The organism is Pseudomonas sp. SbOxS1, assembly GCF_013416725.1.
GTDB lineage: Bacteria > Pseudomonadota > Gammaproteobacteria > Pseudomonadales > Pseudomonadaceae > Aquipseudomonas.
Map to the genome: position 1 here is coordinate 1 of NZ_JAAVXC010000048.1, position 43587 is coordinate 43587.

General features: G+C 63.2%; 36 protein-coding genes and 1 pseudogene. 23 read left to right on the plus strand and 14 right to left on the minus strand.

Going from position 1 to position 43587, the window contains the following annotated elements:
- Positions 1-361 (minus strand): annotated as a pseudogene (locus tag HFK74_RS29920) (hypothetical protein); the annotation flags it as partial.
- 525 nt (positions 362-886) lie between these two features.
- On the opposite strand from HFK74_RS29920, the gene HFK74_RS29925 reads away from it, so the two are divergent.
- Positions 887-1198, plus strand: coding sequence for a DUF6124 family protein (locus HFK74_RS29925; RefSeq protein WP_180206682.1), 312 nt, complete (start codon positions 887-889; stop codon positions 1196-1198).
- A 125-nt stretch (positions 1199-1323) separates the two neighbouring features.
- Here HFK74_RS29925 and HFK74_RS29930 read toward each other — a convergent pair whose 3' ends face one another.
- On the minus strand, positions 1324-2109 hold the full coding sequence (locus HFK74_RS29930) for an enoyl-CoA hydratase (protein ID WP_180206683.1): 786 nt from the start codon (positions 2107-2109) through the stop codon (positions 1324-1326).
- Positions 2110-2250: 141 nt separating this feature from the next.
- Here HFK74_RS29930 and HFK74_RS29935 point away from each other — a divergent pair, with 141 nt between their 5' ends.
- From HFK74_RS29935 to HFK74_RS29980, 10 genes are all read left to right on the plus strand, one after another.
- A complete protein-coding gene (locus HFK74_RS29935; protein WP_180206684.1) occupies positions 2251-3036 on the plus strand; it encodes an SDR family oxidoreductase in 786 nt (261 codons plus the stop codon).
- A 56-nt stretch (positions 3037-3092) separates the two neighbouring features.
- Positions 3093-4061, plus strand: a complete 969-nt coding sequence (locus HFK74_RS29940) for an OB-fold domain-containing protein (protein ID WP_180206685.1) — start codon at positions 3093-3095, stop codon at positions 4059-4061.
- An 8-nt stretch (positions 4062-4069) separates the two neighbouring features.
- Positions 4070-5203: an acyl-CoA dehydrogenase family protein gene (locus tag HFK74_RS29945; RefSeq protein WP_180206686.1), complete on the plus strand. Its 1134-nt coding sequence runs from the start codon at positions 4070-4072 to the stop codon at positions 5201-5203.
- Positions 5175-5594 (plus strand): MaoC family dehydratase, encoded by a 420-nt coding sequence (locus tag HFK74_RS29950; protein WP_033043866.1) that lies wholly within the window; start codon positions 5175-5177, stop codon positions 5592-5594. The genes HFK74_RS29945 and HFK74_RS29950 overlap by 29 nt, the downstream gene beginning before the upstream one ends.
- 17 nt (positions 5595-5611) lie before the next feature.
- On the plus strand, positions 5612-6790 hold the full coding sequence (locus HFK74_RS29955; protein ID WP_020801276.1) for a lipid-transfer protein: 1179 nt from the start codon (positions 5612-5614) through the stop codon (positions 6788-6790).
- A 10-nt stretch (positions 6791-6800) separates the two neighbouring features.
- A complete protein-coding gene (locus HFK74_RS29960; RefSeq protein ID WP_180206687.1) occupies positions 6801-7970 on the plus strand; it encodes an acyl-CoA dehydrogenase family protein in 1170 nt (389 codons plus the stop codon).
- A 65-nt stretch (positions 7971-8035) separates the two neighbouring features.
- On the plus strand, positions 8036-9241 hold the full coding sequence (locus HFK74_RS29965; RefSeq protein ID WP_180206688.1) for an acyl-CoA dehydrogenase family protein: 1206 nt from the start codon (positions 8036-8038) through the stop codon (positions 9239-9241).
- Positions 9238-10380, plus strand: a complete 1143-nt coding sequence (locus HFK74_RS29970; protein ID WP_180206689.1) for an acyl-CoA dehydrogenase family protein — start codon at positions 9238-9240, stop codon at positions 10378-10380. The genes HFK74_RS29965 and HFK74_RS29970 overlap by 4 nt, the downstream gene beginning before the upstream one ends.
- A gap of 549 nt (positions 10381-10929) precedes the next feature.
- On the plus strand, positions 10930-12612 hold the full coding sequence (locus HFK74_RS29975) for a class I adenylate-forming enzyme family protein (RefSeq protein WP_180206690.1): 1683 nt from the start codon (positions 10930-10932) through the stop codon (positions 12610-12612).
- 92 nt (positions 12613-12704) lie between these two features.
- The gene (locus HFK74_RS29980) at positions 12705-14087 is read left to right on the plus strand and encodes a DUF1329 domain-containing protein (protein ID WP_180206691.1); all 1383 of its coding nucleotides are present in this window, start codon (positions 12705-12707) and stop codon (positions 14085-14087) included.
- Between the two features lie 221 nt (positions 14088-14308).
- On the opposite strand, the gene HFK74_RS29985 is transcribed toward HFK74_RS29980, so the two are convergent.
- The 9 genes from HFK74_RS29985 to cysD form a co-directional block, all read right to left on the minus strand.
- On the minus strand, positions 14309-14764 hold the full coding sequence (locus HFK74_RS29985) for a nuclear transport factor 2 family protein (RefSeq protein WP_180206692.1): 456 nt from the start codon (positions 14762-14764) through the stop codon (positions 14309-14311).
- A gap of 86 nt (positions 14765-14850) precedes the next feature.
- A complete protein-coding gene (locus HFK74_RS29990) occupies positions 14851-15642 on the minus strand; it encodes an SDR family oxidoreductase (RefSeq protein WP_180206693.1) in 792 nt (263 codons plus the stop codon).
- Positions 15643-15682: 40 nt separating this feature from the next.
- Positions 15683-16150, minus strand: coding sequence for an SRPBCC domain-containing protein (locus HFK74_RS29995; protein ID WP_180206694.1), 468 nt, complete (start codon positions 16148-16150; stop codon positions 15683-15685).
- Positions 16151-16170: 20 nt separating this feature from the next.
- The gene (locus HFK74_RS30000; protein ID WP_180206695.1) at positions 16171-16626 is read right to left on the minus strand and encodes a nuclear transport factor 2 family protein; all 456 of its coding nucleotides are present in this window, start codon (positions 16624-16626) and stop codon (positions 16171-16173) included.
- Between the two features lie 22 nt (positions 16627-16648).
- Positions 16649-17365 carry an EthD domain-containing protein gene (locus HFK74_RS30005; protein WP_180206696.1) on the minus strand — a complete coding sequence of 239 codons (717 nt, stop codon included), beginning with the start codon at positions 17363-17365 and terminating at the stop codon, positions 16649-16651.
- A gap of 18 nt (positions 17366-17383) precedes the next feature.
- On the minus strand, positions 17384-18571 hold the full coding sequence (locus HFK74_RS30010) for a sulfotransferase (protein WP_180206697.1): 1188 nt from the start codon (positions 18569-18571) through the stop codon (positions 17384-17386).
- The gene (locus HFK74_RS30015) at positions 18568-19680 is read right to left on the minus strand and encodes a DUF1214 domain-containing protein (RefSeq protein WP_180206698.1); all 1113 of its coding nucleotides are present in this window, start codon (positions 19678-19680) and stop codon (positions 18568-18570) included. Before HFK74_RS30015 ends, HFK74_RS30010 begins: the two co-directional genes overlap by 4 nt.
- A 74-nt stretch (positions 19681-19754) precedes the next feature.
- Positions 19755-21668 carry a sulfate adenylyltransferase subunit CysN gene (gene cysN / locus HFK74_RS30020; RefSeq protein ID WP_180206699.1) on the minus strand — a complete coding sequence of 638 codons (1914 nt, stop codon included), beginning with the start codon at positions 21666-21668 and terminating at the stop codon, positions 19755-19757.
- On the minus strand, positions 21668-23260 hold the full coding sequence (gene cysD / locus HFK74_RS33465; protein WP_306669929.1) for a sulfate adenylyltransferase subunit CysD: 1593 nt from the start codon (positions 23258-23260) through the stop codon (positions 21668-21670). Before cysD ends, cysN begins: the two co-directional genes overlap by 1 nt.
- Positions 23261-23697: 437 nt before the next feature.
- Here cysD and cysQ point away from each other — a divergent pair, with 437 nt between their 5' ends.
- The gene (cysQ, locus tag HFK74_RS30030; protein ID WP_180206701.1) at positions 23698-24462 is read left to right on the plus strand and encodes a 3'(2'),5'-bisphosphate nucleotidase CysQ; all 765 of its coding nucleotides are present in this window, start codon (positions 23698-23700) and stop codon (positions 24460-24462) included.
- Positions 24463-25508: 1046 nt separating this feature from the next.
- Here cysQ and HFK74_RS30035 read toward each other — a convergent pair.
- The 3 genes from HFK74_RS30035 to HFK74_RS30045 form a co-directional block, all read right to left on the minus strand.
- Positions 25509-25964: a nuclear transport factor 2 family protein gene (locus HFK74_RS30035; RefSeq protein WP_180206702.1), complete on the minus strand. Its 456-nt coding sequence runs from the start codon at positions 25962-25964 to the stop codon at positions 25509-25511.
- An 89-nt stretch (positions 25965-26053) separates the two neighbouring features.
- Positions 26054-26482 carry a nuclear transport factor 2 family protein gene (locus tag HFK74_RS30040; RefSeq protein WP_257230469.1) on the minus strand — a complete coding sequence of 143 codons (429 nt, stop codon included), beginning with the start codon at positions 26480-26482 and terminating at the stop codon, positions 26054-26056.
- 68 nt (positions 26483-26550) lie between these two features.
- Entirely contained in the window at positions 26551-27879 is a 1329-nt protein-coding gene (locus HFK74_RS30045; protein WP_180206703.1) for an MFS transporter, read from the minus strand.
- Between the two features lie 463 nt (positions 27880-28342).
- Here HFK74_RS30045 and HFK74_RS30050 point away from each other — a divergent pair, with 463 nt between their 5' ends.
- The 11 genes from HFK74_RS30050 (at position 28343) to HFK74_RS30100 (ending at position 43434) form a co-directional block, all read left to right on the plus strand.
- The gene (locus HFK74_RS30050; RefSeq protein ID WP_180206704.1) at positions 28343-29428 is read left to right on the plus strand and encodes an alkene reductase; all 1086 of its coding nucleotides are present in this window, start codon (positions 28343-28345) and stop codon (positions 29426-29428) included.
- Positions 29425-31278 carry a long-chain-acyl-CoA synthetase gene (locus tag HFK74_RS30055; protein WP_180206705.1) on the plus strand — a complete coding sequence of 618 codons (1854 nt, stop codon included), beginning with the start codon at positions 29425-29427 and terminating at the stop codon, positions 31276-31278. Before HFK74_RS30050 ends, HFK74_RS30055 begins: the two co-directional genes overlap by 4 nt.
- Positions 31271-32356 (plus strand): MBL fold metallo-hydrolase, encoded by a 1086-nt coding sequence (locus HFK74_RS30060; RefSeq protein ID WP_180206706.1) that lies wholly within the window; start codon positions 31271-31273, stop codon positions 32354-32356. Before HFK74_RS30055 ends, HFK74_RS30060 begins: the two co-directional genes overlap by 8 nt.
- Before the next feature lie 67 nt (positions 32357-32423).
- On the plus strand, positions 32424-34091 hold the full coding sequence (locus tag HFK74_RS30065) for a DUF1302 family protein (RefSeq protein WP_180206707.1): 1668 nt from the start codon (positions 32424-32426) through the stop codon (positions 34089-34091).
- Between the two features lie 93 nt (positions 34092-34184).
- Positions 34185-35396, plus strand: a complete 1212-nt coding sequence (locus tag HFK74_RS30070; RefSeq protein WP_180206708.1) for a thiolase family protein — start codon at positions 34185-34187, stop codon at positions 35394-35396.
- 4 nt (positions 35397-35400) lie between these two features.
- Positions 35401-36351, plus strand: coding sequence for an OB-fold domain-containing protein (locus HFK74_RS30075; RefSeq protein ID WP_180206709.1), 951 nt, complete (start codon positions 35401-35403; stop codon positions 36349-36351).
- A 431-nt stretch (positions 36352-36782) separates the two neighbouring features.
- Complete coding sequence (locus HFK74_RS30080; protein ID WP_180206710.1) at positions 36783-37769, plus strand: YCF48-related protein; 987 nt, start codon at positions 36783-36785, stop codon at positions 37767-37769.
- A 14-nt stretch (positions 37770-37783) separates the two neighbouring features.
- Positions 37784-40207 carry an RND family transporter gene (locus tag HFK74_RS30085; protein WP_180206711.1) on the plus strand — a complete coding sequence of 808 codons (2424 nt, stop codon included), beginning with the start codon at positions 37784-37786 and terminating at the stop codon, positions 40205-40207.
- A 171-nt stretch (positions 40208-40378) separates the two neighbouring features.
- A complete protein-coding gene (locus HFK74_RS30090; RefSeq protein WP_180206712.1) occupies positions 40379-41614 on the plus strand; it encodes a helix-turn-helix transcriptional regulator in 1236 nt (411 codons plus the stop codon).
- 207 nt (positions 41615-41821) lie between these two features.
- Positions 41822-42589 (plus strand): SDR family oxidoreductase, encoded by a 768-nt coding sequence (locus tag HFK74_RS30095; protein WP_180206713.1) that lies wholly within the window; start codon positions 41822-41824, stop codon positions 42587-42589.
- An 11-nt stretch (positions 42590-42600) separates the two neighbouring features.
- Positions 42601-43434: an SDR family NAD(P)-dependent oxidoreductase gene (locus tag HFK74_RS30100; RefSeq protein WP_180206714.1), complete on the plus strand. Its 834-nt coding sequence runs from the start codon at positions 42601-42603 to the stop codon at positions 43432-43434.
- The last annotated feature ends 153 nt before the right edge of the window (positions 43435-43587 follow it).

Below are 43587 nucleotides of genomic sequence, written 5' to 3' on the forward strand. Positions count from 1 at the left end.
TCGGCGAATACGTATCGATGCGGTAAGCCACCACTTCGCCGTCGGCCAGGCAGTGCACGCTGGATTGATCCAGGGAACTGGCGGTGCCGCTGTCGAAATGCACGCCGCCGTGCCACAGGCCATTACGGCCCAAAGGGTAGTAACCGGCGGTGGCATTGGCCAGGTGGGTTAGCTGTTGTAACGGGTCGCGCGCGTCTTTGAACGGGTGGCACCAGTTTTTCAGCGGTGGCAAGCGTTCGGCTGCCGGGGTCGCCGTTGGCTGGGAGGGCTGGGTGGTAGTGGTTGGCCAGACCTGGGGCATGACCCTGGGGGTGCTTGAGTCGTAGTGGCGTCCAAAAATCCAGTCGAGCAGCTTGGCCATGGTGGGTACGCTCCTTGTAACGAAAGGGATCAGGCAGCGAAACTGTCAGCTTCAGAGTCGCTGGCGCACGCACGGGCAAAAGGATTTTTATGAGCAGCCGCGTGCGAGCCTCGCAAGCCTTCACGAAGTCGGGTCGAGGTGGAAATAGGACGTTTCTGATGGGGGCGTAGGACGCTTCTGATCGTCCTAGTCTTCGCAGGAAGGCCATTCCCGAAAGCCACAACACCTTGCGTCGTTGCCTACCGTTACTCCAGAATCCGCCGGCTTGTGCACCCTGGGGTCGCTCGGTAACTTGATCGCCGTCACTGATTTCAGTGATCGGGTTTAGTAGCCCGGCCAAGGTTAAAGCGGTCGCATGAGCATCTATCAGTCAGGTATTCGCCTGCACTTGATGGTAGCTGTGCGCATGGCGTCCTCGGGCGCGCCGGTTTTTGCTTACCCTTGCCGGTCTACTAACTTGCGCACAGCTGCCACCCTTTCGTGTAGTAGCGAGATGGTGCGGCCCAACTAAAAAGGGAAGCACTCATGATCAAGCCAACACCGAACCCGCCGAACGGCGATCCGGCAACTCATTCCGACCCCATCCCCTCAGCCGCCGACATCAACGCCACCCCGCGTAAACCCTGCAGCATGTTCATCGTCAACCCTGAACTCAATATCGAAACCCTCCTGGCCCATGCCTGTGAGTCACTGGCTTCGGCCAATGTCATGGCCCTGGATCTGGCGGATCGTACGCAGGGGACAAGTCGCAATACCCTGCTGGGGATTGCGCAAGTCATCATGCTGGGGGAGTTGGCGGTGAACCGGGCGCTGGATCGGATTGATCCGCGGGAATAGAAGATCAAAGATGGCGGAACGCAAAACCTGTAGGAGCCCGGCTTGCCGGCGAAGGCGTGTTAGAAATCGCCTTCGCCGGCAAGCCTGGCTCCTACGAGGGGATCAACGTTTTCGTTCGGGAGATTTCAATAACCTTCAAACTGCGCCGGCCGCTTGTCGATAAACGCCTGCATCCCTTCCTTCTGATCCCGTGACGCAAACAGCAGCGCATTGGCCTTGCGCTCCAAAGCCAAACCAGCCTCCAGTGGCGCTTCCATGCCAGCCAGGATCACCTCCTTGATCTGCTCGGCAGCCAACGCCGGCATCGCCGCGATCACTCGCGCCAGCTCCAGGGCGTGGGCCTGTACCTGGTCATCGTCCACCAGGTCGCTGACCAGCCCGGCCACCCAGGCTTCTTCGGCGCTGATGGGTTGGCCGGTGAGTGCCATGCGCATCGCCTTGACCTTGCCCACGGCCCGGACCAGCCGTTGCGTGCCGCCGATGCCGGGCATGATGCCGATGCGGATTTCCGGTTGGCAGAAGCGTGCGCTGCGCCCGGCGACGATAAGGTCGGCGTGCATCGCCAGTTCGCAACCACCGCCGTAGGCGTAGCCGCAGACGGCCGCAATCACCGGTTTGGGGCAGTGCTGGATCGGCCCCCAGACCCGTTCGGTGTGGCGCTTGTAGATATCGATGGCGCCGACCCCGGCCATGCTGTTGATGTCGCCGCCGGCAGCGAACACTTTGTCACCGCCGGTCAGGACGATGCAGCGTACCTGGGGATCAATCGCCAACTCACTGAAATGACGCGACAGCAGTGCCTGCAATTCCAGGCTCAAGGCGTTGGTCGCCTGGGGGCGGTTGAGCCGCAGCAGGGCGACGCCAGGCAGGGGGTGTTCGAGCAGAACCGGTGCAGCAGATGAGTCGGACATGGGCATCCTCGAAGACCAGGCAAGGTGTGAATGGCCGCCAGTGTCCTGTCCGCGCGGTTTGATTTTCATCGTCCGTTCAGACGTAGTTTGGCTCGCGCATCGTCCCTAGAGTGATCCTTGTCAGTAGAAAAGGAGCACATGATGGAGCTGCATTCGGGTCTTGATTACAGCGGCAAGGTGGTGCTGGTCACCGGTGGCACCAAGGGCATCGGCGCCGGTATCGCGCTGGGATTTCTGGCTGCGAACGCGCGGGTGATCGTCTGTGCCCGGCGCGAGCCTGAGCAGGTGCCGACATCGGCTGGCAAGCGCGCGACCTTCATCGCCGCCGATGTGCGCGACCACGATTCCCTGCAACGCCTGTTCGCCACCATCGAGCGCGACTTCGGCCGCCTCGACGTGGTGGTCAACAACGCCGGCGGCAGCCCTGCCACCGACGCGGCCACGGCATCGCCGAGGTTTCATGAAAGCATCATCGGCCTGAACCTGATCGCGCCGCTCAACGTCGCCCAGCACGCCAACCGGCTGATGCAGGCCCAGGCGCAGGGCGGTTGCATCGTCTTTATCGGCAGCATCAGTGCACTGCGCTCCTCGCCAGGCACCGCCGCTTACGGCGCGGCCAAGGCCGGGGTGTTGGCGCTGGTGCAATCGCTGGCGGTGGAGTGGGGGCCCAAGGTGCGGGTGGTCACGGTCAGCCCGGGCCTGGTGCTGACCGAGCAGGCGCACCTGCACTACGGCTCCGAGGCCGGCATCGCCGCCGTCGCTGCCGGTATTCCGGCCGCACGCATGGCGGTGGCCGAAGACATCGCCAACGCCTGCCTCTACATCGCATCGCCGCTGGCCAGTTACGCCAGCGGTTGCAACCTGTTGCTGCATGGCGGTGGTGAACGCCCGGCATTTCTCGGTGCCGCGCAGGTGCTGCCCACCTGATCGACCTATTGCGGCGACCGGGTTCGGTGGCCGCCTTCAATGTGAAGGAGACGACTTTGGCTGATCCACAATTGCTATCCAATGTGCGCGCCCTGGTGGGGCGCCAGTACGGCCGCGTGTACGCCTGGGACGAGGTCAACGCCCCGATGATTCGCCAGTGGTGCGAAGTCATGGGCGTGGACAACCCGCTGTACACCGACGCGGGTTTCGCCTTGGGCACTGTACATGAAGGCCTGATCGCCCCGCCTGCGATGCTGCAGGTGTGGACCATGGAGGGCCTGCACGCCAACAACTATCCGCCTGGCTCCACCGACGAGAACCCTTACGAGGTGCTCAAGGAAATGGAAGCCTACGGCTACGCCTCCACCGTGGCGGTGAACTCCGAGCTGAGCTTCACCCGGCCGGTACGCCTGGGGGAAAAGCTCTACTACACCACGCGCCTGGATTCGGTCGGCGATGAGAAAACCACGGCCCTGGGCACCGGTTTCTTCGTCACCCTGGTCATGAGCCATTTCGTCGAAAAGGCCGGCGGCGACGAGCCGGTGGGCGAGTTGCTGTTCCGCGTGTTCAAGTTCCGCCCGGCCAATGCCCAGGCGCCGGCCAAAGTTGAATCGGCACCGGCCAAACCCAAGCGTCCGTTGCCGGGCATCAGCGATGACACCCGGTTCTTCTGGGAAGGCTGCGACAAGGGCCAGTTGCTGATCCAGCGCTGCACGGCGTGCAAGACCCTGCGTCATCCACCGGCCCCGGTGTGTATCGAGTGCCACAGCTTCGAGTGGGACACCTTGGAAGCCAGCGGTCGCGCCACATTGTATTCGTTCGTGGTGATGCACTACCCCGAAGTGCCGCCATTCGATTACCCCAACCCCATCGGCCTGATCGAGCTTGCGGAGGGCGTGCGCCTGATCGCCGGCCTGGTCGGTGTCGAGCGCGATCAACTGCAGATCGGCCAGCATTTGCAGGTCGAGTTCCAGACCTTCGATGACCAGTTGACCCTGCCGATGTTTCGGCCGGTAGAGGCATAGGAGCCCCCATGGATTTCGAATTGAGCGAAGACCAGCGCGCCATTGCGCAGATGGCCGACGGCCTGTTTGTCGACCATTGCCATGACGACTACATGCGCCAGTGGGATACCAGCGGCGAGCCGATGATGGCGCCGTTGTGGGCGTTGTGCATCGAGACCGGGCTGCATGCCCTGGCCATTCCCGAAGAGCACGGTGGCAGCGGCCTGGGCATGACCGAACTGATGCTGGTGCTGCAAGCCCAGGGCAAGGCCCTGGCCCAGGTGCCGTTGTGGCGCCATCAACTGGCGGCCGCGGCCCTGGCCCGTTTCGATGCCGGCAACAGTGCACAGTGGCTCGCGAAGGCGGCCAGCGGCGAAGTGCTGTTGAGTCTGTCCGTCGATGCCTTGAGCAGTGCCTTGGGGATCGAGCTGCAAGCACGTTCCTGTGCCGAGGGCTGGTCGATCGACGGCCGGGTCGCGGCCCTGGCGTTGGGCGAGCAGGCCCAGGCCGCGTTGGTGTTGGTAGAAGCCGAGGGCCAGGCGCGCCTGTTGCTGTTGGACCTGTCGGCACCCGAAGTACAACGGGTATCGGCGGTGTTGACCCACGGCGAAGCGGTGGCCGACCTGCACATCCAGGGTTTGACCGTGAACGCCGCGGCGCTGTTGCCGGCCGAGGCGGTCGCCTGGCTGGAGCTGCGCAGCGTGGCGGCACTGGCGGCGCTGCAACTGGGGGTCAGCGAAGAGCAGGTCCGTCGCACCGTGGCCTATGTCAGCGAGCGCCGGCAGTTCGAGCGCGTCATCGGCAGCTTCCAGGCGGTGCAGATGAGCATGGCCGATAACCATATCGCCGTCGAAGCCTTGCGCACCGCGCTGTGGCAATTGATCTACCGCATCGATGCCGGCTTGCCGGCGCCTTCCGAAGCCCTGGCCACCGCCTGGCTGGCCTGTGAAGCGGGGCACCGCATCGGCCATGTCGCACAGCACGTGCATGGCGGCATCGGCGTCGACCTGACGTACCCGATCCACCGTTTTCTCTACTGGAGTCGCGGCCTGTCCCTTGCCTTGGGTGGCTCGGCGGCAAACCTGGAACGCCTGGGCGACTGGCTCAACGATAACGACAAGCTGGGATGGAAATATGACCTCGAAGAACACCAAGCGCTTTGAAGACGTGCGCCCCGGCGAAGTACTGCCGGAGCTCGCCGTGCCGATCACCGTGACCCTGATCAACGGCGGGGCGATTGCCACCCGTGATTACTTCCCCGGTCACCACGACGCCGAGGCGGCCCGCGCCCTGGGTTCGCCCCACGTGTTCATGAATATCCTCACCACCAACGGGCTGGTGCAGCGTTTCATCGAACAGTGGGCCGGTCCGCTGGCGCAATTCACCGCGCTGAAAATCAAGCTTGGCGCGCCGAATTATCCCGGCGACTGCATGACCTTCAGCGGCAGCGTCAGCGCACTCGATGCCGACACCCGCGCGGTGGAAATCACCTTGAGCGGCAAAAATTCCATGGGCAACCACGTGACCGGCACGGTCGCGCTGGTCCTGCCCTGACAGCCGGAGAGACACAGATGACTGATTCATCGATTTCCGGGCGCGCCGCGATCGTTGGCCTCGGCGCGACCGAATTTTCCAAGAACTCCGGACGCACCGAATTGCGCCTGGCCCTGGAGGCCACCTTGAGCGCGCTCAAGGATGCCGGCATCGACCCAAGCGAAGTAGAGGGCTTCAGCTCCTACTCGGTGGACAAGGTCCCGGAGTACGAAATCGCCCGCCTGCTGGGGTGCAAGGACGTCAAGTTCTTCTCCCAGGTGCCCCATGGCGGCGGCGCGGCCTGTGGGCCGGTGATGCACGCGGCGATGGCGGTGGCCACCGGCGTGGCGAAAGTGGTGGTGGTGTACCGGGCCATGAACGAGCGTTCCTGGTATCGCTTCGGTACCGGTGCCTACGGTTTCGCTTCGACGCCAACCTTCGACAACGTCAACTACGGCTGGTACATGCCCCACGGCTTCCATACGCCGGCCGCCTGGGTCGGGATGTTCGCCCAGCGCTACATGCACACCTATGGCGCCACCTCCGAAGATTTCGGCCGTGTCGCGGTGGCGGCGCGGGATTTCGCCGCCACCAACCCCCAGGCGTTTTTCCACGGCAAGCCGATCACCCTGGAAGAACACCAGGCCTCGCGCTGGATCTGCGAACCGCTGCACCTGCTCGACTGCTGCCAGGAATCCGATGGCGCCGTGGCGATGATCATCACCTCGGCCGAGCGCGCCCGTGACCTGCGACAGAAGCCGGTGACCATCAAGGCCGGCTCCCAGGGCATCAGCCACGGCCAGCAGAGCATGACCTCGTTCTACCGCGACGACATCACCGGGCTACCGGAAATGGGCGTGGTCGCCCGCGAACTGTATCGCCAGTCGGGCCTGGGCCCGGACGCGTTCCAGACCGCGGTGATCTACGACCACTTCACCCCGTTCGTGTTGCCGCAGCTGGAAGAATTCGGCTTCGTCAAACGCGGCGAAGCCAAGGAATTCATCCGCGCCGGGCACCACGCCCGTGGCGGCAAACTGCCGATCAACACCCACGGCGGACAACTGGGCGAAGCCTATATCCACGGCATGAACGGCATCGCCGAAGCGGTGCGCCAGGTGCGTGGCACGGCAGTCAACCAGGTGGCGGATGTGCAGAACGTGCTGGTCACCGCCGGCACCGGCGTACCCACCAGCGGCCTGATACTCGGCACAGCCTAAGGAGCAGCAGATGTTCGTCGACCTCACTCCCGAACAACATGCCCTGCGCCACAAGGTGCGGGACTATTTCCAGGCCCTGATGACCCCGGACATGCGCGCGCAGTTGCGCGGCAAGGAAGGCGGCGAGCTGTTTCGCCAGACCATCCGCCAGATGGGCCGCGACGGCTGGCTCGCGGTTGGCTGGCCCAAGGCCCATGGCGGCCAGGGCTATGCCGCCACCGAACAGTTGATCTTCTTCGAAGAAGCCAACATCGCCGGGGCGCCATTGCCGTTCGTGACCATCAGCACCGTCGGCCCGGCCTTGATGGCCCATGGCAGCGAGCTGCAGAAAGAGCGCTTTCTGCCAGGGATCGCCGCGGGCGAAATCATGTTCGCCATCGGTTATTCCGAACCCGACGCCGGCAGCGACCTGGCCGTGCTGAAAACCAGTGCGCGCCAGGACGACCAGGGCTTCGTGGTCAATGGCAACAAGCTGTGGACCTCGGGTGCCGAATCGGCCGACTTCGTCTGGCTGGCGGCCCGTACCGATGCGACCCAGGCGCGGCACAAAGGCATTTCGCTGCTGATCGTCGATACCACGACGCCGGGCTTCTCCCACACCCTGATTCGCACCGTCGGCACCCCGACGGCGGCCACTTACTACGACAACGTGCGGGTGCCCAACGAGATGCTGGTGGGTGAGTTGCACGGTGGCTGGAAACTCATCACCTCGCAGTTGAACCACGAGCGTCTCGGCCTGGGCACCTGGTCGGACAAGGTGGTGGCGCTGTTCCGCCGGGTTTACCTGTGGGCGCGGGCCCGCGATGAACAGGGCCGTCGGGCGATGGATAAAGCCTGGGTGCGCAGCTCGCTGGCCGAGTGTTATGCGCGCCTGGAAGCGATGCGCCTGATCAATATGCGCATTGCCGCCGATCTCGAACTCGAACGCATGAGCGTCGCGCTGAGTTCGACCACCAAGGTGTTCGGCTCGGAGTCGGCCATCGAGATCCTGCGCAAGCTGGCGGCGATCGTCGGCGCCAATGGTTCGATGCGCAGCGGTTCGGCGGCGACGCTGCTGGAGGGTGACCTGGAGTATGAATTGCGCTCCGCAACGACCCTGACCTTCGGCGGCGGCACCAATGAAATCCAGCGCGAGCTGATCGCCCAGTTTGGCCTCGGCATGCCGCGCACCCAGCGCTGACGCTCGTCCATCAACAACAAAAACCGTACTCGCCCCGGACCCGGGGCGGGTCGAAGGGGACTTTCATGAGCACGATCGAACAATTTCGGCAGGACACCCGTGCCTGGCTGGAGGCCAACTGCCCGCTGTCGATGCGCACGGGCATGGCCGAAGGCGATGTGGTGTGGGGCAGCCAGAACCCGCAGTTTCCCTGTGAAGACGCGCGCCTGTGGTTCGAGCGCATGCGTGACAAGCGCTGGTTCTGCCCCGAGTGGCCCGAAGAATATGGCGGCGCAGGCCTGAGTGACGAGCAACTGGCGGTGCTGGAAAGCGAGATGCGCCGCATCAAGTGCCGGCCGCCGCAGATCAACCTCGGTATCTGGATGCTCGGGCCGGTGCTGCTGGCCTACGGCAGCGAGCAACAGAAACGCGACCTGCTGCCGCCGATTGCCCGCGGCGAAGTGCGCTGGTGCCAGGGCTTCTCCGAGCCGAACGCCGGCTCTGACCTGGCCAGCCTGAAAATGGCCGCCCGCGATGCCGGCGATCACTTCGTGGTGGACGGCAGCAAGATCTGGACCTCCTACGGCGACAAATCCGACTGGATGTATGCCCTGGTGCGCACCGACTTCAACGCGCCGAAACACGAAGGCATCAGCCTGATCGTGCTGGACATGCGCAGCCCCGGGGTCAATCCGCAACCGATCGACTTGATCAGCGGCAAATCGGCGTTCTGCCAGGTGTTCTTCGATGGCGTCAAGGTGCCCAAGAGCCAGTTGATCGGGCCGCTCAATGGCGGCTGGAACCTGGCCAAGTACCTGTTGCAGCACGAGCGCAAGGCGATGTCGAAATTCGGCGAGTTCAGCCTGCCGTCGCACTTCGACCTGCTGGCGCTGATGCGCGAATACGTGCCGGCGCCACAGACCCAAGGCGAACATGCCTTGCAGGCGCGGGCCACGGCCTGCGCGATGAACGAGCATGCCTACAACCTGACCGTGCAACGCATGGGTGAAGAGGCGCGGGCCGGCGATGACATCGGCGGCCTGATGTCGATCATGAAGCTTACGCACACCGAACAGGAGCGCGACAAGTTCGAAGTGCTGCTCGATGCCATGGCCGGGCATGCCTTTGGTTGGGACAGCACGGCATTCAGCGAGCAGCAACTGGCGGTCACCCGTTCCTGGTTGAACAGTTATGCACTGACCATTTCCGGCGGGTCCTCGGAGGTCCAACTCAACGTCATCGCCAAGCGCGTGCTGGGCTTGCCCGACGCTAAAAAAGGAGTCACCCCATGAGCCTGCGTTACAACGATGACCAGCGTTTGCTGGCCGACAGCGCCCGGGATTTTCTCAGCGCCCGCAGTCCGGTAAGTGCCCAGCGTCGCCTGCGTGACGAGGCGGTGGCCCTGGGTTTCGAGCCGCAACTGTGGCAGGACGCGGTGGCGTTGGGCTGGAGCGCGATTGCTTTTCCCGAAGAGTTCGGTGGCCTGGATTTCGGTTGCAAGGGCCTTGGGCCGATTTTCGAATCCATGGGCCGCAACCTGTCTGCCACGCCGCTGTTGTCCAGCGTGGTGCTGGGCGGTTCGCTGGTGCAACTGGCGGGCAATTCGGCGCAGAAGGCGCAGTGGTTGCCAGCGCTGATCGGTGGCGAGCAGCGCCTGGCCCTGGCCGTGGACGAACGCTCGCGCCACGACCCCAGTCGCGTTGCCCTCGAGGCCAAGGCCGAGGGGCAGGGCTATCGCTTGCACGGCGACAAGTTCTGGGTGGTCGACGGCCTGGGCGCCGATGCCTATGTGGTCGCGGCGCGCACCTGCGGGCAGCCGGGCGACACCCAAGGCATCAGCCTGTTCCTGGTGCCGGCCGATACCCTGGGGTTGACCGTCAGTGCCTTGCCGCAGATCGACTCGCGCAACAGCGCACGTTTGCAACTGGATCAAGTGCTGTTGGGCAGTGAAGCGTTGCTGGGCAACCTGGGCGAGGGCTGGGCCGTGCTGGAAACCGCGCTGGACCGTGGCCGCGCCTGCCTGGCGGCGGAGTTGCTGGGGATGGCCGAGCAACTGTTCGAAACCACTCTGGAGTACCTCAAGACCCGCGTGCAGTTCGACACGCAGATTGGCACCTTCCAGGTCCTGCAACATCGCGCCGCGCAGATGTACATCGACCTGGCGCTGAGCCGCAGCACCCTGATGGCCGCGCTGGCGACCCTGGATGACGCCAGCCTGGATGCCAGCGCACGCACTCGACTGGTCAGCCTGGCGAAATGGAAAGCCGGCGAAACCGCGATCAAGGTCGCCAACGAAGCGGTGCAGATGCACGGCGGCATCGGCGTCACCGACGAGCTGGATGTCGGGTTGTATCTCAAGCGTGTGCGCGTAGCGCAGAGCTGCCTGGGTGACCGGGATTTCCATTGCGAACGCTATTCGGCCAACGCGTAACCCCACTGTAGGAGCGGGCTTGCCCGCGAAGGCGGAGTGTCAGGCCATGAAAATGTCGAATGTGCCGGCCTCTTCGCGGGCAAGCCCGCTCCTACAAGGATCGCTGGTGTACCCAACACTGAGTACGACTTACCACCCTGTAGGAGCGGGTGTACCCGAGACCTGCATACACAACACCCACTGTAGGAGCGGGCTTGCCCGCGAAGGCGGAGTGTCAGGCCATGAAGATGTCGAATGTGCCGGCCTCTTCGCGGGCAAGCCCGCTCCTACAAGGATCGCTGGTGTACCCAACACTGAGTACGACTTACCACCCTGTAGGAGCGGGCCTGCCCGCGAAGGCGGAGTGTCAGGCCATGAAGATGTCGAATGTGCCGGCCTCTTCGCGGGCAAGCCCGCTCCTACAAGGGATTGCCGGTGTACCCGAAACCTGCATACGACATACCCCCTGTGGGAGCGGGCTTGCCCGCGATAGCGGAGTGTCAGGTCATGAAGATGCTGAATGTGCTGACCGCTCCCAAAGGAATTTCGCCCGTTCTGGAGAAAACAAAAATGAGCATTGAACGCTGGCAAACCGCGTGGCGCCAACTGATCGCCCCCGGCTCGCCCTTTGAAGTGGTGACGCCGGATGACGGCGCGCCACGCTACTTCCGTCACGCCCCCGACAACCTGTTGCAGGTCATCGACGCCGGTCGTGTCCACGGCGATCGTGAGTTCCTGGTCTGGCAATCGCAACGCCTGACCTTCAACCAGTTTTTCGATCAGGTCGACCACCTGGCCGGGCAGATGATTGCCCGTTTTGGCGTGCAACCGGGCGAGCGGGTGGCGATTGCCATGCGCAACCAGCCGGCGTGGCTGGTGGCCTTCGCCGCTATTCAACGGTGTGGCGCGGTGTGCGTGCCGCTTAACAGTTGGGGCCTGCGCGATGAGTTGCAGTACGCGTTGCAGGACAGCGGTTCGCGCCTGCTGCTGTGCGACGAAGCGCGCCTCAATACCCTGCGCGAAGATCTGGGCCGTGAGCAGTCGGCCACGATCGTCGTCGGCGCCCAGGAAGGGGCGTTGCCCGAGTACTGCCTGCGTTTCGAAGACTTGATCAGCGCCCCGGCATTGCCGTTGCCGGCGCTAAACATCGATCCAGAGTCTGCAGCGCTGATCCTCTACACCTCCGGCACCACCAGTCGCGCCAAGGGCGCGGTGTCCAGTCACCGGGCGATCTGCCAGGCACTGACTGCGCTGGATTTCCAGGGCGCGTTTTGCGCCATGAGTTCGCCAGAGCGTATCGGCGTGGTGATCAACAGCGGCTTTGCGCCAACCACGCTGGCGGCTGTTCCGCTGTTCCATGTCAGCGGCTTGCATGCGCAATTCTTGTCGGCATTGCGCGGCGGCCGCCGCTTGATGCTGATGTACAAGTGGGATGTCGAAGGTGCCATCGACCTGATTCGTGACGAGCGCTGCACCCAGTTCAACGGCGCCCCGATGATGATGCAGCAATTGCTCGCCTCGCCGCGCTTTGGCACTGAGCAAACCGCCAGCCTGTTCGGTCTGGGCCTGGGCGGCGGTGCCTCGTCCGCCAACGTGCTCGACGACATGCTCAGGATCAAGCCCGACGTCATCGGCGGTGCCGGCTATGGCCTGACCGAAAGCAACGGCATCGGCGCAGCGATTGGTGGCGATCAGTTTGTCTACAAGCCGGCGACTGCGGGTTGGGCGTTGCCAATCGTCGATATCCGCATCGGTGACAGCCCCGACCAGCCGCAGTCGGCAGGCACTCGCGGGGTGATCTGGCTGCGTTCGCCGACCTTGATGAGCGCCTACTGGAACCTGCCCGAGGCCACTGCGCAGAGCCTGCGCGACGGTTGGCTCGACACCGGCGATATCGGCTGCCTCGACGAGGAAGGCTTCCTCAGCATTACCGGCCGGGTCAAGGAATTGATCAACCGCGGTGGCGAAAAGATCTCCGCCGCTGAAGTTGAAACCTGCGTCCTCGATATGCCCGGTGTCCTGGAAGCGGCGGCATTCGCCATCGCCGACCCGCTGCTGGGTGAGACGGTAGGGCTGGCTGTGCACGGCCAGGCATCGACGCTGCCCCAGGCGACGCAGATCTGCGCCTTCATCGCCGAGCGCCTGGCCGCCTACAAAGTGCCGACACAGGTCTATCGGGTCCTCGAACCCTTGCCCCGCAATGCCACCGGCAAGGTGCTCAAGGCACAACTGCAGGAAAAGTTGGACGCATAACGCGTCCTTAGTCTTTCCGGACGATGTTGGGGCCGGCAGAACACGAACAATGGGTACACACCACAAAGCCTTATCAGCGAAGGAGGCAACACATGAAAATAACAAGAACAGGTCTCATGCTCGCGGTCGCAGTCACAGCCAATAGCGGGCTGATGGGTTACGCGCACGCTGAGGTGTCACCTCAGGAAGCAGCCAAACTGGGCAAGGAGCTGACCTGTGTCGGCGCCGAGCAAGCGGGCAACGCCGAGGGCACCATTCCACCCTACACCGGCAAGTACCTGGGTGAAGTGCCAGGCTGGAACCATGTGAAGTACTCCGGCGACCAGCCGGTAGATCCCTATGCCGCGGAGAAGCCGATCCTGGTGATCACCGCGCAGAACATGAGCCAGTACGAGTCGCACCTGACCGAAGGGCAGAAGACCCTGCTCAAGAAGTACCCGACCACCTACAAGATGAACATCTACCCCGGCCACCGGGATTTCCGCTACCCCGATTACGTGTGCCGCCGCGCGATGGACAACGCATTGCACGCCAAGCTGGTCAACAACGGCGACGGTTTCACCGGGATTGGCCAGGTACCGTTCCCGATTCCTAAAAGCGGCGTGGAAGTGTTGTGGAACCACCAACTGCCAGCCCGTGCCTACACGGAGGAAAAAACCTCCGACCTGGCCTCGGTCCTGCCCAACGGCAACATTGGCTGGGGGCGTGCCTACGCGCGCAACCTGTCGTTGGCCAACTCACCCACCGTCGACTCCCGCACGGAAGACAAGCTCTCGGCCCTGAGTAACAACATGACCCTGAAGCCGGCCCGGGACAACGGTAACCTCAGTATTGCCCATGAACCCTACAACTATGGCACCGATGCGCGTCAGGCCTGGTCCTACAGCCCATCGACCCGACGCGTACGGCAATTGCCGGGTTACGGTTACGATCAGCCGATGATCGGCACCAACGGCACCATGACCGTCGACGAAGACCGCTTGTTCAACGGCTCACCCGAGCGCTTCTCCTGGAAGCTGATCGGCAAGCGCGAGATCTACACCCCCGCCAACGCGTTCAAGCCTAATACCGCAGCGGTCAAGTACGCCGACATCCTCACACCCAACCATCCCAACCCGGACTTCATGCGTTATGAGCTGCGTCGCGTGTGGGTGGTGGAAGCCGACTTGAAGGAAGGCTTTCGCCATGTCTATGGCAAGCGAGTGCTGTTCATCGACGAAGACACCTGGAACGCGGTCATGGCCGACAACTACGATGCCCGTGGGCAGTTGTGGAAACACGCCATGATCAACTATTACTACCACCCTGACATGAGCGGCTGGCAGGCCGGTTCGCAGTTCTTCATGGACCTGAACTCCGGCCAGTACACCGGCTACGGCATGACCAACGAATCGAAGAAGGGCCCGATCCTCAACGAAGGCAAGTTCACCCCGGACCAGTACACCGCGGATGCGGCGCGGGCGATCGGGCGCTAAGCCCAGGGTCGTTGCAATGACAAAAGCCCTGTCGCATTGCGATAGGGCTTTTTTTTTACACGCTGCTTGATCGTTCCCATGCTCTGCGTGGGAATGCATCCTGTGACGCTCCGCGTCACCATTGCGCAGGGCTCAAGTCAGGCGTCGACGGCGGAACGCGGAGCGTCCCTGGCGGCGTTCCCACGCAGAGCGTGGGAACGATCATCAGGGGGAGAGGAATATCAGTTGATCGGTTGAGAGGTGATCTCCCATTGGGGATCCAGCGGGCCGATCATCTCCAGCAGTCGCTTGTAACCGGTACGCAGGATGCGCCACTCGCCTTGCACCTTGACGTAACTATCCTCGTAGATCGCGCTGCCGTTAAGCAAGGTCTGCTCATCGAGGTTGATGAACACGTCGTTGAGGTACCACAGGCCAGTGGCCTCATCACCGTTGACCGCAATCTCCGGGGTGTGGCCGTTGTGCATGCCGAAACGGCGGTTGGTAAAGCTGGTGCGGTAGAACTCGATGGCCTCTTCTATCCCGTTGAGTTCGAACTGGTAAGTCGGGCTGTCGAATCGGACCTTCACGTCGGGCGAGAGGATGCTGCGCAGCAGTTCGAGGTTGCAGGTATCGACACCACGAAAGTAGCGGGCCTTGAGCTGTTTGATCTGCTCGATGGCAACGAGATCCAGCATGCGAATAATCTCCAGGGGGAGGGCGATGGCCACACGGCAATCGTGTGGCCGCCGGAAAGAGGCGACGTACTCGCCGCCTTGACGTGTCAGCAGGGCAGGAAGTGGCCGCCGTTGACGTCCAGTTGCGCGCCGGTAATGACCTTGGCGTAGTCGCTCGCCAGGTACAGGGCGGCCATGGCACAGTCACTGTCTTCGGGAATCTTGCGCAGCGGGATCTGTTGGGCGATCTGCTCGACCAGCGACTCCATCGGCACGCCCAGGCGCTTGGCTTCGCTCTCGAAATAGCCGATCACCGGTGCGCCCCACATCCAGCCCATGAAGGTGGAGTTGACGCGGATGCCGAACGGGCCGAGATCCTGGGCCAGGTACTGCACGGCGGTTTTCAACGCGCCCTTGGACACGGCATAGCCGGATTCCAGCTGGTTGGGGGTGCGGGTGGCCATGGTGTTGATCATGACGATGCTGCCCGATTTCTGCTTCTTCATCTGCGGCAGCACGGCCTGGGTCATGTGCATGGTGCCGAACAGGTTGACGTCCATCGCGCTGCGCCAGTCTTCCATGGCCGACCCTGAGGAAGTGCCCCAGGCGCCATGGGCGTAGGCGGAGTTGATCAACACGTCGATCCGGCCGAAGTGCTCGGTCGTCAGGTCGGCGAGCGTCTGGCACTGTTCGGGTTGGGTAATGTCGGTGGGGACTTTCAGGATCGGCGTGCTGTAGCCAGCGTCGCGCACCGCTTGTTCGGCCTGGTCGAGCTTGGCCGGCGTACGCGCGGCCAACACCACGGCCTTGGCCTGGTACTCCGCGGCACGCACGGCCAGCTTGATGCCCAGGCCAGGGCCGATACCGGAAATGATGACAACTTTATCTTTGAGCAACATGGCAATTACCTTCTTATTGTTTTGGTCGGGGAGGGGGCGTTCAGGTGCGATTGGCGTGCAGTGCTTCGGCGCGGCGTTTAAGGTCCAGGGCCATCTGGTCGAAGCCGATTTTTACCCAGGCACCGTGCTCGCGCATGATGGTGTCCTGGTTCAGGCCCAGGAAAATGTCAGTGGTGAAATAGCTGCAGCGGTTGGCATCGATGGCCTTGATGTACTGGTCGCGGCGGGCGGCATCCATGTTCTCCGGGACGGGGCGCTGCTCCCACGACAACAGCTGCTCGGGGTCGCAGGCCACGAGGTATTCGAACACCGGGACGGTCTCGCCGGTATCGGGGGTCAGTACCTGCATGTGCACCTCGTCGCCGATCTGCAGGCCGCACCGAATGCTCGGACAGAAGCTGTTCCACTGGTGGTAGTTGTCCAGGTCAATGAGCACCTCCCAGACCACTCGGGCGGGGGCGTTAATCTCCACCGTGTGGGAGGTCACTATGTTTTCGGCTCTGGCCATGACGGTCTCCTGTCGTGCGTTCAGTTGATGGGGCGGGAGGTGATCTGCAGTTGTTCGCTCAAGGGCTGGATCGTCTCCAGCAGGGTCTCGTAGCCCGTCTGGGCGATCATCCAGCGCCCGTCGCGCTTGATGTAGCGATCCTGGTAGATCGCACTGCCATGCATGTGGGTGTTGTCCTCGAGGTTGATGAACACGTAGCTCAGGTACCAGAGGGCCGTGGCCTGGTCGCCATCGACTTCGATTTCCGGGGTGTGACCGTTGTGGGTGGCCAGGCGGGTCTTGGTGAACGAGGTGCGGTAGAAGTCCAGCGCATCGCCCAGGCCGTTGACGTGGAACTCGTAGGCGGGGCTCTTGAACGACAGGGCGACGTCTTCGGTGAGCATGCCCTGCAGCATCTCGATATTGCAGGTGTCGATGGCGCGGAAGTAGCGCGCCTTGAGCTGTTTGATCAGCTCGATTGCTTCTAGATCCAACATGGAAAGCCTCCTTGTGGGCTACTCACTCACTGAGCTGGTATTCACTGGTTTGGATGCAGTCAATTTTCTCGAAGTCGATGAACTGGCTGGTCGATTCGTACATGGCCTGCTGGCGCTTTGCGCAGGTGTCCGGGTCGCCCAGGGCTGCGAAGAACCCCTGCTGATTGCCAATGGCTTCGGGCGGGAAGTTTTCTTCGACGATGGCGTGCAGCACCGGCGCGCCGAAGGTCAGCGAGCGCACCACGGTGTTCTGTCGGTAGCCGAAGATCGATTGCAGGGGATAGGCCTTGGGCCCGTGTCCGTTGCGCCAGGTGTCGTGCCATTGCTCGTAGCTCAACCGGTGCGGCTTGTGTAGCAGAGCCACCTGATTCATGCCGGGTGTGCGCTCGCCAGGCGGCACCCGATACTGCGCTGCGCGAGCCTGGCGTTCTTCGGGGTAGGGCTCGGATTCCACCACCAGATAAGCCTCCTGGCGGCAGGTCTTGGGCGCCACGATCGCCTTGATGGCGGGCCATTGCGAGGCACTGTCCAGCCACAGCGAAAGCAGCCCGTCCAACGGCACGGCGCTGTTGGTGATGCGCTGTGCGTGGGCGGCGGCCACCGCCTCATCGACCACCATGACACGGATATTTTTGGCACCGGCACGGGCCAGTTCGTCGTGAAGGCCGAGCAAATCCTCACGCCATTGCCCGGCGCTCGGTTGTGTCGACTTCCACAAGGTCAACATGATTTTTTCCATGATTGCTCCACCCCGCGCTTAGTGATTGACGCTCAAGTGACGGGCGCGATATTCGCGGTAGTCCTCGGTCATCTGCGTTTCATCCAGGCCGAAGCGCTCCAGGCTGTAGTCGTGGCTGGCGCGTTTTTCCCGGCTGTTTTGCGACAGCCAGGCTTGCGCGTCGGCGCGAGCCTTGTCGGTAAACGGCAGGTCGGCAAAGGCGTAGACCTTCTCCAGCACGTGCAGCGGCTGGGTCACGGTGTCGGCGAAGTGGATGTCGAGAAAGCGCGCGGCAGCGTGTTGGTCGCGCACCTGCATGGTGTGCCGGATGCCACGCGCCATGCGGTTGTTCCACTGCTCGCCGGCGGCTTTCGGGTCCGGGTTGTCGCTATACATCTGCCACAGGGTGTGGGCCATGCTGGCCATCGAGGGGATGGTCTGGGCCGGTTCGCGGTGGGTCAGAATCACCTGCGCCTTGGGGAAGACATCCAGCAGCAAATGCAGGGTGTGCAGGTGTTGCGGCGCTTTGAGCAGCCAACGCTGCCCCGCCGGCTCACCCCGTTGTGTTTTCTGCCACTGCAGGAACTGCAGCATTTTCTTCAGCTGGGTGTAGACCGGCCGCTGGTCCTGCTGATCGAGCCAGCGGGTGTAGCTGGGCACATTGACGTAGGCGTCCATGGCGCACATGAACGAGTGTTCCATGAGCATGAACTCTTCGTCGCAGAGCATGGCGTCCAGCGGGTGGATCGCGAGGATCTGCGGAATGACCTCGGCCATCAGGTCGACCTCAGCCTTGGCCTGGGCGATACGCTTGGCCGGCACGGCCAGGGTTTCGTCGGCCAGCGGGGCCGGAAAACGCGTCTCCCACCAGGCGGCCGAGTAGAAGCGCAGGTCGACCGCCAGGGTGCGCTGGAGCATGGTGGTGCCGGTGCGCGGCAGACCGACGATGACCAGCGGATCGTCGATCACTATCTCGGTTATCTCCGGATAACGACGCAGGTAGTCCTCCATCACCAGTCGGTTGACCAGTTGCCCCACCAGTCTTTCTTCCAGCAAATACTGCCCGGACGGTGACAGCCGGGCTTCGGCGGCCAGGGCATCCAGCAGCGCCTGCAACGACTCTCGATAGTTGTCATCGCCAAAATCGCTCAGGCCATTGCTGCGCGCGATGGCGCTGGCCAACAGTTTTTCGACGGTCAGGTCTTCAATGCGGGTGTGCGCGTTCATACGGCCTCCGCGACGGCAGATACGTTTACGACGCGGGTGGTGGGGTGGCATTGCTCCTGGGCGCCGACCCAGCGCAGGCACAGGGTGCCTTGGCGTACGCCGGCGGTCTGCAGCCAGTTGCTCACCCCGGGGTCGAGCTCGCTGAGTACCAGGGTCACGCCGCCGTTGTCGTCGTATTGGGCCTGGTGCTTGTTGAAGCAGATCTGGTGGTAGCGGTAGTCCAGCGATTCCATCCAGTAGTTGTTGATCTGCAGGTTCCAGAAGTCGCAGTCCGGCACCTTGTCGATGTGAATCACCAGCGCCTCGTCCGCGGCCAGCGCCCAGTGCGAGTGGTAGTAGAAAATGTTCGGATCACCGCCCACGGACTGGCAGAGCGCCTGGTTTGCCGGTGGCAGTTGATTGCTGTGCGGCAGGTAGCTTTGGCTCCAGTCAGCGAACAGCCTGGCGGTGTTCTCCACGAAGCTCGACACCCGCGCCAGACCCTGCTGGAACGTCGCCGGATCAAGGGCCTGCGGCTTGCTGTCGGTGCCGATGCGCTCGATGCTCAACTTGGCCGGCACTTCGCTGCGACGGTCAAGAAACGTCTGGCGCACGATCAGGGCATTGGTGGCGGGTTCCATTTTCAGCCAGTTGCCCGGTTGTGGCTCGCTGCTGAGGATGATTTCGAAGTTGCCCTGGGCATCGACCTGCAGCTGGCTGGCGTCGATGAAGCCGGTCTGGATCAGGGTGCCGTCGGTTTCATACCCGCCTTTCTGGGTGCCGAAGCTCAGGTAGGCGACACTGCCGCGCTGGCCTTTGATGCGGTATTGCAGCGTGCCGTCCAGGCGTGAGTACTCGTAGAGGTTGTCCGGGTTGTCGGCACCAATCTTCGCGGTCTCGTGGGAGGTCTTGAAGAAGCTGGGAAAGGCCGGGTCGGCAAACTCGATGTGCATCTCCAGGCCGATGCGCAGCAGGCGCGTGAGGTAGCGGAAACCTTCGGCGCGGGTGGCGGCATCGGCGGGCGCTTCGGGGCGCAGGATCTGCTCGCCGCAGCGCTTGAGGTGATCGCAGAACGTGGCCCAGGTCTGGCCACTCAACAACTGTTGTTCGTCAATAGAGCTGATTGTCATTGTTAGACTCTCTTGATTGGGCGAGCACCGCCGCAGGGGTGCTCGCGGGATGCCCGGCGAACCGGGCGCCGGGGCTAGAGTTCCTTGCCGATGAAACCGCGCTCGACCAGCACCTCGATGATCCGGTCCACTGCACCTTCGGGCGTCAGCTTGCTGGTCTGGATATGGATGTCCGGCTTGCTTGGCACCTCATAAGGCGAGTCGATGCCCGTGAAGTTTTTCAGCTCGCCGCGGCGGACTTTCTTGTACAGGCCCTTGGGGTCGCGCTCTTCGGCGACGGACAGCGGCGTGTCGACGAAGATCTCGATGAACTCGCCTTCCTGCAGCAGCCCGCGCGCCATCTCGCGCTCGGAACGGAACGGCGAGATGAAGGCGGTCAACACGATCAACCCGGCATCCACGAACAACTTGGACACCTCGGCTACCCGGCGGATGTTCTCCACGCGGTCGGCGTCAGTGAAACCCAGGTCGCGGTTCAAACCATGACGCACGTTGTCGCCGTCGAGCAGGTAGGTATGGCGGCCGCGGGCGTACAGGCGGGTTTCCAGCAGGTTGGCGATGGCCGATTTACCCGCGCCCGACAAACCGGTGAACCACAGCAGCACCGGCTGCTGGCCCATCTGTTCGGCGCGTGCTTTCTTGTTCACATCCACGTGCTGCATATGGATGTTCTGCGAGCGGCGCAGGGAGAATTCGATCAGGCCGGCGCCGACGGTGGCGTTGGTCAGGCGGTCGATGAGGATGAAGCTGCCGGTTTCGCGGTTGTTCTTGTAGGGGTCGAACGCGATCGGCTGGCTGGTGAACAGGTTGCACACGCCGATCTCGTTCAACGCCAGTTCCTTGGCCGCCAGGTGCTCCATGGTGTTGACGTTGATCTTGTACTTGGGCACCGCCATGGTGACCGGCAGCGTCTTGCCGCCGATCTTCATCAAGTACGGGCGACCGGCGAGCATGGCCTGTTCGTGCATCCAGATCAGGCTGACCTGGAACTGGTCGGCGACGCTGGCCGGGTCTTCCGAGGTGGACAGCACATCGCCGCGGCTGCAATCGACTTCGTCGGTCAGGGTCAGGGTGATGGACTGCCCGGCCACGGCTTGTTGCAGGTCGCCGTCGAGGGTCACGATGCGCGAGATTCGACTCTCTTGCCCGGCGGGCAACACACGGACGCGGTCACCGGGATGGATCACGCCGCTGGCGATGGTGCCGGTGAAACCACGGAAATCCAGGTTGGGCCGGTTGACCCATTGCACCGGCATGCGGAACGCCAGTTTCTGCTGGTGCGCCTCGTCGATCTCGACGGTTTCCAGATAACCCATCAGCGTGGTGCCGCGGTACCACGGCATGTGCTCGCTCTGCTCGGTGATGTTTTCACCGCGCAGCGCAGACATCGGGATCGCGGTGAACTCCTGCAGATTGATCTGCTTGGCGAAGGCGCGGTAGTCATCGACGATGGCGTTGAAGACTTTCTCCGAGTAGTCCATCAGGTCCATCTTGTTGACGGCCAGGACCACCTTGCGAATGCCCAGCAGCGAGGCCAGGTAACTGTGACGCCTGGATTGGGTCAACACGCCGCGTCGGGCATCGATCATCACCACGGCCACGTCCGCCGTGGAGGCACCGGTCACCATGTTGCGGGTGTACTGCTCGTGACCCGGGGTGTCGGCAACGATGAACTTGCGCCGGTCGGTGGAGAAAAAACGGTAGGCCACATCGATAGTGATGCCTTGTTCGCGCTCGGCGGCCAGGCCATCCACCAACAGGGCGAAGTCCAGTTCGCCACCCTGGGTGCCGTCTTTTTTCGAGTCGGCCTCCAGCGCTTCCATCTGGTCTTCGAAGAGCATTTTCGAATCGTAGAGCAGGCGTCCGATCAGGGTGCTCTTGCCATCGTCGACGCTGCCGCAGGTAATGAAACGCAGCAGGCTCTTGTGCTCGTGGGCCTTGAGGTATTGGCCGATATCCTCGGCAATCAGGTCAGATACGTGTGCCATTAGAAATACCCCTCTTGTTTTTTCTTCTCCATCGATGCGGACGAGTCGTGGTCGATCATTCGTCCCTGACGCTCGGACGTGCGGGTCAGCAGCATTTCCTGAATGATCTTGGGCAGGGTGTCGGCCTCGGACTCGACGGCGCCGGTGAGCGGGTAGCAACCCAGGGTGCGGAAGCGCACGTTGCGGATCATCGGCACTTCACCCGGGTTGAGCGGCATGCGCGCGTCATCGACCATGATCAGCATGCCGTCGCGCTCGACCACCGGGCGCGGCGCGGCGAAGTACAGCGGTACGATCGGGATGTTTTCCAGGTAGATGTATTGCCAGATGTCCAGCTCGGTCCAGTTGGACAGGGGGAACACGCGGATCGACTCGCCCTTGTGTTTACGCGTGTTGTACAGGTGCCAGAGTTCCGGGCGCTGCTTCTTCGGGTCCCAGCGGTGCTGGTCGGAGCGGAAGGAAAAAATCCGTTCCTTGGCCCGGGATTTTTCCTCGTCGCGACGGGCACCGCCGAAGGCCGCGTCGAAACCGTAGTGATCCAGCGCCTGTTTCAGGCCCTCGGTCTTCATGATGTCGGTGTGGATCTGCGACCCGTGCTTGAACGGGCTGATGCCCATTTCAATGCCTTCGGGGTTGGTGTGGGTCAGCAGGTCCACGTTCAGCTTGGCGACCATCTGATCGCGGAAGCGATACATCTCCTGGAACTTCCAGGTGGTGTCGACATGCAGCAAGGGGAAGGGCGGCTTGGCCGGGTAGAAGGCCTTCATGGCCAGGTGCAGCATGACCGCGCTGTCCTTGCCGATGGAGTAGAGCATGACCGGGTTGTCGGATTCGGCGACAACCTCGCGCATTGCCTGGATGCTCTCGGCTTCCAGTCGTTGCAGGTGGGTAAGCGTCATAGATTTTCCTCTCGCTTTTTGTTGTTGTCGTTTATCAACGTACAACTGCTGCGATTCGGACTTATGCGCGACTTGATGTTTTAACATCTGGCGCAACATCAGCAGCATGGGGTCGCGGGGCAGGGGGGGGACGATGGTCGTTGGCACGACGTCATGGCCGACGCGCGCGGCTTGCTGGTTGATCTGGGTCGCCAGTTCCCGGGCACCGCTGAGCATTGCGCTGGCTTCGGGCAGATGGAACAGATGCAGCCGTTCAGCGCGTTCGCCCGCCCAGGTGATGAAGGTCGCGGCGCGTTGCCAGTGCATGCCCGAGAGCAGGGCGAACACTTTGCGTTCGGCGGAGCGATACAGGCGGTCGAAGAATTCTTCCAGGTGCGGCGCGCGCAACCCGTCTTCGTAAGGCAGCCAGAGCACCTTGCCGCGATTGCTGACCGCGCGCAGCACCCCGTAGCTGAGCTTGCCCTGGTCGTTGCGCGCACCGTAGTCATCGATCCAGTGGATCTCGCCGTTCTGCGTACGCGCCTGTTCGAGAACGTCCCGGTAGGTGCTGCGGTACCAGCGCTGCACCGCCAGCGAAGCACTGGCGACGCGCTTGGCCGGGCGCTCGGCATTGAGCTGCCAGCGTTGCAGGTAATGGGCGGCGGTGCGTTCTGGCAAGTCGATATCGTGCAGCCGCTTGACCAGCGCCTGCATCGCTTCCAGTTGCCAGAGCAGGAACGGTAGCTGGTGCCGTTCCGGCAGCGTGCTGACCAGCAATTGGTAGATGCTGCGTTCCTGCTCGGCAGAGAGACTGCGGCCTTCACCTTGCTTGCGCCCGCGCTCGCGTACGGGCACGGCATTCCAGCCACCGGCTTGCCACGCCTTGTAGGCCGCGATGATGGTTGGCGATGAGAGCCCTGTGTCCTGGCTGATGGTCTTGAGCGTGCTGCCGCCGATGCGCAACTGTACGGCACGCAGGCGCAGCTGGTTGATCTGAGCAACGGGTAACTGATTGCCGTGGGACACAGGAACTCCTGTTAAACATCCATTTGCGCAGTGGCGGTGGAGTGGATGCCTGTACTGTTCCCGGATCCGGAAAACGGCGCATAGGCCAAACGGACCATACGAAGAACAAAAATAGGAGAATTCCCATGAACGACTCAATGACTGTTTTGCTTGAAGACGTCATCGGTATTGTTCGCGCAGCGGGCGAACGGGTGCTGGAGGTGTATCGCTCGGATTTCGAGGTGCGCGGGAAAGTCGATGCCTCGCCGGTGACCGAAGCTGACGAGCGCGCCGAAGCGTTGATTCTGCAAGCCCTGGCGGCACGCACGCCGCAGATTCCGGTGATTTCCGAAGAGGCCGCCGCGGCCGGCCAGGTGCCCGAGGTGGGCCAGCTGTTCTGGCTGGTGGACCCGCTGGACGGCACCAAGGAGTTCATCAATCGCAATGGCGAGTTCACCGTCAATATCGCCCTGGTCGAAAACGGTGAGCCGGTGCTCGGGGTGGTCCTGGCGCCCGCGCTGCAGCGACTGTTTGCCGGTGCCCGTGGTTGCGGCGCCTTTATCGAACAGGCTGGAGAGCGCCAGCCCATTCACTGCCGGACGGTGTCGCATGAGGGCCTGGACGTGGTCGCCAGCCGTTCCCATGGCGATGCCGAGGCGCTGGACAAATTCCTCGACGGGCGCCAGGTGCGATCACTGAAAAGTGCCGGCTCATCGCTGAAGATTTGCCTGGTGGCGGCCGGCGAGGCGGACCTTTATCCACGCCTGGGGCGGACCATGGAGTGGGATATCGCCGCGGGGCATGCGGTGCTTGTCGCGGCCGGTGGTCAGATCCGCACCCTGGCCGGTGAGGTGCTGCGTTATGGCAAGCCTGGCCTGGACAACCCGCATTTCTATGCTCAGGGTCTATAGATCGTCGGGCATTCGCGAATGTACTCGTTGCCATTTGGATTGGGTGTATATCCGTTGCTGCGGTAACGGCGACTTATGGTTTCGCTCTTACAGCGAGTCACTTGGAAGAGCCCCAAGTAACCAAGGGCTCTTGCCCCTGGCGTTCGGTGCCTCGCTAGTGCTCGGCATGCCCTCGCTCCGGTCCTGCTCCGTGGGCCCACCGCGATGGGCCATCCATGGCCCAGCGCGGCTAAACCGGCATCCATGCCGGTTTACCCATTGCGCAGAACCTCCACTCGGCCTCTCGAGGGGGCAAGAAAATCAAAAGCCAGATCAAGATCAAACGCGAAAGCGAGGCGGCCTTAAAGCCGACCTGATCGGGAGCCGTACACGTTCCCCCTGTAGGAGCCAGCGGTGCGGCGATCCGACTTGCCGGCGAACCAGACGCTGCGGTGTGTCTGTTGTACCGCGTTATCGTTCTTCGCCGGCAAGCCTGGCTCCTACAAGGGATTGAGGTATCTGTAAAAGTCAGGTCGGCTTTCAGGCCGCCTCGCTTTTGCTTTGGATCTGGGTGCCCCGTTAACCACGATGGCCGAACGCAGGCATTGCGCAGTGGGGAAACCGGCAGGACGCCGGTTTAGCCGCGCTGGGCCAGGGACGGCCCATCGCGGCGACCCACGGAGCAATGCCGGAGTGAGGGCATGCCGAGCCTAAGCGAGGCACCGAGTGGTGGGGCAAAGCCTTTTGCTTACTTTTCGGCGTTTGGAAAAGTGAGTCGCCGTAAGGGCGAAACCATAAGCCGCCGTTACCGCAGCAATGGATATGTACTCAGACAACAATCTCCCCAGACAACAATCTCTCACAGGCGTTGACGTTGACGAACAGGCTCAGGGCGTGATGGGGCAAGAAAATCAAAAACCAAAGCAAGGCGAGGCGGCCTTAAAGCCGACCTGGCTGTGGATGCGTGCGCTTGACTTGATCGTTCCCACGCTCCGCGTGGGAATGCCGCCAGGGACGCTCCGCGTTCCGCTGACGACGCATGAAGTGAGCCGATCACAGGCCTGCACCTATCCGTGCGCAGCCTCTGTTGCCGGGCGCAGGATGTCGCGGCATCCCTGCTCGTGACTGATGACCATGCGCCGATGGGCAATACGCCAACCGTTCGCCGTCGATACCCAGCGATCCTGATATTCGGCCAGCGATTCATAGGTGATGTCCCGCATGCTGCCGGCGCCGCGATGCGCGGCACGCACGTACACGCGGCTCTCGATGGCCGCATCGCTGGCGTCGACCAACAGGTTGCCAAGCAAGTGCTGCGAAGGTCCGCAGCCATCCAGATGCACACGGATCATCGCCACAATCGGCTCACGCCCTTGAAGGTGTTGCAAGCCGCCATAGTCGGCGGTGGCGTCCTCCAGGAAAACATCCTCCATGGCGGACCAGTCGCGTTGGTCGCAAGCACGTGCATAGCGGGAAAGGACCACATTGAGCTCGCGCTCAAGCAGCAGATTGTTGATGTCCATCTTGCCTCCCTTCATTTCCGGTTTTTTCGGTTGACCTGATGCTCGACCCGCTTCGGGTTTCCCTCATCGTCCGTTCAGACCATTTGCGGCTACATCAACAAATGCCCGCGCAAGTCCCCCATCATGTCCAGGTGCGAATAATCACGAAAGCTGAACCGCCAGACCCCGTCGACACGTTCGAACTCATCAAGGTAGCGCCCGGCGGCGATGGGTTGCAGGGGGAATGTGTCGGTGGCCTGCAGCACGGTGTAGTAGGCGCGAACCGTCGCGGTCCCGCAGGTTTCGTCGATATCGATGATGGGGTTGCTGATGATGTGTCTGGTGCGTGGTGTACCGCAGGGGTAGAGCTTGATTCGTTGCTGCCAGATGCCCAGCAGGGCGGTGTGATCAAGGCAGTCGCCCTGGTTTTTTACCTTGATACGGGCATGCCGAAACAGTTCGGCGGCCTCGACCAGTTGGCCGCTGTCCAGGTACTCGGCGTAACGGTAGAGCAGGTTGCAGATCTGTACGGCGCTCATGGCAATCCTCATAAAAAAGCCGCTGCAACCTGGCTAGGTTGCAGCGGCGCGGTGGTGCAGGAAAGGAGTCAGGCCGTCACGGCCCGGACCGGTGCAAGGGGCGCAATCGGATTCTTCATTTGTCGGCGATAACGCGGCAGTGCCAGGGCCAGGAACACGCTGGCCAGCAACAGCATCGACACCGACGAAGCCAGGGCATAGCGCAGCGATTCACTGCCCAGGGTCGGCACGAAGAAATCGCTGAGCATGCCGACGAACAGCGGCCCGATACCGACGCCCAGCAGGGTCATGGACATGACGAAAATCGCCGTGGCCTGGGCCAGGCGTGTGGCCGGGAACAGGTGGGTAATGGCGCTCAGGCACGGTGTTGCCCACCACACGCCGAAGAAGGCGAAGGCGCTGTAGAACAGGAACGCCTGGGGCACGGCGATGCTGCCGATATGGAACGCCGTGCCTTGGGGCCAGAGGAAGTACGCCAGGGCGAAGGGGATGCTGATCAGCGTACCCAGCAACGGCACGCCGATTTGCCAACCGACATCGCGCCGCGCCATGCGGTCGGTGAGCATGCCGCACAGCAGGGTGCCGACGGTCGCGCCGCCACCGCCCACCACGCCCACCAGGAATCCGGCTTCTTGCAGGTTGAGGCCGTGGGAACGGATCAGGAAGCTCGGGCTCCAGGTGCCGATGGCGTAGCCGGCAATCGCTGCCGCGCCGCCGGTGAGCACCAGGCACAGGAACGAGGGCATGCGAAACAGTTCGATCAGGGTCTTGAGCCAGCCATCCTGTTGCGTCGCGAGTTGGCCCAGCGGCACTGCGCGCTTGGGTGCCCGCACGGTCAGCAGCAGTAGCAGGCCGAGGAAGATCCCGGGTGCGCCGATCAGCAAGAAGGCGTAGCGCCAACCGTGGTGCTGGGCAATCCAGCCGCCCAGGCCCAGGCCGACGATCGCCCCCAGGCTGGAACCGAGCATCAGCACCGACAGGGCCGTGGATCGGCGGTTTGCCGGGTACAGATCCGAGACCATGGCCACCGACGGTGCCGTGCCGCCAGCCTCGCCAACCGCCACGCCAACCCGTGCCAGCACCAGGGTCAGGAAGTTGCCGGCCATCCCGCAAAGCATGGTCATCAGGCTCCAGGCGATGCAGCTGAAGGCGATCACCGGCTTGCGTCCGATGCGGTCTGACAGGCGCCCCATCGGGAAGCCGAACACGGTGTAGAACACCGCGAAGGTCACCCCCGAAAGCAGGCCGATGCCGGTATCGGAGATGCCGAATTCGAGCTTCACCGGCTCGATCAGGATCGCCATCAACTGGCGGTCGATGTAGTTGAACACGTAGATGCTGGCGAGCACGAACAACGCGTAGTGCGTTCGCCATGTCACGGGGGTGGATTGGTTCACTGCGGGTGCTCCCGGTTTTGTTCTAGTTATCGCGATGCTGGGCTTGCTGCGGGTTTTGCTCATCGTCCATTCAGACCATCTTTTCGCCCCCGGATCGGATCACCTGTAGGAGCCAGGCTTGCCGGCGAAGGGGACGCCGCGGTGTGACAGGTACAACGCGGTGTTCCGATCGCCTGTAGGAGCGAGCGGTGCGGCGATCCGACTTGCCCGCGAACCAGGCGCCTCGGTACATCTGCCAAACCGCGTCATCGTTCTTCGCGGGCAAGCCTCGCTCCTACAGGGGCCGTACGGACGATGCGGTATCGGGATCGTCCTGTCGATAGCGCACCTAGTCTTGTCGGACGATGTTTCGCTCGCGCTCAACGTCAATCATTCAGCCCGTATCCGCTGGAGTGCCAGCGCTTGCCCACGCTGTGGCAAGCCCTCAGGCAGCCAGAAAACAATAAGAAGCTGAGGAATTGCAATGAGCGTCTTGTTCGAGCCGGTCGCCCTGGGCGAGCTGCAACTGGCCAACCGCATTGTCATGGCCCCCATGACTCGCAGCCGCGCCCTTGCCGATGCGGTGCCCGGCAGCGCCATGGTCGAGTACTACCGTCAGCGCGCCAGTGCCGGATTGATCGTGGCCGAGGGCACCGCGCCGTCCGCCAGCGGCCTGGGCTATTGCCGTACCCCGGCCATCTACACCGGCGAACAGATCGCCGGCTGGCAGCAAGTCACCGAGGCGGTGCACGCCGAGGGCGGGCGGATCGTCCTGCAACTGATGCACGTCGGCCGCGCCGCCAGCCGCCACAACAAGCCGACATGGGCTGCCACGGTAGCACCTTCGGCACTGCGTGCACGCACCCAGGTGTTCAGCGACGCCGCCGGCCTGGTGGACACCGACGAGCCACAGGCGCTGACCTTGCAAGGCATCGGCGATGTGATCGAAGACTATCGCCAGGCCGCCTTGAATGCGCGTCAGGCCGGCTTCGACGGTGTCGAGCTGCACTGCACCAGCGGTTACCTACCGATGCAATTCATGGCTTCAGGCAGCAACCAGCGCAGCGATTCCTACGGCGGTGACGTGAAGGGGCGGGTGCGTTTCGCCAAGGAAGTGATCGAAGCCATGGCCAGTGCGATCGGTGCCGGCCGCGTTGGCTTTCGCCTGTGCCCCGGTAACCCCTACAACGACATCGACGACCTCGATCCTGCGGCCACGGCGGCCGCCTTATGTGAAGCCGTGGCGCCGTTGGGCCTGGCGTACCTGCACATCATGCGTTCGCCCCTGGCCGATCTCGATGCCTTCGCGCTGGCGCGCCGGCACAGCCCCCATGCCTTGATTCTCAACGATGGTTTCGACGGCCCTTCGGCCAGTGCCGCTCTCGCGTCGGGCGAGGGGGCTGCCGTGTCGTTTGGTCGTCACTTTATTGCCAACCCCGATCTGGTGGAGCGCTTGAAGCGTGGCCTGCCACTGAGTGGCTTCGACCGCAAGACCCTCTACACGCCGGGCTCGGCCGGCTACTCGGATTACTCCGCCTATCAAGCAAACGCCCAGGAGGTGGCGCAATGAACCTGAACGACCTGACCGGCGTCCTGCCGACCCACCCGGTGCCACGGGAACAAACCCAGGCGCTGCTCGACCAGCGCTCCGCCGCCGCCGGGCTGATCAAGCCGAGCGACCGCTACACCCTGGCCGACCGTCTGGAACACCAGGCGCGTGAACAGGGCGACCGCCCGTTCCTGATCTACAACGAGCAGACCTTGAGCTACTTCGAGGTCGATGCGCGGGCCAATCAGATGGCCCACACGTTTTACGCCAATGGCCTGCGTGCCGGGGATGTCTGCGCCCTGGCCATGGAAAACCGCCCGGCGTTCTTCTGCACCTGGTTTGGCCTGGTCAAGCTCGGGGTGGTGGTGGCCTTCATCAACACTCAGGTCAACGGCCGGCCGCTGCTGCATGCGTTGCAAACCACCGACGCCAAGGCGTTGGTGATCGGTGAAGAATGCCTGGCCAATGTGCAGGCCACCGAAGGTTTTCCAGACCTGCCGTGCTGGCTGGTACGCGACGCGGAAAATCCCTGGAGCGGCCCGCTGCCCAAGGGCGTCGACGGACATTTCGATGCGCGCCTGGAAAAAGCCCCGCGCACGCCGTTTCCCCGGGATATTCGCGCGCACATCGAAGCGCAAGCCACGACCCTGCTGATCTTTACCTCGGGCACTACCGGCTTGCCCAAGGCGGCGCGCTACAGCCACATGCGCTGGATGTCCTCGGGCGATGTGATGGAAGTCACCCTGCAAGCCACCCGCGAGGACGTGTTCTATTGCTGCCTGCCGCTGTACCACGGCGCCGCGGCCACTTCGGTGACCTCTACCGCGTTGCGGTCCGGTGCGACCATCGTGGTGCGCCGCAAGTTCAGTGTGCGCGAGTTCTGGAACGACGTGGCGCGTCATCAGATCAGCATCTTCCAGTACATCGGCGAGATCTGCCGCTACCTGCTCAACCAGCCGGTGCGAGCGGGCGAGCGCGAGCACAGCCTGCGCTGCATGCTTGGCGCCGGTTTGACACCGGACTCCTGGCAGCGCTGGCTGGAGCGTTTCGGCCCGATCCAGGTGTTCGAGGGGTGGGGCGCCACCGAGGCCAATGCCGCGGTGATCAACGTCGACAACTATTTCGGTTCCTGCGGTCGCGTGCCGGACTGGAACAAGACCAACGTGCGGCTGGTGCGCTACGACATCGAAAACGACTGCCACCCACGGGACGAAAACGGTTTCTACCAGGTCTGCAAAGTGGGCGAGATCGGCGAGGCCATGGGCTTCATCGTCGATCACCCGGAGATCGGCGGTGGGCGCTTCGAGGGTTACACCTCTGCCGAGGCCACCGAGAGCAAGATCCGTCGCAATGTGTTTCGCGAGGGCGATGCCTATTGGAGTTCCGGCGATTTGATGCGCGAGGATGCCGACGGTTACTGCTACTTCGTCGATCGCATCGGCGATACCTATCGCTGGAAGAGCGAAAACGTTTCGACCCAGGAAGTGGCCGATGCTCTGGGCGACCTGTCGGGCCTTGAGCTGATCAACATCTACGGCGTCCAGGTGCCAGGCCATGAAGGCCGCGCCGGCATGGCCGCGGTGCTGATGCAGGCCGGCCAGGCATTCGACCCGGGCGCGCTGTATGCCCTGACCGAATCGCGCCTGCCGCGCTATGCGGCCCCGGTGTTCGTCCGGGTCACCCAGTCGGCGGACCTGACGGCCAGCTTCAAGCTGCGCAAGGTCGATCTGCAGCGCCAGGGCTATTGCCCGCACCTGTGCAGCGATCCGCTGTTCATCCGCGACGACCAGGCTCGCACTTATGTGCCCTATTCGGTAGAGGCCCTGACGCGGGCCGGCCTGACGCCTTTCGCGGTGGCCAACCATGGCTGATCTCGACGACAACGGTCACGAACTGCGCGGCGGCCTGCGTTATCCCTGGCCGCAGGCGCCCGATTCCGGGCAGGTGCGCGAAGTGGCACCGGGCGTGTGGTGGCTGCGCATGCCGCTGCCGTTTCGCCTGGATCACATCAACCTCTATCTGCTGCGCGATACCGACGGCTGGGTGGCGGTCGACACCGGCATGAATACTGACCAGTCCCGTGAAGTCTGGGAGCGGGTATTCAGCGAAGTGTGCGACGGGCTGCCGTTGGTGGCGGTGGTCTGCACACACTTTCACTCGGACCATGCCGGCGTGGCTGCGTGGCTGTCGCAGCGCTTTCACTGCCCGGTGTACATGACCGTCAGCGAGTTCCAGTCGTTGCACGTCAAGTTTCCCGCCGATCAGCCTCCGGGCTGGGACTTTCTCGACTTCTACCGCAAGGCCGGCGTCGGTGACGAGCAGAGCGGCGAGATGTTCGCGGTGATGAGCAATGCCCATTTCCTGCCGGCGCCACTGAACCATTTCCGCCGTTTGCAGGAGGGCAGTTGCCTGCACATCGGTGGCCGTACCTGGCAGGTGGTCATCGGTCGCGGTCACTCGCCGGAACATGCCTGCCTGTATGCCGCCGATGACGACTTGCTGATTTCCGGCGACCAGGTGTTGCCCCGCATCACCTCCACCGTCGGCGTGCATGCCACCGAGCCGTTGGCCAATCCATTGCGCGACTGGCTCGATTCCATCGAGCGGTTGCGCCGCTTGCCCGACAGCGTGCTGGTACTGCCGGCGCATGAACGGCCGTTCTTCAATCTGCATCAGCGCCTGGACCAGTTGGAGGCCCATCACCACGGGCATCTGGCGCTGTTGCTGGCCAACTGTGACGAGCCGCGCACCGCGCTCGAACTGATGGCCGTGTTGTTCCCCAGGCTGTCAGGTCGTTTCGACGAACTGATGGCGCTTGGCGAAACGTTGGCCCATGCCAACTACCTGGTGGCCGAAGGGTCGCTGGTGCGGGACGAGGACCGGGGGCGGTATCGCTACCGGAGTGCTGTAAGGGGAGCGTGCGCTGTTACACCGCTCAAGGTGTTTTAAGCGGGCAGCACGGCAGCAGTGTTGAACATTCCAGGCAGCCATTCAGTTGCCCTTGAGGAGAATCAGTGTGATCAACAAAAACAACAATAACTCTACGGTCATGGGTTCGAGCGCGTTTCAGGTCACAAGCCTCGCGGCAGCCATTGCGCTGGTGTCCACACCGGTCTTGGCCGGTGAAACCTTCGAGTTCGACAACGGCGCGACCATCGACTGGTCGGTGACCACCAGCTATGGCATCGGTGTGCGCACCGGGAGTCAGAGCGATCGCTTGCTGACGATCAACGCCGACGATGCCAACCGCAACTTCGACAGTGGCAGCCTGACCACCAACCGCGTGGGCGCGCTGGGGGAAATGATCCTGCGCAAGGACAACTACGGCGCCGTGGTGCGCGCCAGTACCTTCTACGACGATGTCTACCACCGCAAGAACGATAATGATTCGCCCGCCACCGTGAACAAGAGCGGCAGCAACGACGAGTTCACCAGTGACACCCGTTACTACAGCGGCGGTCGCAGCAAATTCCTGGATGCCTATGTGTTCAGCGGCTGGCGCTTTGACAACGACACCATGCTGGACGTCAAGGCCGGGCGGCACATCGAGTCCTGGGGCGAGAGTTTGTTCTACCCGGGTGTGAACGGCGTACAGAACCCGTCTGACGCGGTGAAAGCCTCGCAGCCGGGTGTCGAGGTCAAGGAAATCCTCTTGCCGGTGGGCCAGTTCTCCGGCTCGTTCCGACTGAACCCCCAGCTGACCTTCGGCGCCTACGTGCAGTACGAATGGAAGGGCACTGAACTGCCGCCGGTGGGCAGCTACCTGTCGGGCAGCGACGTGGTCGGGCCAGGTCGCGAGTTCATCTACGCCAACGGCCAGAAGATCCCCTACCGCGGCACCGACGAACCGAGTGATGGTGGCCAGTGGGGTGTGCAGATGCGTTACCGCCCGGTACCGGCCCTCGAGCTGTCGCTGTTCCACGTCAACTACCACGACAAGAACCCGGCCACCGCCCTGGTCGGCTACAACCCGCTGCCAGTCGGTGGTGGCCTCAACGCCTTCGTCAGCAATGGTTACCGGATCAAGTACTTCGAAGACATCAAGCTGACCGGCATCAGCGCCTCGACCAAGATCGGCGACACCCAGGTCGGCGCCGAATGGTCGTACCGCGACGGTGCACCGGTGATGGTCAATACCGGCCTTGGCGCCGTACCGGCCAAGGGCAAGGGTCAGCAAATGCAATTGTCGGCGGTGCGTATCCTGGGTGACCGTCCGTGGGCCAACCAGACGACGCTGACGGCCGAAGTCATCCGCGTGCAGGTCGACAGCGTCGAATCCACTTCGGCGGCGCCGAACCTGCAAGGCGTGAACCTATTACCCTCCCTGGCACCTCTAGTGGCCCCTTCCGATGACTACACCTACAGCACAGCCGCGGGCTACCGCACCAAGTCTTCCAGCGCCTACACCGTGGGCGCATCGTTCAGTTATCCGGGAGTTTTCCAAGGCTGGGATCTGGAAGTCCCCTTCAGCTTCTCCAACGTCTTCAGCGGCTCCACGCCCATGGCCGGCAGCATCTCCGGCGTGCAAGGCGACCGACGCCTGAGCGCGGGCACGACCTTCAAGTACCTGGGCAACCTGGAACTCGGCTTGCGATACATCTCCTACCTGGGTGCAGCCGATCCGATCGATCGTCCGTTCGCCGACCGCGACTACGCCACGTTCTCGATGAAATACACCTTCTGATCGACCACTCAGGCTTCGTGGCGCCTTGCTGCGCCCGGACCTCAAACACAACCTGGAAAAGGCCGCAGCGTAACGCTTCGGCATGGAGGCACTATGGGACTCAAAGGGCATGCGGCCATCGTTGGCACCGCACAGTACAAACCGGAGAAGTATTCGACCGCACCCAGGATGTTCCATCTTGAGCAGGTCGCCGACCTGGCGGCCCAGGCCCTGCGCGATGCCGGGCTCAAGGCCTCGGACCTCGACGGGCTGGTGATCAACGGCCCGCATTTTCATGAAGCCTCGGTGTTCGTACCGGCGATGGCCGCCGAATACCTGGGCCTGCGCCTGAACTTCGCCGAAGTGGTGGACCTAGGCGGGTGCACCTCGGTGGGCATGGTCTGGCGCGCCGCGGCCGCCATCGAACTGGGGCTGTGCCAGGCCGTGCTGTGCGTCATTCCTGCGCGCATGGCGCCGCTGGGCCCGGACGAAGACCCCGGCTGGATGGCCCGCTCGATGCGTTTCGGCGGTCACAGCACCGCGTTTGGCGCGCCTGAAGCCGAGTTCGACCTGCCTTACGGGCACATGGGCCAGAACACCGGCTACGCGATGATCGCCCAGCGTTATGCCGCGCAGTACGACTATGACCAACGGGCGATGGCCAAGATTGCCGTCGACCAGCGCACCAACGCCCTGGCCAACCCGCAAGCCATGTTCTACGGCCAGCCGTTGACCATCGAACAGGTCCTGGCGAGCAAAATGGTCGCCGACCCGCTGCACGTCCTGGAGATCGTCATGCCGGTGGCCGGTGGCGCCGCGATGATCATCACCAACAAGGAAGTGGCGGCACGGGCCCGCAAGCGTCCGGCGTTCATCACCGGGTTTGGCGAACACCTGGCGTTCAAGTCGCCGTCCTATGCCGAGGACATGCTGCGCACGCCGATCGGCCCGGCTTCCGAGCGGGCCTTTGCCATGGCCGGGCTCAAGCCCAAGGACGTCGATGCCGCGCAGATCTACGACTGCTACACCATTACCACCTTGCTGACCCTGGAAGATGCCGGCTTCTGTGGCAAGGGCGAAGGCATGGCCTTCGTGCGCGAACACGACCTGACCTGGCGTGGCGATTTCCCGATGAACACCCACGGCGGGCAACTCAGTTTCGGCCAGTCGGCCTCGGCCGGTGGCATGAGCCAGGTGATCGAGGCGGTGACGCAGATCGCAGGCTCCGCCGGCGAGCGCCAACTGGGGCGCTGCGACAGCGTCTACGTCTCCGGTACCGGCGGCGTGATGAGCGAGCAGGGCGCATTGATACTTCAGGGAGCATAAACACATGTCCAACAACAAACCGATGCCAGTCCCGACGCAGATTTCCGCACCGTTCTGGGAGGGCCTGAAGGCTCGCCGCCTGTTGATCCAGCAATGCAACGCCTGTGACCACTGGAACTTCTACCCGCGCCGGCATTGCCCGGTGTGCCTGGAGCATGACCTGGCCTGGCGCGAAGTCGACGGCGCCGCGACGCTGTACAGCTACACGGTGACGCGCATTGCCACCTTGCCCGACTTCATGGATGAAATGCCGCAGAAACTGGCGGTGGTCGAACTGGCCCAAGGGGTACGCATCAACACCAACCTGGTGGGCCTTGAAGAAGACGAAATCCGCATCGGCATGCCCTTGCAGCCGGTATTCGCCGAAGTCGACGCCAAGGGCAACCGCCTGCTGCGATTCACCGGCGTGGACAAGGACGCGGCGAGCCTTGAGCCGCTGCCCGCGCAGGACAGCGAACCGGCCCCCGTAGCGTCGGAGCAACCGCCTGTGCGGCAGATCGACCTCAATGATGAAGCGGCCTTGCAGGCCCTGGTCAGCGATCAGTACAGCGACTGGAGCAACGTGGTGGTGGTCGACCAGGCACTGATCGACGCCTTCGCCCAGTTGTCGGGCGACGATTACTGGATCCATACCGATCCGGAGCGCGCGCGCCTGCAAAGTCCGTTCGGCGGCACCATCGCCCACGGCGCGCTGGTGCAGGTGCTGCAGTCACGGATGAAACTGGCGCTGGGCTTCGAAATCAGCGGGTTCACCACCCAGATCAACTACGGCTCCGACCGCCTGCGCTTCCCGGCACCGGTGCCGGCCGGCTCGCGCATCCATTCGCGGGCGCGGGTGAAAAAGGTCGACCTGTCGGCCCGTGGCACCCAGCTGACCCTGGAACTCACCACCCACGTGGTGGGCCAGGACCGGCCGTCGGTGATCAACGACCTGGTGATCCTGTACCTCGCCTGACACCGCAACGCCTGGTTCCCCTGTAGGAGCCAGGCTTGCCGGCGAAGAACGATGACGCGGTGCAACAGATACACCGCAGCGTCTGGTTCGCCTGTAGGAGCGAGGCTTGCCCGCGAAGAACGATAACGCGGTGCAACAGATACACCGCAGCGTCTGGTTCGCGGGCAAGTCGGATCGCCGCCCGCTCGCTCCTACAGGCGAACAACGACAACGCGGTGTACGTCGCCTCGTTCGCGATCTCCCTCCAGCCCCACGCCATTTGCGCCATTGCATAAGCCATTTGGACGATGTGTCACCCACCCCTTGCGCCGACTATTGCCCTAGAGGCAGCCCGATTCGATTGCCTCGCATGCCCTGGCGCCTGACAAGAACAAGAGGATTGGCCCTATGACTTGCCCCATGCACGCGTGCCCTGAACAGGAGCGTTGCTCATGCGCTCTGTGATCGGTTACCTGGTCTGCCTGGTGGTCGCCTTGACCATTGGCTACACCTTTTCACCCAAAACCCCACCGCAGGCAGAACTGTTGGCCACACGCCCGGACCGGGTGCAGATAAACGGCCTGCTCAATCTTGGCTCGCGCGTGGTCGCCGTGGGCGAACGCGGCAGCATCCTGCTCAGCGACGACCAGGGCGTCAGCTGGCAGCCAGCCAGCGTCACCCCGCAGCGCGATGCCACCTTGACCGCCCTGGTGGCGCTGGACGCACAGCGCTTGCTGGCGGTGGGGCACGACGGCTTGATCCTGCGCTCCACGGACGCCGGCAGCCATTGGCAGGAAATCCGCTACGACAGTGAATTGGGCGAGCCATTGCTGGGCATCTGGAGCAGCGGTGGCGACAACGTCATGGCGTTCGGCAGCTTCGGCAAGTTCTATCAATCTGCCGATGCCGGGCAGACCTGGACGCCGCAGGCCCTGGACATCGACAGCGCCCACCTCAACAGCATGGCCGGCGGCGACGATGGCCGACGCATGCTGGTGGGCGAGCAAGGCCTGGTGCTGCGCACGGCCGATGGCGGCCAGCATTGGCAGACCTTGCCGGCGTTCTACAGCGGCTCGCTGTTCGGCATCGTGCGCCTGAGCGCGGACAACTGGGTGACCTACGGCATGCGCGGGCATGTGTACGTCAGCCACGACTTTGGCGACAGCTGGAGCCAGATCAACGTGGGTAATCAACTGCCGCTGTACGGCCATGTGTTGCTGCCCGATCACTCGGGGCTGGTGATCGTCGGCGCCGGCAGCTCGGTGGTGCGCCTGGATGCACAGGGCGCGCTGGTGGGTGTCGCGCGACTGGCCGGGCTCGGTACGTTGACCTCGGCGACGATGGTGGGCTCGCGCCTGCTGGTGGGGGGCGAGCGCGGGGTATTGCAGGGTTCAGGTGGCAGCGTTGCTGCCCTAGTGGCCACAGAGGCCACCCGGTAAATGAGAGGCAGGCAATGAATCAAGGTAAACACTGGGTGACGCGCTGCGTCGAAACGTGCGCGGACTACCTGATGGCCTGGCGCAAGGGACTGCTGTTGCTGTTTGTCCTGGTGACGCTGGGGCTGGGCTACAGCGCGACTCACACGCAACTGGACCCGGGGTTCAACAAGCAGATCCCGGTGCGTCATGAGTACATGGTCAATTTTCTCAAGTTCAGCCGCTACTTCACCGGCGCCAACCGCTTCCTGGTCAGCGTGCGCTGGAAAGGCGAGGGTGACATCTACAACGCCGAATACCTGGAGACCCTGCGCAAAGTCACCGACGACGTGTTCTTCATTTCCGGGGTCAGCCGCCCCAGCGTGACGTCGCTGTTCACCGCCAATGTGCGCTACATCGAAATTACCGAGGAAGGGTTCTTTGGCGACGTGGTGGTGCCACCGCGTTTTAGCGGCACCCCTGAGGATCTGGCACAGGTGCGCAGTAACACCGCGGCCTCCGGACAGGTCGGCCGCCTGGTGGCCAACGACCTGAAGTCGGCCATGGTCCGTGCCGACTTGCAGGACACCGACCCCAAGACCGGCCAGCCGGTGTCCTACGTCGAAATCGCCAAGCGCCTGGAAGAGATTCGCGCCAAGTACAACAGTCCTGACATCGAGATCAACATAGTCGGCTTCGCCAAACTGGTGGGCGATGTGGTCGAAGGGCTGAACACGGTGATCGGCTTCTTTGTCGTGGCCTTTGTGATCACCGGGTTGCTGCTGTGGCTGTATTCGCGTTCCCTGCGCCTGACCGTGGTGGCGCTGCTGGTGGCGTTGCTGCCGGTGGTCTGGCTGCTGGGGCTGTTGCCGCTGCTGGGCTTGGGCATCGATCCGATGTCGATCCTGGTGCCGTTCCTGATCTTCTCCATCGGCGTGTCCCATGCGGTGCAGATGACCAACGCCTGGAAGCAGGACGTGCTGGCCGGCAGCAGCTCCAGGGAAGCGGCGCGCCTGGCGTTCTGCAAGATCTTCATCCCCGGCTCCCTGGCCTTGCTGATGAACGCCCTGGGGTTCGCGGTGATCATGATGATCGACATTCCCATCGTCCACGAACTGGGGGTGACGGCCTGCATCGGCGTGATGCTGATGATCATCACCAACAAACTGATGCTGCCGGTGATCATTTCCTACCTGCGCCTGGAACCTGCGCTGTTGCGCCGGGCGCAATCGCGGCCGGCGGGCAGGCATCGCCTGTGGTGGCGCCTGTCGGCGCTTGCCGAACCGGGTCCGGCCCTCGGGGTCTTCGCCATCAGCCTGTTGCTGCTGGCGGCCGGGGCCTGGAAGGCTCGCGACCTCGCAGTGGGCGACATCGGCGCAGGCGCGCCGGAGCTGCGGGCCGATTCGCGCTACAACCAGGACAACGCCAAGATCATCAACAGCTACTCCATCGGTCTCGATGTGTTGTCGGTGTTCGTCCAGGTCAAGGGCGTCGACGAAGGCTGCCTGTCACCCGCGGTGATGCGTGCGGTGGAAGCCTTCGACTTCCGTATGCGCACCGTCTCAAGCGTGCAGTCGATCCAGAGCGTGGCGGACATGGGCAAGCGGGTGATCGCCGGCAACAACGAAGGCAATCCGCGCTGGGCGGCGATCCCGGGTTCGTCCCGGGGCTTGAGCCAGGGTGCGCGGGCCTATGTGCCGGATGACGGACTGGTCACCGATGGTTGCCAACAGATGCAGATCCTGGTGTTCCTGGCCAACCACGAAGGCAGCACCGTCAGCCATGCGATCAGCGAGGCCAAGCGCATCATCGCCGAAGTCAGCTCGCCGCAAGTCGAATTCCTCCTGGCCGGCGGCAACGTCGGGGTGATGGCGGCCTCCAACGAGGCGGTCAAGCGCGCCGAAGTGATCATGCTGGGGGCACTATTCGGATCAGTGGCGTTGTTTTGCTGGCTGACCTTCTTGTCGATCCGCGCGGTGCTGTGCATTCTGGTGCCGCTGGCGATTGTCGCGATCCTGTGCAACGCGCTGATGACCCTGCTCGGGATCGGCCTGAAGGTTGCGACCTTGCCGGTGATGGCGCTGGGGGTAGGCGTGGGCGTGGACTACGGCATTTACCTGTACGAACGCATTCAGCACGAAATGCTGCGCGGCGCCAACCTGCGTGAGGCGTTCTACGAGGCCATGTGTCAGCGTGGGACGGCCGCGGTGTTCACAGCCGTGACCATGTCCATCGGGGTTTGTACCTGGGCGTTCGCACCGCTGAAGTTCCAGGCGGACATGGGCGTGCTGCTGTCGTTCATGTTCCTGGTCAACGTGCTGGGGGCGATTTTCCTCCTGCCGGCGCTGGCGGCCTGGTTCAACCGCGGCCGACCGTTGGTCTGCGAACGGGTACGCCAACCCGCGGCACCCCAAGGTCAATTCCGGATGAAGAACAGCCCGGCTGCGCGTGATACCCAGTAGCAGGAAATAAACCTGCCCCGCCTGTTGCGGGGCATGAAGGCGATAAGGAAACTGATTCGCACGCCCCGGCGGGCAAGTAGTAGTCAAGAGGGAGAACCCGAGTTCTCCCTGGCCGAAATTATAAAAATAACAAGGGAAGGGCACCGTCCTTACCCGAGCGAGGAGAAGACTATGCAAGACGTTGTCTTGACCCCTGATGCCCTGGCGAGTCTTGGCCTGGACCTCACACGTTTCAATGCGCTGGTGGGCGAAGTCTACGATGGCGCCCATGATCCGAAACTGATGGCCAACGCCCTCAAAAGCTTCCTCAAGCTCTACGATGCCAACTACGTCACCCTGATCCTGCGGGTGCCGGACCAACCCGACATGGGCGTGATGATCATGGCCGGCGATATCGAAGGTGCCGGCGATGTCAACTACATGGCTTATCCACGCACCAACACGCCATTCGTCAACCAGCCGCTGGACCGAGTGTTCACCGTCGATGACGTCATGAGCGCCACGGAGTGGGAGCGCTGCGCCTACTTCAAGGCGTTCTGCGGCCCCAACGACGTGTACCACGTGATGGGCGCCGACGTTTCCACGCCGGACGGTGGCAAGGTGCGCTTTCGTATCACCCGCCCCAAACGCTTGCCGAATTTTTCCGCCAACGAGCGGGCGCTGTGCGCCATGTTCCTGCCGCACCTGCGCCGGGCCTTGCAGTTGCACAACCTGCTCGATCGCAGCGAGTCGCTCAGTGAGTTGTATTCCCAGGCCATCAGTCGCCTGTCGGTGGCCACTCTGGTACTCGACGAAAGTGGCAGCGTGTTGCGGGTCAACCCGGTGGCCCAGGAAATCCTCGCCCGTTCCGACGGCCTGAAACTGGTGGGCGGGCGCCTGGAGGCGACTTACCCCAGCGATAACCGCGAGCTGCAACGCTTGATTCGCGCCGCGTTTTCCCCGGATGCCCCGAAAGACGCCGAGGCCATGTCGGTGACCCGTCCTTCCGGGCTGGTCAACCTCGGTGTGGTGGTCGAATCGATCCCGTCCCTGGACTGGGCCGAGGAGAAGGGCCAGCCGGCGGCGCTGGTGTACATCCGCGATGCGTCGAGCAAATCCCTGGCCAGCGAAGTGGTGACCAAGCAACTGTTCAACCTGACCAAGGCCGAAACCGCCCTGGCCATGGAATTGGCCAACGGCTTGTCCCTGGAAGAAGCTGCCGAGATTCTGAACATCCGGCGCAATACCGCGCGGGCGCACCTGCGCTCGATTTTCTCCAAGACCGGCGTGCGGCGCCAGACCGAGCTGGTGCGCATTATGCTCAACAGCGTGGTGGCCTTGGGTAAACCCAAGCTTGCGTTGAAAGTGGCGGCAAAAATCAAGGTGCCACCGCCGCAACTGGCCGTGCCGATGTATCGCCAGGCCTGATGTCTCTCCGCCGGCAAGCCTGGCTCCTGTAGGAGCCGGCTTGCCGGCGAAGAACGATAACGCGGTTTAACAGACACACCGCGGCGTCTGGCTCGCGGGCAACCCCAATCTCCTCTCGCTCTTGCGCATCAATTTTTAGTCCGCACGGACGATGCCGTCCCGTGATCGCCCTGTCGATACTGGGCAGACCTATCACGGAGAACCACTATGCCAATTACAGCCATCACCGGTAGCGCCTCGGGAATCGGCGCCGCCGTATCCGCCGCCCTGCGCGCCGCCGGGCATCAGGTCATCGGGATCGATCGCAGCAACGCCGAAGTGATTGCCGACCTGTCCACTGCCCAGGGTCGTGACGCAGCCATCACCCAAGTGCTCGAGCTCAGCGGCGGCGTCCTCGACGGACTGGTCTGCTGCGCCGGGGTTGGTGTCACGGCGCCGACCTGCGGCCTGATCCTGGCGGTCAACTACTTCGGCGTCAGCCAGTTGCTCGATGGTCTGCAAGGAGCTTTAGCCAAGGGCCAACAACCGGCGGCACTGGTGATCGGCTCGGTGGCGGCGACTCATTCAGGCGTCGACGGCGAGGCGATGGTGGAAGCGATGATTGCAGGCGATGAGGCCCAGGCGCTGGAACTGGCCAATATCCTCGGCCAGCCTCACGTGGCCTATGCGGCCTCCAAATACGCCATCAGCCGCCATGCTCGCAGCCTGGCCGTGAGCTGGGGCAAGCAGGGCATGCGGTTGAACGTGGTGGCGCCGGGTGCGGTGGAAACCCCGTTGCACCAGGCGTCGCTGGACGATGCGCGTTTTGGCCAGGCAACCCGGGATTTCGTCGCGCCCCTGGGCCGCTCCAGTTGCCCTGACGAGATCGCCGCCGTGGTGGCCTTCCTGCAATCGCCGCAAGCGTCGTTTGTCCACGGCAGTGTAGTGTTCGTCGACGGCGGCATGGACGCCATGGTCCGCGCCCCGCGCTTCTGAAAGGAACTTGCATGAACAAGGTAGCATTCATCACCGGCGCCAGCCGTGGTATCGGTCGCGAGGCGGCGCTGGCGTTCGCCCGCGCCGGTTTCGACCTGGCAATCAGCGCCCGAACCCTCAACGAGGGCGAACAACATGAACATGCCCTGCGCGACGCCACCGGAGCGCCGCTGGCTGGCAGCCTCAACGGCACCGCGCAGGCGTTGCGCGATCTCGGTTGCCGGGTGCTTGTCGTGCCGATGGACCTGCTCGACAGCGCCTCGGCCCTGGGCGCCTGCCAGGCGGTGCTGGCCGAGTATGGGCGCATCGACGTACTGATCAACAACGCGATCTACCAGGGCAGCGACCTCAACGCCGGGTTCATGGACCTGCAAGCCCAGACCCTGGAGCGGATGTTCCAGGGCTACATCCTCACACCGTTCCTGTTGACGCAGGCGGTGGCGGAACACATGGTGACGCGCGGTGGCGGGGTGGTGATCAATGTCACCTCCGGCGCCGGCGAAAGCGACCCACCGGTGGCGGCGGGCAAGGGCGGTTGGGGTTATGCCTACGGCGCGGGCAAGGCGGCGGTATCGCGACTGTCCGGGGTGCTGGCCACGGAGTTGGGTGATCTTGGCGTTCGCGCCTACACCCTCAATCCAGGGGTGGTCACGACTGAGGCGCTCAAGGCCACTATCGGTGACAAGGGGTTGATCGCTTTGCGTTCCGGCAGTGCACCGCCTCATGTGCCGGCGGCGGTGATGTTGTGGTTGGCTACTGCTGAACAGGCGCCAGGGTTTCAGCGCCGGACGATTGCGGCGCAGCCGTTTGCGTTGGAGCATGGGATTGTTGCTGATTGGCGTTAGGTCATTGATCGACTGGTTTACCGAGTACATATCCATTGCTGCGGTAACGGCCACTTAGGGTTTCGCCCTTACGGCGACTCCCTTTTTCAAACGCCAAAAAGGAAGCAAAAGGCTTTGCCCCACCACTCGGTGCCTCGCTTAGGCTCGGCATGC

Coding starts and splice junctions, on each gene's coding strand:
- HFK74_RS29925 (WP_180206682.1), top strand. CDS start 887: ATGATCAAGCCAACACCGAACCCGCCGAACGGCGATCCGGCAACTCAT.
- HFK74_RS29930 (WP_180206683.1), bottom strand. CDS start 2,109: ATGTCCGACTCATCTGCTGCACCGGTTCTGCTCGAACACCCCCTGCCT.
- HFK74_RS29935 (WP_180206684.1), top strand. CDS start 2,251: ATGGAGCTGCATTCGGGTCTTGATTACAGCGGCAAGGTGGTGCTGGTC.
- HFK74_RS29945 (WP_180206686.1), top strand. CDS start 4,070: ATGGATTTCGAATTGAGCGAAGACCAGCGCGCCATTGCGCAGATGGCC.
- HFK74_RS29950 (WP_033043866.1), top strand. CDS start 5,175: ATGACCTCGAAGAACACCAAGCGCTTTGAAGACGTGCGCCCCGGCGAA.
- HFK74_RS29955 (WP_020801276.1), top strand. CDS start 5,612: ATGACTGATTCATCGATTTCCGGGCGCGCCGCGATCGTTGGCCTCGGC.
- HFK74_RS29960 (WP_180206687.1), top strand. CDS start 6,801: ATGTTCGTCGACCTCACTCCCGAACAACATGCCCTGCGCCACAAGGTG.
- HFK74_RS29965 (WP_180206688.1), top strand. CDS start 8,036: ATGAGCACGATCGAACAATTTCGGCAGGACACCCGTGCCTGGCTGGAG.
- HFK74_RS29970 (WP_180206689.1), top strand. CDS start 9,238: ATGAGCCTGCGTTACAACGATGACCAGCGTTTGCTGGCCGACAGCGCC.
- HFK74_RS29975 (WP_180206690.1), top strand. CDS start 10,930: ATGAGCATTGAACGCTGGCAAACCGCGTGGCGCCAACTGATCGCCCCC.
- HFK74_RS29980 (WP_180206691.1), top strand. CDS start 12,705: ATGAAAATAACAAGAACAGGTCTCATGCTCGCGGTCGCAGTCACAGCC.
- HFK74_RS29985 (WP_180206692.1), bottom strand. CDS start 14,764: ATGCTGGATCTCGTTGCCATCGAGCAGATCAAACAGCTCAAGGCCCGC.
- HFK74_RS29990 (WP_180206693.1), bottom strand. CDS start 15,642: ATGTTGCTCAAAGATAAAGTTGTCATCATTTCCGGTATCGGCCCTGGC.
- HFK74_RS29995 (WP_180206694.1), bottom strand. CDS start 16,150: ATGGCCAGAGCCGAAAACATAGTGACCTCCCACACGGTGGAGATTAAC.
- HFK74_RS30000 (WP_180206695.1), bottom strand. CDS start 16,626: ATGTTGGATCTAGAAGCAATCGAGCTGATCAAACAGCTCAAGGCGCGC.
- HFK74_RS30005 (WP_180206696.1), bottom strand. CDS start 17,365: ATGGAAAAAATCATGTTGACCTTGTGGAAGTCGACACAACCGAGCGCC.
- HFK74_RS30010 (WP_180206697.1), bottom strand. CDS start 18,571: ATGAACGCGCACACCCGCATTGAAGACCTGACCGTCGAAAAACTGTTG.
- HFK74_RS30015 (WP_180206698.1), bottom strand. CDS start 19,680: ATGACAATCAGCTCTATTGACGAACAACAGTTGTTGAGTGGCCAGACC.
- cysN (WP_180206699.1), bottom strand. CDS start 21,668: ATGGCACACGTATCTGACCTGATTGCCGAGGATATCGGCCAATACCTC.
- cysD (WP_306669929.1), bottom strand. CDS start 23,260: ATGCAGGCGCTGGTCAAGCGGCTGCACGATATCGACTTGCCAGAACGC.
- cysQ (WP_180206701.1), top strand. CDS start 23,698: ATGAACGACTCAATGACTGTTTTGCTTGAAGACGTCATCGGTATTGTT.
- HFK74_RS30035 (WP_180206702.1), bottom strand. CDS start 25,964: ATGGACATCAACAATCTGCTGCTTGAGCGCGAGCTCAATGTGGTCCTT.
- HFK74_RS30040 (WP_257230469.1), bottom strand. CDS start 26,482: ATGAGCGCCGTACAGATCTGCAACCTGCTCTACCGTTACGCCGAGTAC.
- HFK74_RS30050 (WP_180206704.1), top strand. CDS start 28,343: ATGAGCGTCTTGTTCGAGCCGGTCGCCCTGGGCGAGCTGCAACTGGCC.
- HFK74_RS30055 (WP_180206705.1), top strand. CDS start 29,425: ATGAACCTGAACGACCTGACCGGCGTCCTGCCGACCCACCCGGTGCCA.
- HFK74_RS30060 (WP_180206706.1), top strand. CDS start 31,271: ATGGCTGATCTCGACGACAACGGTCACGAACTGCGCGGCGGCCTGCGT.
- HFK74_RS30070 (WP_180206708.1), top strand. CDS start 34,185: ATGGGACTCAAAGGGCATGCGGCCATCGTTGGCACCGCACAGTACAAA.
- HFK74_RS30075 (WP_180206709.1), top strand. CDS start 35,401: ATGTCCAACAACAAACCGATGCCAGTCCCGACGCAGATTTCCGCACCG.
- HFK74_RS30080 (WP_180206710.1), top strand. CDS start 36,783: ATGCGCTCTGTGATCGGTTACCTGGTCTGCCTGGTGGTCGCCTTGACC.
- HFK74_RS30085 (WP_180206711.1), top strand. CDS start 37,784: ATGAATCAAGGTAAACACTGGGTGACGCGCTGCGTCGAAACGTGCGCG.
- HFK74_RS30090 (WP_180206712.1), top strand. CDS start 40,379: ATGCAAGACGTTGTCTTGACCCCTGATGCCCTGGCGAGTCTTGGCCTG.
- HFK74_RS30095 (WP_180206713.1), top strand. CDS start 41,822: ATGCCAATTACAGCCATCACCGGTAGCGCCTCGGGAATCGGCGCCGCC.
- HFK74_RS30100 (WP_180206714.1), top strand. CDS start 42,601: ATGAACAAGGTAGCATTCATCACCGGCGCCAGCCGTGGTATCGGTCGC.